Source organism: Methanothermobacter sp. (assembly GCF_030055425.1).
Classification (GTDB): Archaea; Methanobacteriota; Methanobacteria; order Methanobacteriales; family Methanothermobacteraceae; genus Methanothermobacter.
In genome coordinates this window covers 15,288-72,958 of the sequence record NZ_JASFYE010000008.1, presented here as the reverse complement: position 1 = coordinate 72,958, position 57,671 = coordinate 15,288, and the positions used below count along the sequence as shown (strand labels likewise).

Annotated in this window: 50 protein-coding genes (1 of these 50 only partly in view); 15 read left to right on the top strand and 35 right to left on the bottom strand. The window is 49.5% G+C overall.

The annotated features are described in order from the left end of the window. The 3 genes from QFX39_RS07950 to QFX39_RS07940 all read right to left on the bottom strand — a co-directional run. A protein-coding gene (locus tag QFX39_RS07950) for an ATP-binding protein (RefSeq protein WP_300479220.1) crosses the window boundary here: on the bottom strand, positions 1-136 show its beginning. 1,706 nt of this gene lie to the left of the window's left edge; only the first 136 of its 1,842 coding nucleotides appear in the window; it begins with the start codon at positions 134-136; its stop codon lies beyond the left edge, outside the window. A 154-nt stretch (positions 137-290) separates the two neighbouring features. After that, positions 291-725: a hypothetical protein gene (locus QFX39_RS07945; RefSeq protein WP_191216086.1), complete on the bottom strand. Its 435-nt coding sequence runs from the start codon at positions 723-725 to the stop codon at positions 291-293. 244 nt (positions 726-969) lie between these two features. After that, entirely contained in the window at positions 970-2,160 is a 1,191-nt protein-coding gene (locus QFX39_RS07940; RefSeq protein ID WP_300479213.1) for a site-specific integrase, read from the bottom strand. A 299-nt stretch (positions 2,161-2,459) separates the two neighbouring features. Between QFX39_RS07940 and QFX39_RS07935 the strand changes: the two genes are divergently transcribed. The 5 genes from QFX39_RS07935 (at position 2,460) to QFX39_RS07915 (ending at position 6,736) form a co-directional block, all read left to right on the top strand. Then, a complete protein-coding gene (locus QFX39_RS07935) occupies positions 2,460-2,873 on the top strand; it encodes a nucleotidyltransferase domain-containing protein (RefSeq protein WP_300479211.1) in 414 nt (137 codons plus the stop codon). After that, positions 2,866-3,303, top strand: a complete 438-nt coding sequence (locus QFX39_RS07930; protein WP_300479208.1) for a DUF86 domain-containing protein — start codon at positions 2,866-2,868, stop codon at positions 3,301-3,303. The genes QFX39_RS07935 and QFX39_RS07930 overlap by 8 nt, the downstream gene beginning before the upstream one ends. A 199-nt stretch (positions 3,304-3,502) precedes the next feature. Beyond that, entirely contained in the window at positions 3,503-4,372 is an 870-nt protein-coding gene (locus QFX39_RS07925) for a nuclease-related domain-containing protein (protein ID WP_300479205.1), read from the top strand. Between the two features lie 180 nt (positions 4,373-4,552). Next, complete coding sequence (locus QFX39_RS07920) at positions 4,553-5,365, top strand: DUF368 domain-containing protein (RefSeq protein WP_300479254.1); 813 nt, start codon at positions 4,553-4,555, stop codon at positions 5,363-5,365. Between the two features lie 129 nt (positions 5,366-5,494). Next, positions 5,495-6,736: a putative PEP-binding protein gene (locus QFX39_RS07915; protein WP_300479203.1), complete on the top strand. Its 1,242-nt coding sequence runs from the start codon at positions 5,495-5,497 to the stop codon at positions 6,734-6,736. A gap of 29 nt (positions 6,737-6,765) precedes the next feature. On the opposite strand, the gene QFX39_RS07910 is transcribed toward QFX39_RS07915, so the two are convergent. The 13 genes from QFX39_RS07910 to uvrB all read right to left on the bottom strand — a co-directional run bounded on the left by QFX39_RS07910 (position 6,766) and on the right by uvrB (position 29,448). Continuing rightward, on the bottom strand, positions 6,766-10,383 hold the full coding sequence (locus QFX39_RS07910; protein ID WP_300479201.1) for a PAS domain S-box protein: 3,618 nt from the start codon (positions 10,381-10,383) through the stop codon (positions 6,766-6,768). A gap of 114 nt (positions 10,384-10,497) precedes the next feature. Then, entirely contained in the window at positions 10,498-14,052 is a 3,555-nt protein-coding gene (locus QFX39_RS07905) for a cobaltochelatase subunit CobN (RefSeq protein ID WP_300479198.1), read from the bottom strand. Continuing rightward, complete coding sequence (locus QFX39_RS07900) at positions 14,049-15,410, bottom strand: ABC transporter ATP-binding protein (protein ID WP_300479195.1); 1,362 nt, start codon at positions 15,408-15,410, stop codon at positions 14,049-14,051. The genes QFX39_RS07905 and QFX39_RS07900 overlap by 4 nt, the downstream gene beginning before the upstream one ends. Next, complete coding sequence (locus QFX39_RS07895) at positions 15,391-16,149, bottom strand: energy-coupling factor transporter transmembrane component T (RefSeq protein WP_300479192.1); 759 nt, start codon at positions 16,147-16,149, stop codon at positions 15,391-15,393. Before QFX39_RS07895 ends, QFX39_RS07900 begins: the two co-directional genes overlap by 20 nt. A gap of 15 nt (positions 16,150-16,164) precedes the next feature. Beyond that, positions 16,165-16,719 (bottom strand): hypothetical protein, encoded by a 555-nt coding sequence (locus QFX39_RS07890; RefSeq protein WP_300479189.1) that lies wholly within the window; start codon positions 16,717-16,719, stop codon positions 16,165-16,167. Between the two features lie 12 nt (positions 16,720-16,731). Next, positions 16,732-18,507: a magnesium chelatase subunit D family protein gene (locus QFX39_RS07885; RefSeq protein ID WP_300479186.1), complete on the bottom strand. Its 1,776-nt coding sequence runs from the start codon at positions 18,505-18,507 to the stop codon at positions 16,732-16,734. Between the two features lie 279 nt (positions 18,508-18,786). Beyond that, the gene (locus QFX39_RS07880; protein ID WP_300479183.1) at positions 18,787-19,875 is read right to left on the bottom strand and encodes a DUF763 domain-containing protein; all 1,089 of its coding nucleotides are present in this window, start codon (positions 19,873-19,875) and stop codon (positions 18,787-18,789) included. Between the two features lie 83 nt (positions 19,876-19,958). Continuing rightward, entirely contained in the window at positions 19,959-20,792 is an 834-nt protein-coding gene (locus tag QFX39_RS07875) for a methanogen output domain 1-containing protein (protein WP_300479181.1), read from the bottom strand. A 329-nt stretch (positions 20,793-21,121) separates the two neighbouring features. Next, complete coding sequence (locus QFX39_RS07870; protein WP_300479179.1) at positions 21,122-22,873, bottom strand: histidine kinase dimerization/phosphoacceptor domain -containing protein; 1,752 nt, start codon at positions 22,871-22,873, stop codon at positions 21,122-21,124. A gap of 27 nt (positions 22,874-22,900) precedes the next feature. Further along, positions 22,901-23,335, bottom strand: coding sequence for a response regulator (locus QFX39_RS07865; protein ID WP_300479176.1), 435 nt, complete (start codon positions 23,333-23,335; stop codon positions 22,901-22,903). Between the two features lie 54 nt (positions 23,336-23,389). Then, positions 23,390-24,418, bottom strand: coding sequence for an ATP-binding protein (locus QFX39_RS07860; protein WP_300479173.1), 1,029 nt, complete (start codon positions 24,416-24,418; stop codon positions 23,390-23,392). A gap of 177 nt (positions 24,419-24,595) precedes the next feature. Beyond that, the gene (uvrA, locus tag QFX39_RS07855; protein WP_300479170.1) at positions 24,596-27,463 is read right to left on the bottom strand and encodes an excinuclease ABC subunit UvrA; all 2,868 of its coding nucleotides are present in this window, start codon (positions 27,461-27,463) and stop codon (positions 24,596-24,598) included. 38 nt (positions 27,464-27,501) lie between these two features. Then, positions 27,502-29,448, bottom strand: coding sequence for an excinuclease ABC subunit UvrB (gene uvrB, locus QFX39_RS07850; protein ID WP_300479167.1), 1,947 nt, complete (start codon positions 29,446-29,448; stop codon positions 27,502-27,504). Positions 29,449-29,654: 206 nt separating this feature from the next. On the opposite strand from uvrB, the gene uvrC reads away from it, so the two are divergent. The 4 genes from uvrC (at position 29,655) to QFX39_RS07830 (ending at position 33,947) form a co-directional block, all read left to right on the top strand. After that, positions 29,655-31,394: an excinuclease ABC subunit UvrC gene (gene uvrC / locus QFX39_RS07845; protein ID WP_300479165.1), complete on the top strand. Its 1,740-nt coding sequence runs from the start codon at positions 29,655-29,657 to the stop codon at positions 31,392-31,394. A gap of 174 nt (positions 31,395-31,568) precedes the next feature. Then, the gene (locus QFX39_RS07840) at positions 31,569-32,792 is read left to right on the top strand and encodes a methanogen output domain 1-containing protein (protein WP_300479251.1); all 1,224 of its coding nucleotides are present in this window, start codon (positions 31,569-31,571) and stop codon (positions 32,790-32,792) included. A 61-nt stretch (positions 32,793-32,853) separates the two neighbouring features. Continuing rightward, positions 32,854-33,567 carry an ATPase domain-containing protein gene (locus QFX39_RS07835; RefSeq protein WP_300479163.1) on the top strand — a complete coding sequence of 238 codons (714 nt, stop codon included), beginning with the start codon at positions 32,854-32,856 and terminating at the stop codon, positions 33,565-33,567. Between the two features lie 170 nt (positions 33,568-33,737). Continuing rightward, entirely contained in the window at positions 33,738-33,947 is a 210-nt protein-coding gene (locus QFX39_RS07830) for a hypothetical protein (RefSeq protein ID WP_300479161.1), read from the top strand. A gap of 28 nt (positions 33,948-33,975) precedes the next feature. Here QFX39_RS07830 and QFX39_RS07825 read toward each other — a convergent pair whose 3' ends face one another. Further along, complete coding sequence (locus tag QFX39_RS07825; protein ID WP_300479158.1) at positions 33,976-34,998, bottom strand: M42 family metallopeptidase; 1,023 nt, start codon at positions 34,996-34,998, stop codon at positions 33,976-33,978. 11 nt (positions 34,999-35,009) lie between these two features. Beyond that, complete coding sequence (locus tag QFX39_RS07820; RefSeq protein WP_300479155.1) at positions 35,010-35,225, bottom strand: hypothetical protein; 216 nt, start codon at positions 35,223-35,225, stop codon at positions 35,010-35,012. Between the two features lie 106 nt (positions 35,226-35,331). On the opposite strand from QFX39_RS07820, the gene QFX39_RS07815 reads away from it, so the two are divergent. From QFX39_RS07815 to QFX39_RS07805, 3 genes are read left to right on the top strand one after another with little or no spacing between them, the layout of a single operon-like run. Beyond that, positions 35,332-36,084: a 4-phosphopantoate--beta-alanine ligase gene (locus QFX39_RS07815; protein WP_300479152.1), complete on the top strand. Its 753-nt coding sequence runs from the start codon at positions 35,332-35,334 to the stop codon at positions 36,082-36,084. 25 nt (positions 36,085-36,109) lie between these two features. Further along, positions 36,110-36,646: an AAA family ATPase gene (locus tag QFX39_RS07810; RefSeq protein ID WP_300479149.1), complete on the top strand. Its 537-nt coding sequence runs from the start codon at positions 36,110-36,112 to the stop codon at positions 36,644-36,646. Next, positions 36,643-37,047, top strand: coding sequence for an RNA-binding domain-containing protein (locus QFX39_RS07805; RefSeq protein ID WP_300479145.1), 405 nt, complete (start codon positions 36,643-36,645; stop codon positions 37,045-37,047). The genes QFX39_RS07810 and QFX39_RS07805 overlap by 4 nt, the downstream gene beginning before the upstream one ends. Positions 37,048-37,054: 7 nt before the next feature. Here QFX39_RS07805 and QFX39_RS07800 read toward each other — a convergent pair whose 3' ends face one another. The 7 genes from QFX39_RS07800 to QFX39_RS07770 form a co-directional block, all read right to left on the bottom strand. Further along, positions 37,055-37,735 carry a TIGR00289 family protein gene (locus QFX39_RS07800; RefSeq protein WP_300479142.1) on the bottom strand — a complete coding sequence of 227 codons (681 nt, stop codon included), beginning with the start codon at positions 37,733-37,735 and terminating at the stop codon, positions 37,055-37,057. Then, complete coding sequence (locus QFX39_RS07795) at positions 37,732-38,532, bottom strand: hypothetical protein (RefSeq protein WP_300479140.1); 801 nt, start codon at positions 38,530-38,532, stop codon at positions 37,732-37,734. Before QFX39_RS07795 ends, QFX39_RS07800 begins: the two co-directional genes overlap by 4 nt. Positions 38,533-38,671: 139 nt before the next feature. Continuing rightward, positions 38,672-39,073: a hypothetical protein gene (locus QFX39_RS07790; RefSeq protein ID WP_300479138.1), complete on the bottom strand. Its 402-nt coding sequence runs from the start codon at positions 39,071-39,073 to the stop codon at positions 38,672-38,674. Positions 39,074-39,098: 25 nt separating this feature from the next. Beyond that, entirely contained in the window at positions 39,099-39,494 is a 396-nt protein-coding gene (locus QFX39_RS07785; RefSeq protein WP_300479135.1) for a hypothetical protein, read from the bottom strand. Between the two features lie 9 nt (positions 39,495-39,503). Continuing rightward, entirely contained in the window at positions 39,504-40,553 is a 1,050-nt protein-coding gene (locus tag QFX39_RS07780) for a hypothetical protein (RefSeq protein ID WP_300479133.1), read from the bottom strand. 2 nt (positions 40,554-40,555) lie between these two features. Beyond that, positions 40,556-42,628 (bottom strand): hypothetical protein, encoded by a 2,073-nt coding sequence (locus QFX39_RS07775; protein ID WP_300479130.1) that lies wholly within the window; start codon positions 42,626-42,628, stop codon positions 40,556-40,558. 18 nt (positions 42,629-42,646) lie between these two features. Next, entirely contained in the window at positions 42,647-43,531 is an 885-nt protein-coding gene (locus tag QFX39_RS07770) for a hypothetical protein (protein ID WP_300479128.1), read from the bottom strand. Between the two features lie 90 nt (positions 43,532-43,621). On the opposite strand from QFX39_RS07770, the gene QFX39_RS07765 reads away from it, so the two are divergent. Further along, positions 43,622-44,005, top strand: a complete 384-nt coding sequence (locus QFX39_RS07765) for a hypothetical protein (protein WP_300479126.1) — start codon at positions 43,622-43,624, stop codon at positions 44,003-44,005. 90 nt (positions 44,006-44,095) lie between these two features. Here QFX39_RS07765 and QFX39_RS07760 read toward each other — a convergent pair whose 3' ends face one another. The 3 genes from QFX39_RS07760 to QFX39_RS07750 form a co-directional block, all read right to left on the bottom strand. After that, positions 44,096-44,992 (bottom strand): DUF2101 family protein, encoded by an 897-nt coding sequence (locus QFX39_RS07760; RefSeq protein ID WP_300479124.1) that lies wholly within the window; start codon positions 44,990-44,992, stop codon positions 44,096-44,098. A 12-nt stretch (positions 44,993-45,004) separates the two neighbouring features. Continuing rightward, on the bottom strand, positions 45,005-45,436 hold the full coding sequence (locus QFX39_RS07755; protein WP_300479122.1) for a class III signal peptide-containing protein: 432 nt from the start codon (positions 45,434-45,436) through the stop codon (positions 45,005-45,007). A gap of 68 nt (positions 45,437-45,504) precedes the next feature. Beyond that, complete coding sequence (locus QFX39_RS07750; protein WP_300479120.1) at positions 45,505-46,653, bottom strand: A24 family peptidase C-terminal domain-containing protein; 1,149 nt, start codon at positions 46,651-46,653, stop codon at positions 45,505-45,507. Between the two features lie 149 nt (positions 46,654-46,802). Here QFX39_RS07750 and QFX39_RS07745 point away from each other — a divergent pair, with 149 nt between their 5' ends. Next, positions 46,803-48,917 carry an STT3 domain-containing protein gene (locus QFX39_RS07745; RefSeq protein WP_300479118.1) on the top strand — a complete coding sequence of 705 codons (2,115 nt, stop codon included), beginning with the start codon at positions 46,803-46,805 and terminating at the stop codon, positions 48,915-48,917. 14 nt (positions 48,918-48,931) lie between these two features. On the opposite strand, the gene pyrG is transcribed toward QFX39_RS07745, so the two are convergent. The 7 genes from pyrG to QFX39_RS07710 form a co-directional block, all read right to left on the bottom strand. Beyond that, positions 48,932-50,536: a glutamine hydrolyzing CTP synthase gene (gene pyrG, locus QFX39_RS07740; RefSeq protein ID WP_300479115.1), complete on the bottom strand. Its 1,605-nt coding sequence runs from the start codon at positions 50,534-50,536 to the stop codon at positions 48,932-48,934. Between the two features lie 116 nt (positions 50,537-50,652). Then, positions 50,653-51,834: a cofactor-independent phosphoglycerate mutase gene (locus QFX39_RS07735; protein ID WP_300479113.1), complete on the bottom strand. Its 1,182-nt coding sequence runs from the start codon at positions 51,832-51,834 to the stop codon at positions 50,653-50,655. Positions 51,835-51,912: 78 nt separating this feature from the next. Next, positions 51,913-52,938 (bottom strand): homoserine dehydrogenase, encoded by a 1,026-nt coding sequence (locus QFX39_RS07730; RefSeq protein ID WP_300479110.1) that lies wholly within the window; start codon positions 52,936-52,938, stop codon positions 51,913-51,915. Positions 52,939-52,940: 2 nt separating this feature from the next. Continuing rightward, positions 52,941-53,405, bottom strand: a complete 465-nt coding sequence (locus tag QFX39_RS07725) for an allosteric regulator of homoserine dehydrogenase (RefSeq protein WP_300479107.1) — start codon at positions 53,403-53,405, stop codon at positions 52,941-52,943. A 24-nt stretch (positions 53,406-53,429) separates the two neighbouring features. Then, positions 53,430-53,645 (bottom strand): Asp-tRNA(Asn) amidotransferase subunit GatC, encoded by a 216-nt coding sequence (gene gatC / locus QFX39_RS07720; protein WP_147670876.1) that lies wholly within the window; start codon positions 53,643-53,645, stop codon positions 53,430-53,432. 126 nt (positions 53,646-53,771) lie between these two features. Then, positions 53,772-55,187, bottom strand: a complete 1,416-nt coding sequence (locus QFX39_RS07715; RefSeq protein ID WP_300479102.1) for an asparagine synthetase B — start codon at positions 55,185-55,187, stop codon at positions 53,772-53,774. A 19-nt stretch (positions 55,188-55,206) separates the two neighbouring features. Continuing rightward, positions 55,207-55,599: a pyridoxamine 5'-phosphate oxidase family protein gene (locus QFX39_RS07710; protein WP_013295627.1), complete on the bottom strand. Its 393-nt coding sequence runs from the start codon at positions 55,597-55,599 to the stop codon at positions 55,207-55,209. Between the two features lie 522 nt (positions 55,600-56,121). Here QFX39_RS07710 and QFX39_RS07705 point away from each other — a divergent pair. After that, on the top strand, positions 56,122-57,417 hold the full coding sequence (locus tag QFX39_RS07705; protein WP_300479097.1) for a pseudomurein-binding repeat-containing protein: 1,296 nt from the start codon (positions 56,122-56,124) through the stop codon (positions 57,415-57,417). Positions 57,418-57,671 lie beyond the last annotated feature (254 nt).

The following is a 57,671-nucleotide window of genomic DNA, read 5'->3' as shown; positions in this document are numbered from 1 at the left end:
AAAACACATCCAGACCTTCAAGAATTGAAGACTTGCCCTGGTCATTTTTACCCATAAAAACATTAAGATCACTTATATTGACGTTAGAGTTCCTAAAAGACCTGAAATTTTCAAACGAAATCTTTGAAATTTTCAATAATAGCACTCTCCCCCTATTTCTGAGAATACTTGTATTGGTCGAATTATTAAATTTTGTGATTGATATTGTTAAAAGAGGATACTGACTAGTCAAATAGGAACCATATACCCTATGAAAAAATTATTGAGACACTACACAAAAAGAATAAAGGTTAAATGTTCATTCTCAGGAGCTCCTCGAGTTCAAGTTTGGTTATACCACACTTCATGGCATGGAAACCAATAGTGTCATTACCTGTGAACTCATTGATCTCCATAGGATCACAGTCAAAAACCTCAGCTATGCTCCTAATGGACCTGATTGATTCCAGGATCTTCTCATCAACCTCAAAATCAGCAGAGTACCTGGACTCAAGAAACTTGAGGTACTCCCGCTTCTCCTCAATCTTCCTCTGAGTTTTCTTAAGGACATCCTCAAGTTCACCGATCTCATCCTTCAGAAGCTCAATCTCAACAAGTAGCCTTGTGGTCTCGCTGCTGATCTTACTGGCAAAGTAGTCGATGGCATCCCCATAGCTGTAATTACTGTTCTTTATGATCACCCTGGACTGAGGCTTGCACCTGGCAGATACCAGAACCTTCTGCATATACGTAATCACTCCCTCAGAAGTGTTTCAGCATCATCCAGGAGTTTAACCAGCCTCTCAAATGCATCAATGGCCTCCAGTATCTCCCTGATATCATCTTCACCAACATTATTCATAACAACACCTCCAAAATTATTACAATAATTGTATTAAAATAACATTATATAAATATTACTAAAAGTAGGAGCAGGTGTGATAAGCAAGTGTGATAAAAAAATGGTGAATAAAAAACCAGACAGGGACTCTAGTCAGGGATTCTCTTACTCAAAAGTTCATTGATCTCAGGGTACTGTTTGAATATCCTTATGAGCTTCTCAGTCTTCTGGATCTCCTCCTTCATCTGATTATAGATCTTCTCAACCTCCCTCAGGCGCCTGTAATCCCTATCCTCAATGGTCCTCACCTCAACACCATCAATTGAAAGATATGGGAGGGCCTTCATGTACCTCCTCTTGAGGTCCTCAGGATCCATGTACCAGTAGGCCCTATCCACATCAGAGATCTTATGACCTGCAAGGAAATCCGCCAGGACCTTATCACCAAGCTTGTTAATGATGGTGGATATGAAATACTTCCTGAGTGCATGGGCCCTCCAGAAACTGTAGGCACCATCCTTCTTCTTGAAACCCGCCTCAAGGCCTATACGCCTGAAATTCGTTACGATGATATCCCTGTCAATATCCTCACCATTTCTCTTAACAAAGAGGGCCCCATCATAATCCCTGATGCGTATCTTCTCATTCCTCCCGTACATTCTCTCCTTGAGGTAATTAAGGATCTCCTTTGTGGCCTCAGGTGGGATGAAGGTCATGTAGCGGTAGTTCACCTTCTTCCTGACAATATCAAGGGTTATGATCTCATCCATGAGTTCATCCCTGGCATTGAAGAGGTCCTCAACCGTTTCAAGTTCACGGTCGATGGCATCACCTGCAGCATCCAGGAACTTCCTGATGGTCAGCCTCCTGGCCTCTGCCTGCGCCATACCTGAGAGTGCCATGAGGTAGATGAGGGCCTTCTCCCTGGGCGGTGCCATGCTCACAAGTGTCCTGAGTTCCTCCCTGGTGATGAGTTTACCGTAGTTCTGCTCCAGACAGATGTCCCCTGAGGGCTGTCTGAGTTTTGGCATTGTGATGTCCATGGCCTCATAGAATGACCTTACGGCATAATAGTAAAGGCTGATGGTGGAAGGGGCCTTGCCCTCATCTTCCAGTACCCTTCTGAACTTCAGGAGATGCAGGTTTATCTTGCGGTTTCTCATCCTGATGCCAGCTTCCTCCTCTTCCTCTGCCTCAGTTATGAGTTCTGCAGGGGTCATGCCTGTGACCATGCAGTACTTCTTGAGGCACTGGAGGTATGTTTTGAAGGTGGACTTCTCCAAACCCTTCCTGAGTACCCAGGTCTCAAATATCACATGGTCCGAATCTCCAAACTTCATACACTATCCTCCAAAAATATTATTTAATACTGTCCCTTAAATATCTTATTACAAATAGTGTTTATTCGGACCATACGTTCGTAATAGTGACGTTTAACGAAGATATTCTGATGAAAATGAGATCCCACTCAAAACCTCCAGGTCATCTTAATGTCTTATGTGATGAAAATAAAATGCCTCAAAAAACCTCCGGATTCATCACCACATATACCTCAGACGATGCAGATACCCGCATTTCGCATTGAATCTGCACCCACCTGAAACATTATTAAATGAAACATGACATAATATGAAGCGTCATGAGAGAACTCCAGAAAAAGCTTGGAAATTATTTTAAGGATAAGGATGAGGTCAGGCTGGCATACCTCTTTGGCTCGGTTGCAGATGAGAAGGAGGGACCCCTCAGTGACATAGACATAGGGGTACTGCTCGACGATAAACTTGACAGGAACGCAAGGGCCAGGCTGAAACTCAGGATGATATCAGAACTCACGTCCATTCTCGGCTCTGACAGGATAGACCTTGTGATAATGAACGATGCGCCGCCCCAACTGAACTACGAGATAATAAAGGCACGAAGACCACTCACTGAAAACCCTGCCCTCAGGGTGGGCTTCGAGCAGAGGATACTCTCAGATTACCTTGACAGGAGATACTACGACAGGAGATGGCTCAGGAATTACCTGAAAAGGAGAAGATTGAAAAATGAATGAAACTGAGAGAATAATTGAGCGGATAAAAACCATGACATCCTATGTTGATTTCCTCAGGGAGCACAGGGTATCGGAGAGGGAACTCCTGGCTGATTATATCCTGAGATCCGCCATAGAAAGAAACATTCAGCTTGCAATTGAATCAGCCCTTGATATCGGAGAGATGGTGATCTCAATGGAGGACCTTGAGAAGCCAGAAACCTACAGGGACGTTATAGAAATCCTTGAAAAACATGACATACTTCCATCTGATTTTGCAGGAAGGTTCTCTGAAGCCGCGGGTCTCAGAAACATCCTCGTCCACATGTACACCGATGTTGACCCCTCAATCATAGCCGAGGTCCTCAATGAAAGACTTCATGACTTTGAATTTTATTCAGAAGCCATTTTAAGGTTCCTTAGGGATAAATATTCCGATGAATTCAGATAACGGGCGAACATGAAATCTGGTTTTAATTGATCCGCCTACACCATGTTGTAGATAACCACATCTCCTGGAGGGTATTGATTTCGCACTCTTTATCATTCAGTGGCAGTATTGTCATAAGCACACAAAACAGCACACATGGAAAAGAATATAATCAACTCTCCCTATAACTAGGAAAGGGAAATCTCTTTCAAGTGATATCATGGCCTACCTCATATGCGAGAACTGTAACCATTACTGGCAGATCAAGAGCGAGGAGGAATTCTGGGCATTCCACACTTGTGATGAATGCGGCTCACCACTCCTCTACGTTAAAAACTTCAATGAATACCGTAAAATCACCAAAGTTGTCCCTGAATCCAGCAAAAAAACCCAAACCCACAGGAAGGCCAATAAATACCTGAGGTTCTGGAGGGATGGGCGCCTGATCCTCATTGCAGGGGCATTGATGACCCCTGCGGGAATATTACTTGCATTCACAGGCACGGCATGGGGTATCACACCCCTACTTCTGGGAATCGTCCTCATGGTCCTCTCTGTACCACTGAGCAGGGCCAGTGAAAGAAGGGGTATGGGCTGGAGAAAGGGACATGAGGGTGAACTCATAGTTACAAACTGCTTCAGACGCCTGCCTGAAGGTTACCACATCCTGAACGACATCCAGCTCCCAGGGGCATACGGGAACATGGACCACGTGGTTGTGGGGCCAACAGGGGTCTACGTGATAGAGACAGAGTCCTGTTCAGGGAACTACATCGTGAAGGGTGACCGCTGGTTCCTTAACGATGAACTCAGAAAGGAGGAGGTCAGGTCACCGTCCATCCAGGCAAAGAGGAATGCCGCAGCCCTCAAGGAATTCCTTGAATCCAGGGATATCTATGTCTCATGGGTTAATGCAGTTGTTGCATTTCTCAGCGAATCCTGCACCATCATGGAGGAGGATGAGCACTGCAGGATCCTGAAGCCCTGCCAGGTCCCGGAGCATATAATGGAGAGTCGCCTCATGCTGGGTGAGAGCAAGGTGAAAAGTATAGTGGATGCCCTGAGAAAACATGCCTCAGAGGTCTGGTAGGGTTACATTTATGAGGGTAATTAAAATTCGCATCAATCTCCACCTTATTCACATCTGGTAGGTACATTTATAAGGTGGCTGGTTATAAATATCTTCTTCAATTCATGATCATGGAGGATTCAAATGGGTTACTATGACAGACTCAGGGGGTTCCTGGCAATATTCCTGCGGGGACTCTTCATGGGAAGCGCGGATGTTATGCCCGGTGTCTCGGGCGGTACAATCGCACTCATAACAGGTATCTATGAGAGACTGGTACATGCGATAAGTAAGATAAGGTTCGGGTTCATAAAGCCCCTCCTCACTGGAGACCTTGCTGGTGCCAGGAAGTCCCTGAGGGATGAGGTTGACTTTGAGCTCTTCGTACCCCTCCTTGCAGGTATAGCCTGTGCGATTCTCACATTATCAAAGGTTATACTCTTCTTCATAACCACCTATGTGGCATTCACCTACGCATTCTTCTCAGGCCTCATACTCGCCTCTGCATATGTGGTCTACCAGAAGATAGATGGGTTTTCACTCAAAAACCTGGCATCAGGTGCTCTGGGCCTCATATTCGCCTACCTATTTGTGGGCCTTAACCCTATACAGGCAAACCACACACTCCCTGTTGTCTTCATATCCGGATTTGTGGCCATATGTGCAATGATACTGCCGGGTATCTCAGGTGCATTTCTACTTCTGCTGCTGAACCAGTATGAGTACATGCTGGGGGTCCTGAACCGTCTGGCCATCGCTGAGATATTAACATTCCTTGCAGGGGCGGCTATTGGTATAATGAGCTTCTCAAGGGTTCTGGATTACCTGCTGAGGAACCATGAGGCTGTTACAATGTCATTTCTTGTGGGCCTCATGATAGGTACCCTCAGGCTCCCCTACAGGAAGATAGCGATGGTGGATACCACCTCCATCATAATATCCGCAGTGATTGGTATAATCGGATTTGCCCTCGTCATGATACTTGAGAGCAGATTCGACTACATAGACTACTGAAATCTAATTTTTCATTTATAAGTCAAATGGTACTTATATTCATTAATTTTCATTTAATTTACTGGAATGTTCAAAGTTTTGGTTCAGATTGAGCAACTATTTTAACACGATTAAACATATATAAATGACATGCAGATCCTGAGGGGTGTGGGTGCCGGTGCCGGAAGGCGAAGCGGAAGGGTGCGTATAATAAGGAACCTTGAGGATGCATGCAGCCTTGAATGGGGAGAGGTGGCTGTCTTCAAAAAGATAGCCAGGGATATGCTGCCTGAAATCAAAAAGGCCGGTGCTGTTATAGCAGATTACGGTGGACTTACAAGCCACGCCGCAATAACACTAAGGGAACTTGGAATACCCTGCGTACTTGGAACAGAGGTCGCAACCAGAGTCCTCAGGGAGGGCATGATAGTCACTGTGGATGGTAAAACCGGGAACATCTACCGGGGCGTCATGGACTGGGCGTCCAGGGATGACGTGATTGGTGTCCATGAGACAGCCACAAAGGTCATGGTTAACCTGAACTTCCCATGGCTCGCAGCAAGGGTTGCTGAATTTGCCGATGGTGTTGGCTCTGTAAGGATAGAGAATATGGTCATAGAGACAGGGAAGCACCCCTACCTGCTTATGAAGGAAGGTGAACTCTCAGGAGTCCTTGAAAGTGGCCTTGAGGAAATACTTGAAGCATTCCACCCGAAACCTGTATGCTTCAGAACATTCGATATCCCAACAGACGAACTCACACACCTCCGTGGACATACTGAACCCCACGAGAGAAACCCCTTCCTGGGTATGAGGGCCATAAAAAGGGATCTCAGGGATACTGAGGTCCTGAAAGCAGAATTTGAGGCGGTGAGGAATCTCCTGGATTCAGGATACGGTAACCTTGAACTGAAGTTCCCCTTCATAAGGGATATTCCTGAATATGTCCAGGCAGTTGAAATCCTTGATGAATCAGGTATAAGACCCCACAGAGACCTCAGGGTGGGTGCATCCATTGAAACACCATCCATGGCCCTCCAGATAGATGAACTCCTTGATGAAGGCGTGGATTTTGTCTCACTTGGACTCAGTGACCTCACAATGTGCAGCCTTGCAGCGGACAGGAGGAGCACCCGTGTTGCAGGTATTTTCAATCTATCACACCCAGCAGTCCTGGGAATGGTTGAGGAGGTGGTTGTTGCGTGTCATGAAAGGGGTGTGGAGGTCTATGCTGCTGGATACGCTGCAACAAATTATGTTCTGGTGAGGAAACTTGTTGAGATGGGTGTTGATGCTGTATCAACAAGCCCTGATAAGGTTCTGAGGATGAGGTCATTCATCGCAAAGGTGGAGGACTCACTGATACTAAGAGGCATGGGAAGAAACAGTTAAAAAAGCGCCAGTAATCTGAAAGGCAGTGCTTATGAGTCGCGCTCAATAAGTGGGAAGGTTATCCTGAAGCAGGCCCCATCACGGCTTCCGTATTCAAGTTCACCATCAATCTGCCTTACGAGGTTTGCCACAAGCTGCATTCCAAGGGATGTGAGTTCCTCTATGTTGAAGTCCGCTGGAAGACCCCTGCCATTATCAGATATCTCAAGAACACAGTTATCACCGGTTTTTCTGATTGATACACTTATTTTACCCTTATCCCCTGTGAATGCATGTTTCATCGAATTTGAGATTATCTCATTTGTTATGAGGCCAAGGGGGATGCATCTCTCCATCTCCACCATGATATCATCGTATTCAAACTCGAGTTCTATGAATCTTCTATCGCTTGACTGGAGTGTGACCATCTCATCTGCAAGTGTTTTGAGGTAGTCCCCCAGGTTTATGGTGGATATGGCCTTTGACTGGTATATCTTTTCATGGGCAACCGCCATTGTCCTCACTCTCAGCTGGCTATCCCTGAGGATATTCAGGATTTCAGGGTTATCTGTGTAGGCTGACTGGAGTGAGAGGAGGCTTGCAACTATCTGGAGGTTGTTCTTGACCCTGTGGTGTATCTCCCGTAGAAGCACCTCCTTTTCATAGAGGGATTCAATGATCTGCCTGTGCATCATTATCCTCTGAATTCCATCAGAGATTTCAGCTCCAAGTATCTCAAGGAATTCGGTTTTGTCCCGGATTTCATCGGCCTTTGAGCCCAGTTTAAGGGTTCCCTTAACCTCACCATCGACTATTATGGGTATTTCAGCGAAATTTCCATGCAGTTTAAGTTTATGGGATTCAGGAAGTTCTTCTAGGGGTTCAGTTCCCCTCTCCAGTCGCAGGTCAGGTTCAATGTAGGCTGCCGCTGATCTGAATTCAGGGCACCGTATGATGGCATCGAGAACCCGTTCCATGAAGATACCCTGATCATCTGTCTCCGCAGATTTAAGTATGATATTTATGAGCCTCAGATGATTCTGATGTTCCATCATTCTCTTCCTGTAGGCCAGCTGCCTCACCGCCAGGAGGTAATACTGCGAAAGGTGTTTAACCGCCCTCAGGTCTGATTTATGGAAATTTCCGCCCATGAGGATTATCTCAGATTTCATATCACCTGATGATGCACTGACACGCAGGGTGTCCCCTGCAGATGAGATTCCATCCTCTGAAATTGCCTCAATTTCCTCATTACTGAGGCCGCCTGATACCAGAATTTCCCTTCTGTTTTTGAGTCGTATGGCACCCTTCTCTGCACCTGTAACCTGGCATGCGGCATCAAGTATGTACTCTGTGAATTCTTTTATGCTCTCAGCGGAAACCGCATGGGGGTATATCTCACTTAGAACCATCCTGACTCTGAGTTCATCCCTCAGCTTGTGCTGGGACATTTTGAGTTTTGTTATATCATTGAAGCTCAGCACAACCTGACCTGAACCTGGAATATCACCCCTGTGGACTATCATGTGGAGAACCCTATCATCGGCCTTCATCCTGAGGAGTGCCCGGCATCTGTTCTGGAGTCCGTGGAGCTTCTCAAGGTCACCCTCATGGATGATATCGGCCATGTTGATTCCCTCCGATCTGCCGAAGATCTCTTTAAAGACCCTGTTCGCGCTCAGAATATTGAAGTCCGTGTCTGTAACTGCAGTTGGGGTTGCCCTGTTTTCAAATATTGTCCTGTAACTTTCCCGTGATTTCTCTAGTTTCTTCTTGGTCTCAATGTAATCTGTAACATCCCGCAGTATCTCCACGGCGCCTATGACCTCCTCATGTTCATCGTATATTGGGGACGCCTTGATCTGGAAGTGCCTTCCCATGTGCCCCACATGGACCTCAGCGTAGATTGAATTCCCATCCCTTCTGATATTCCTGTACCTTTCAGGGACATCTTCGGGTTTTAAAATGAATTCAAGAAGTCCCGGGGTTCTTTTACCGTAAAATGGAATTGCGTATGCTCTGTCACCTTCACCCATTATTTCGTCCTTCCTTACACCTGTAAGTTTTTCCATCTCCCGGTTCCAGGCCATAACCTTTCCATCAGTGTCAATTGCAAATGTGGGGTCGGGTATTGACTCAAGGAGGTCCCTGAATTTTCTGTGTTCAGTTCTAAGCTTTTTATGGGCCCTGTAGAGGTCCGTCATGTCCCTGACTATGGCCATCACAAGGTCCCCTGACCTGCTGACGGTAACCCTTGCGGGGAAAACCTCACCTGTGATTCTCCTGTGGAGCCAGTCGAATTCACACCTCTCACCGGACATTGCCCTTTCAATAATGGTCCTGGCCAGTTCTGAGGACTTCCCATCCCTCTGGTACTCAGGTGAGAGTTCCCAGGGGGTTTTACCCTTTATTTCGTCCTCGCTAGCCCTGAAGAGTTCCAGGGCGGTTCTGTTACATTCAATTATTTTTTCGCCCTTCATAAGGAATATAGCGTCTCCTGCATTTTCGAAGATTTCACGGTATCTGGATGAAATGGAATCAAGTTTACTTTCTGAGGTGATTCTCCGGAGGGTTTCTGAGGTGCTTGAGGCAATTTCCTTAAGGAATTTCATCTCAGCATCATCGATTATCCTCATCGCTGAAACCACGAGGTAGAATGGGTTTTTGCAGTTCTCCAGCTGTATGACCGCGGTTGACCCGCCCTTCCCTTTGTGAATGCCTTCCCTCAGATCGACATCAGGCATTGGACCCTCACCTTCAGTAACACCGTCAGGTGTCCTGAATGACGCATGGGAGTATCCCTCATCAACCAGGAGTTTGCATATACCTTTCATGAGTTCAGAAGGATCGGTTGAAACCGCCGCCTTAAGGTTAATTCTGCTTAGAAGTTCCAGGCATCTGTTTGTCTTTCTAAGGCGCTTCTCAACCATCTTCTGCCCTGTTACATCCCTGAACATGCAGAAGCCGCCCTTGAACTGGGACGACTCAGTTATGGGGTGGCCTGAGAGGATCATCCATTTCGTGCTACCATCAGCTGCCCTGAAGCGGATCTCACGCTCCCCTGATACACCCTTACGGCAGGAATCAAAGATACGCTCCATTATTTTCCTGTCTCCAGGGTGGACAAAATCAAATATGCTTTTTCCAGTAATATCCCCGCGTCTACAGGATAAAAAGTCAGCCATCCTCTTATTACAGTACTGTATAATCCCATCTGAGCTGAATATACAGACTCCCTCACCTGTTGTATCCAGTATCTGCTGGTACCTTCTGTTGGCATGGGAGAGGAGTTTCTGCATCTTATTCTTGTACAGGGCGAGTTCAAGGGCGTATGCAAGTTCCCTTGAATTGAAGGGCTTCAGGAGATAGGCGTCCGGCTCAACTTCGGATGCCCTCTCAAATATCTTCCGGCTGGAATAAGCTGTGAGGAACACCACGGGTACATCAAGAACCCTTTTTATGGCGCTTGCAGCCCTTACCCCATCAATCTCTGACTGGAGAACTATGTCCATGAGGATGATGTCTGGTTTCATCTTGAGGGCGGTTTCAATGGCTTCCTCCCCGGTACTAACAGAAACCGCATCATACCCCCATGATTCAAGAAGCCTCGTAAGTTCAAGTGAGGTTACCGCCTCATCCTCAACGATAAGGGCAGATGGCATGTACATATATATTGCTTTTCTTGGTATATTAAACCTTCTATGTTAAAGAAAAAAGGGGGTACCTCAATGAATCTTCTTCTACTTCCCCTATAATGTTAACTTAATCTGTGTATGGACCCCCTACTCAAGTTCATATTCAATGTTGAGAACCATCTCCCTTATCCTCTCAATCACCTCATCCGGTGCGTCCCAGTAGCCCCTCTCAGCTGTTTCAAGGAGTATCTCACCCATCCGAACCGCCGCAAAGGGGTTGTTCTCTGTGATCCTCCTCCTCATCTCATCGTCAACTATCAGTGTCTCTGCAACATCATCATACACCCAGTTCTCCACGGCCCCTGTTGTGGCTGAAAAGCCCAGGAGGTGCTCCACACGGTCCTTGATGTTCTTTGCGCCATGATAATCATGGGCCAGCATTCCATCAAGCCAACGGGGGTTGAGGACCCTGCACCTTACAGCCCTCCCTATGACATCCTCAAGGCCCTCAACGTAGAGCTCGTCCTCAGTTGAGTCCACAACCCTCACGCTGCATGAACCCCCAAGGCTCCTTACAGATGATGTGAGGCCACCCATGAATTCATAGTAGTGGTCGAGGTCTGTCACCTCGTACTCCACGTTGTCCCTCTCCTGGGCCACCACCTCCACCCTCTGGAGGTTCCTCCTGAACTCATCCCCGGCCTCCCTGACACCGCCGGGAAGGTGGGCGTAACACATCTCCTCCATGTAGGTGGATGCAAGTTCATCCTCAGAGTTCCAGCTTCCATCATCGATGATTTCGGGTAGTGTGCTTGCATACTCCGATGGTGCCGGTCCAAATATCCTCGGGGGAACCTTCACCGGTCCATCCTCAAGGTTGTGCTTCAGGATGTGGTTGTCCTCAGGGTCCTCATCAAGGTTTGCAACCGCCTTAAATGCCCTGTTCAGCAGCTCGATCTGGCTTCCCAGTGTGTCCCGGAATATGCCGCATATGTTAACCAGTACATCCACCCTTGGCCTTCCAAGCTCCTCCAGGGGTATCACCTCTATGTTCTTTGCCCAGGGCCCATACTTCCTGTTTATGCGGACACCCAGAAGTTCAAGGATAATTGAGATGGTCTCACCGCCTGTCTTAAGGGTTTCAAATCCCCATAGAACAACTGCAACGGTTTCAGGGTACCTTCCATGCCTCTCAAGGTGGTCCCTGAGGAGCAGCTCTGCAGAAGTCCTTCCCCGGGTCTCTGCAGATGATGTGGGTATCTTCATTGGGTCAAAGGCGTACATGGCATACCCTGTGGGGTATGTCTCAGGGTCCCTCACAGGGTCCCCACCCCTCCCCGGTGGGACATAACTGCCTGAGAGGGCCTCAAGGAGGGATTCTGTTTCCCCTGTGAAGTCGCACCTTTCTGATAAACCCCTGACCCATTCAACATAGTCAGGGGGGAGATCCACATCTCTTCCAAGGAGTATATCCCTCAGCACTTCCAGGGCCTTCTCTTCAATCTTCCACCCCTCTGAGGTGTCCTTAACCTCACTGTAGTCAACCCCCATCCTCTCTGCCACCATTGAATGGATGGACGGGTACTCCCTTTCAAACCTGAGGACCCCAAGGAGGTAGGCTGCCAGATCATCAGTACTCCACTCTGTGTCAATGACATGGAGCCCCCTGGGGATGAGGCGCCTCTTCATCCTGAATATCTCGGATTCAATCTCACCTATATCGCCTGTGAGGTTGAGTCTGGATGCCTCCAGTTCTATCCTCTCCCTTAACTCCTCACCCCCCACCTCATGCCACTCCACTATGAGTTCCTCAAGGTTCTGGTATTCACCGTAGAGGTCTGATGCCATGAATGGTGGTGATGCATGGGATATGGGGAGTGCATAGGATCTCCTCCTGGCTATGGTTGACTCTGAGGTGTTACCTGCCCAGTAGAGGTATATGTTTGGCAGGTCTCCGATTAGGAGGTCAGGGTAGCATTTATCCCCAAGTGCCGTCTCCTTTCCAGGGAGAAATTCCAGTGTACCGTGCATCCCGAAGTGCACCACGGCATCAGGTTCAAGGGACTGGAGGTAGAGGTAGAATGCCAGGTACTGGTGGTGCGGTGGCATGTTACGGCTGTGGTATCCATCGGCGTCCATGAGCCCCCTTGAAGGCTGTATGCAGAGGTAAACAGAGCCGAGTTCAACCACCGGGATTATCATGTCATCACCATCAACCATCACATCCCCGGGCGGTTCGCCCCACCTGGCACATATATCATCCCTCAGCTCATGGGGGAGCCCCCTGAACCATTCAATGTACTGGTCCGCCGGAAGCCTCACACCACCACACTGGAGGTATGATGGGCTGTTTATTAGTCCCTCAGCCATTATAATATCCTTCAGGGGCTTTTCAGGAAGTTTGACGCTGTAACCATTCTCATGGAGTCTCTTAAGGAATCTCTCGAGGCTCTCAAGGACATCAAGGTACCCAGCACTTCCAAGGTTCGCCTCCCCCGGCGGGTAGTCATAGATGATAATGGCAAGCCTTTTCTCATGGTTTTTTCTGTTCCTGAGTTTCAGCCAGTTTCTGATGCGGGCTGCGAATTTATCCATCCGATCAGGTACAACCTCAACCACCCTCACCTCACCGAGGTCCGGGTCATCAAGGGTCCTCATACCCGCAGTGAAGAGGGGTTCAAATCCACCGTCCAGTTCAGGTAGTGTCACCCCCAGGACCACCTCCATCGGGTTCAGGCCGTTCAGGTCCCCCTCCCACTCATCAAGGTCTGTCTCGTAGCCCCTCAGGCAGATGAGGTAGGGGGCGTTTATTCTCCTGAGGAGTTCCCTGGTTGCTTCAGGGTCGCCTCCCAGGGGCCCCCCGTTGAGCTGAAAGTACTGCATGTTGACGAAGAGGTCCACATCACCCATGTACTCCCCTATGGCCCGCAGATTGTTTTCAACATCCGAGAAAACGATGGTACAGTTTGCCTCCCCGTGCAGCCTCGAATAGATCTCCTCAACCAGTGGCCTTGTATCATCAAAGTGCATCCCCGAGTAAAAGAGCATTCCCACCGTTGGGAGGTCCGGGTCAAATTTTGAGGCCCTCCGGTATGATTCAATGTCGGTGTAGAATCCCCTGAACGGGAGGTAGAGGCCATATGGGGGCATCTCCACGGGGTCGTCATGGGGAACCTCCAGGTCAGTGTATTTGTCAAGGATGAAGAGGATCATGTTCATGAGGTTATCAGGGTCGCCGCCCCCATAGTAGTCCATTATCCTGAACCAGTTCTCAAGGTCATCCCTGATTTCATCTGAACCAGCTATCCTCAGGATCTCCCGGCTGTCCCTTGACCTCACCAGTGAGTCGATCCTCTCTGGGGCCAGTTCAACGAGTCTTCTAAGATCCAGACGTCCCATTGATGTGAGGGAGAGTATGTGGTTGCTTCCCCAGACGAGGGTTATGACGGTTTTATCTCTTCCCGCCAGGATGCCTGGAAGTTCCCGGCCTATCCTCTCGTTTCCCCTTATATCCACGAGCACCACATCTGCCTCTTCAACGTCCCTCTCCAGCTCGTCCAGGGGTACAGAGGGGTCCTCGTACTTTTCAAGGTAAACCTTCTTTATCCTGACTATGTCGCCGTGTTCATCCCTTATCTTCATGAGGGCCTCCTTGAGTGAGGCTGTGTTATTGATTGTGGTAACTGCAAGTATCCTCTTCAATTTAACCACCTCAGGCCACTACCATTATCCATTGAGACCAGATTGTCTGCAACCATTTCAAGGAACTCAAGGTCATGTGATATCACTATGAGGGATATTCCCTCAGCCCTGAGTTTATCTATCCACCGGGCGAGTCTCTTCATGTTATCAAGGTCCATACCGGTTGTCGGCTCATCCAGAACCAGAACCCCGGGTTTTCTGAATATATACGCTGATATGACTGTCCTCTGTTTCTCACCGCCGCTGAGTGAATGTGGGTGCCTTTCCCTTAGATGATGGAGGTTCATGGTCCTCAGGACATCCTCAAGGTCCCTGCTCCTGTAATCATCCACCCCAAAGGTCAGCTCCCCCTCAACGGTGTCCATGAAGAGCTGGTGGTCGGGGTCCTGCATGACGAGACCGGTGCCACCATCAGCCTCAATGAATCCGCTGTCGGGTTTCAGGAGCCCCGAGATCAGCCTTGCAAGTGTTGTTTTTCCGGAGCCGTTGGGTCCTGTTAACCCCAGCACCTCCCCCTCCCTCAGTTCAAGGTTTATATTCCTCAGGCTGAAGTCGTCACCATAGGTGTAGGAGAGATTGGAAACCCTGAGAACAGGTTTGCCCTTCCTTTCTCTGGGCCTCAATCTGAAACTTACCTCAGGGGATCTCAGGCCATATTTATCCCTGAAATCAGGGTCCCTGAGTGCATCTGTGTCAGTATCCTCCACCACAGAGCCCCCATCCATGACAATTAGCCGGTCAAATACATCCGGAACCCTGTAGGTCCTGTGATCCATGAGTATCAGGGTCCTATCCCCCATCCTCTGGAGGACGTCAAAGAAGTCATCCGTTGCCTTACGGTCAAGGCTGGATGTTGGCTCATCCATGAGTAGGATTTCAGGGGACATTGAGAGCTGTGAGGCTATTGCAACCCTCTGTTTCTCCCCATCTGAAAGTCTGAAGACGCTCTCATACCTTTTATGTTTCAGTCCAACCAGCCTGAGGGCCTCACCCACCCTCTCATCAATGTCAGGGAGTTCAAGGTTCCCTGGTCCGAGGGATACCTCATCGTTGACGTTCAGGGTGAAGAACTGTGATTCAGGGTTCTGGAAGACGTATCCCACATCCGCTGCAAGTTCCCTGACCTGGAGATCAGATGTGTCCCTGCCATTCACCAGCACGGCGCCCTTAAGGTCCCCTCCCATTATGGAGGGCGCCACAGCGGTGATTAACCGTGCAAGGGTGGACTTTCCGCTGCCACTCCTCCCTGTGATGAATACAGACTCCCCCCTCTTGATTCTGAGGTCAAGGTCCCTGATGGCATGCTGCTCCTGATTGGGGTAGGTGTAGCTCACATCCTCAAATGAGACCGCATACACCTGAACCACCCCCGTTGATCAATCCAAGTAACGTGAAGATGGCTCCAGAGACCAGCAGGAACACCGCATCCCTGTAAGTGAAGGTCATCTTACCCCCTGCCACCCTCCTGGGGTCGAATGCCCGTGTCTCGGCTGCAACAGCAACCTCATCTGAGATCTTGACAACCCTTATGATGAGTGGTATTATGAGGCCACGGTAGATGAGTGACGGCCTTCTAGCCAGCGACAGACCTGAAGCGTTGAGCCTCAGTTTAAGGGAATCCCATATTGATGAGGCCTCAACTGCGAGGGCCGGGATGTACCTGAGGGCCACCGTGAGCGTGAATACAATCTCCCCTGGAATACGGAGGGACCTCAGGGACTCTGCAAGGCTTCGCGGCGAGGTTGTGAATGCGAAGAATAACCCGGCGGCCACCAGGATGAAGAACCTTGCAAAGAATGGGCCGAGAAAGCCGAGGGCGTATTCCATATCACCCGAGGTTAGGAATACTGCAACCACCGAGAGCACCCAGAAGAATGCGATGAATGAAAGGAATGGAACAGCGGCTCTGAGGGAGCCTGAGGATGCCAGGAGCCCCGTGAAAATAGCCCCCAGCAATACCAGTATCCAGAGTCTGGATATCAACACAGAGAAGGCCGCTGCAAGAAGAACTATCAGCATCTTTGATAGGGGATTTATCTCGCCAAAAAATCCCGTCTCCGTGGTGGTGAATGGAGAGAAAACCCTGTTCAGGTCCATCAGATCTCCCCTGAATTACTGCTTCATTGCCCCCGCCTTTCTGAGTTCAGTTATGATCCCGTAACCCACCAGTGCCCCAAGGACCCCAAGAATAGCCACCAGTAGTGCTGATGCAATGATCAGGATGGGGGCCAGCATGAAATTTGCAAATCCAAAGAGGAATGGCACGGTGAGGATCACGATGGTCTCTGTGAACTTGGCAGCACCACAGCCAAGGAGAAGGGAGTTCCTGGATGAGTAGCCGCCGTAAAAAACCCCTGCGGCAACATCACCTGCAAGGCCCCCCAGGAGGGTTGCAGGTAAAAGAGGCAGGAAAGCGGGCATTATAAAGCCACAGATGATCCCGTTAACAAGGCCTATGATGGTGAATGTCCCCACCTTCCCCACACCTGCAAGTCCTATGCTTATAACGATGCATACAAAGAATGCCGATACAATGGACTTGAGGGCGTCCACAGGTGTAAGTGCCGATACACCAAGGATCGTCACCGTCTGCACGATGTACATGAGGGCTATTATGAGACCCAGAAATGTGAGGTCAGATGTTGTGAAACTTCTAAGCTTAAACAAGGGAATACCTCCTCAGATAATTACGTCATCAAGGTAGAAGATCTCTGAATTGAACCTGGAGGCCATATCCTCAAGTATACCCAGGCTCCTCTTCTCGGGCTCAGCGTTTACAAATACAATTTTCATGTTACCAATCTCCTCTTCAAGCATTCTGAGGTCCTCCTCGAGGTTGGAGTTTATGAAAACGTTGCAGCGTCCATCTGAGATAACAACCGCTGTGCAGGCCTCCTCATCAGCGGATTTTGAGACCTCAGCTGCCAGTTTCAGTGCCGGTGTGAGCGGTGTTCTGCCACCGGCCTTAAGGCCCTCAAGGGCCTCCTCAACCGCCTCCAGACGGGATGTTGGTTCAGCCACAACCGTGGCATCATAACCCCTGAAGGCTATTAGGGCTATCCTGTTCCTCTTTTCATATGAATCCCTGAGAAGAAGCCATGAAACCGTCTTTGCAAATTTTATCTTACGCTCCAGCCTCATGGATGAGGATGTGTCAAGGACCATGATGTAGAGGGCCCTGGCCTTCCCCACGCGGACCTTCTCCATGAGGTGCTCCGGTTCTATCCTCAAGGAACCAGCTGCAGCGGCCCTTCGCAGTGTGGCATCAACCGCCACACTTGAGGGCTCAGGGTTCTCCCTTGCACGGACGTACTTCCCCCTTCTGCCCTGAACAGCCGGCCCTGCATGGCCCTGGAGAGATGCCCTGAGGTCAGGGACCTTAAGGTCCTTCCGTAGTCTCCTGTTCCTGTCGATCTCAGAGTCATCCTCAAATTCCCCGTTCAGGATGTCCTCTATGAGCTCCTGTGAGAGTTCCTGTTCCCTCTGGAATGGGAGCTGTTTTAGTCGGTGCTTCATCGCAAGGAGTGCCGCCTCCTTAACGTCGTCTCCATTCACCCAATTCCTGCCGTTGAACGCTGCAAGGGTTCTCGCTGTCCTTGCTGTTATGATATCGGCCCGGTGTGTCCTGATTCCAAGTGCCGATGCTATTTCAACTATCTGGAGGAGCACATCATCATCCATCTCAACACTGCTGAGGAGACTGCGGGCCTCCATTATTCTCCTCTGGAGCTCCTCCTGTTTCCTCCTGAACCCTGAATGGAATGCCTCAGGATCCTCCTGGAAATCGAGTGCCCGCTTTATGACCTTTATCCTCTCATCAGGGTCAGTGAGGGCCTCCACATCCACGCTCAAACCGAATCTGTCAATTATCTGGGGCCTCAGGTCCCCCTCCTCAGGGTTCATGGTACCTGCAAGTATGAACCTTGAGGGGTGTCTCACAGATATGCCCTCACGTTCAACTATGTTCACGCCCATGGCTGCTGCGTCAAGTAACACGTTGACCACATGGTCATCGAGGAGGTTGACCTCGTCGATGTAGAGGATGTTTCCATTGGCCCTTGCAAGTAATCCTGGCTCAAGGGCCTTTATTCCCTCATGGAGCGCCCTCCTTATGTCAATGGTTCCCACCACCATGTCCTCTGTTGCCGAAACAGGAAGGTCAACAACCTCCATTTTTGCGGACCTCACCTGAAGCTTCCCATGCATCTTAAGTTTTTCCTGGCACTCCATGCACAGTTCAGATCCATCAGGGTCGCATCCGAACCTACAGCCATCCACGATGTTTCTTTCAGGAAGAATGTCACTCAGGGCCCTTACTGCAGTTGACTTTCCTGTACCCTTATCCCCCCTTATCAGGACACCCCCTATTGCAGGGTTTACTGCGTTGAGGAGGAGGGCCTTTTTAAGCATTTCCTGACCTGTGATTGCTGTAAACGGAAAGTATCCTGTATCCAACCTATCACCATGTGGATGTATCTCAGCAAGGTATTTAATAATTACTAAAAAAATTCAAGTATTACTTATAAGCATATGAAATCCTGAAAAGTAATAAAAATTTTTCTCCTTAAATTTCCATGGGCCTGGCAGTGGAAGACTTTCAGGATAGAGCCACAAAAAAACAAAGAAAAACAGCTAAAAAACAAAAATTTAAGTAATATAATCTTTCTTGAGGAAAACCTGAACTCAATGAAAATACGAATATCAAAAACAAATCATGCTGAATGGACAAAAAAACTAAAACCTCAAGAATCTTTCAAGGGACTCAAGTGCCCTGAGGCGATCCTTTCTGTCAATCCTGGCCTCCTCAAGAGCACCCTTGAGATAATCCACTGTGCTGTCATAGGTATCCCTATCAACAGGGTACGGGTATCCGTCCTTGCCACCATGCGCATAGCTGTACTTCACAGGATCCCTCCAGCTTACCTCCTCACCGTATACGAGGTCTGCAACAAGGGCCAGGGCCCTGATCTTTTTGGGTCCAAGGCCATCAACCATGACCAGTTCCTCATAGTTTCCAGGCCGGATCTCATATGCCCTCTCAAGGACCGCCATATCCCTCTCTGTGAGGTCCAAGGGTAGAACCTCATGGTGACCTGGCATGTCAAGTACATTGAAGTCAAAGAGTGTCCGCTGCCCTGTGAGGTACCCCCTTATGTGTGAGGGACCATCGCAGACTATATCAACACTCACATCACGGGCACCCCTGCTTCTGGGTGAGGTCATGTCAAGGACCTCCCCCATGGTCTTATCAGATGATATCCCGCTGTGGGGTGAGTCAACATAATCCCCAACCCCTGAACCAAGCCAGTGGTACCTCCTGGCATATCCTCCATCAGGGTTGAGACCCTGCTGTACAACAGCCCACTCACCATCGGCGTCAACAAGGAAGGTGTGCTGGTAGAGGCTGAAACCGTCCTGTATACAGTTACCATCCACCCTGGCAGCTATCCTGCTGGAATAAACCAGGTGATGGGAATCCAGGTCAAAGAGTTTCCCTGCAGCCTCAAGTTCCCCCGGTGTCCTGCGGGAAGCCCTCCCCTTACCACCTGCAACCAGTATACCGTGCCTTTCAGGGTCAAGTGCAGATTTGAGGGCCCCACAGGTAGTTGTGGTTGTCCCTGAGGAGTGCCAGTCAAACCCGATGGTGCAGGAGAACGCCTGAAACCAGAATGGGTCAGAGATCCTCGATATGAACTCAGAGGTCCCGTACTCCTCAATTATAACCTCAGCTATGGCACCTGAGAGTTCAACCATCCTCCTCATGAGCCAGGCAGGAGGATGTCCCCCATGCAGGGGGAGGTTTGCGATACCTGTTCTCCTCATTCCAGACCACTGAAACGATTATTTAACGCTTAACCTCTGAAGGGTTTGTATTGATACATGGGTTTTCGAGTCCACTGAAGAGATTACTTCACGCTGAACCTGAAGAGGCACCTCTCTGATCCATCAGCAATGTGTTCAAGTGCCCTGAAATCACCGGGAAGCCCACTCCAGTCCCAGCTCAGCTTGAGAACGGCCTCACAGTTGAGGCAGAATCCAGGGTTCTTCCCTGCATCATCAATCCATGGGCAGTTCTCGAATTCAACGTAGACATTTTCATCATCCTCAAGAAAGCCCACCCTGATGGTGAAGTTCTCAAATACATCCGCAACCCATGCGAGGTATGCCTCAAGCGGGTCATCGTAGGGTGATTCCACCATACATGATTCAAATCCAGGTTTAAGTTCAGATATGATCCTATCCCTGAATATCCCTGATAGCAGTTCCCTGATCTCATCCCGGTCGGCGTCGGGTGAGGGCATTGCGTTGAGGATGAAGTTGTAGAAGTCTGAGATTATCCTCTTCCTCATGAGTTCCATTTCCCTCATGGCCGACCTGTGCCGGTATATCGCCATCTCAATGTTGGCGTTGAGTTCAGATGATTTGAAGGGTTTCACAATGTACCCGTAGGGCTCTGTTATCTTTGCACGTGCCAGCATCTCCTCATCGGCGTAGGCTGTGAGGTAGATTATGGGGATGTTAAAGCGGTCCCTTATCTCCCTTGCGGCCTCTATTCCGTCCATTTCACCCTTGAGAACTATATCCATGAGGACAAGGTCCGGTTCATGTATCTTACTTGCCCTTATGGCGTCCCTGCCTGTTGAGACGGTATCCACCACCTCATGGCCCATTGTCTCAAGTTTGTGTCTTATACCCATTGCCACTATGGCCTCGTCCTCAACAACAAGAATTCTTGCCATAAAATCTCCCCAAGGTCTTTTTAATTCAGATGATCCTCAATCACTCTGGAATCACTGAAACTTAAAATTTGATGTGAAATCTGACCTTTAAGCCGCCTCTGGCAGTTTAAAAGCAGACGCATCTGGAACCTGAACCTCTTACTGTACCTGATTTTAAGGATGAATTGTTACCGGAATCTGATAGTCATCCTGAACCTAAAACCTCTTACTGTACCTGATTTTAAGGATGAATTGTTACCGGAATCTGATAGTCATCCTGAACCTAAAACCTCTTACTGTACCTGATTTTAAGGATGAATCGTTACCGGAATCTGATAGTCATCCTGAACCTAAAACCTCTTACTGTACTCAACCTCACGGAATTTCACCATGAACCTGGCAGGCCTCTCTATCTTGAGTTCACCATTTATCTGATCCACAAGGTTTCTCACAATCCTCAGACCCAGGGTGCTGGTATTCTCAAGGTCAAGGTCCTCTGGCAATCCAACACCGTTATCTGAAACGATGAGGGTGTAACGGTCACCATTCCTGTGAACCTCCACGGTGATCTCGCCTCCATCATCAGGGAATGCGTACTTTATACTGTTGGTTACAAGTTCATTTATTATGAGGCCACAGGGGATTGCTGTTTCGATGTTAAGCATAACATCATCCACGCGGATTCTCACATCGATCTCACTTCTATCTGCACCGTATGAATCAAGGAGGTCACTGAGAAGTGTCTTGATGTAGTCCCTGAGGTTGACCCGTGATAGGTCCCTTGACTCGTAGAGCTTTTCATGTATGAGTGATATGGCTTCTATCCTGTGCTGGCTGTCCATGTAGAGTTCCCGCAGACGGGGGTCCCCTGTGATGGATGCCTGCAGCATCAGGAGGGTTGAGATTATCTGGAGGTTGTTCTTCACACGATGGTGTATCTCCCGTAGAAGCAGCTCCTTCTCCTTAAGGGATTCTCGAAGGCGCTTTTCAACCGACTTTTTATGGGTTATGTCCATAAGGGAGAGGAGACACTTCTTGCTCCCAGGGATGGTGACCGTCGTTGCAAAGAAGTTCCTCTCCTCACCCCTCCTGTTTTTGAGTGTGAGCTCAAAGTTCTTTGGTATGACATCAGGGTTAACTGACATTAACCTGTGGTAAGCCTCTATGCGCCCTGCATCAGAGGGGTCCACAAAGTCGGTGAGCTTCATGTATCCCTGTATTTCCCCCTTGCTGTAGCCAGAAAACCTTTCAAAGGCACTGTTTGCAAGCTCTATCACCATATCACTGCCACAGATAATTGTGAGGGTACCTGTATTCTCAAATATTACCCTGTACTCCTCCTTGCTGGCCTTAAGTTCCTTTTCAATCCTCTTCTGGACCGTGATATCCTTACCCATCAAGTAAATAAGCTTTTCATCATCCACTTCAACCGCTGTTACGGATACATCAAGGGTGCGGCCCCGTAGACCCACCGTGAACTTCATATGGCCACCCTCGCAGTCCCCCATGAGCCTCTTGAAGTCATCCTCACTGATCCATTCACTGATGTTTCTGCCGGTTATATCATCAGCAAATGATTTGAGGAATCCCGCTGCAGCAGGGTTAACATCAAGTATTGTCCCGTCGGGTGAACATATTAATATGGGGTTACCTGATTTCTCAAAGAGGGCCCTGTACTTCCTTTCACTCTCTTCAAGGGCCCTCTGAGCCTCCCGAACCTTTCTCTCCTCTTCTGCTTCTTGAAGGGCCCTCCTGAAAGCCAGGGGTAACTTTGAAAGGTTATTTTTGAGTACGTAATCTGTTGCCCCCGCCTTCAGCATTTCAACGGCAAATTCCTCCCCAATCTTTCCACTCACGAATATGAAGGGGATATCATGTCTCTCCCTCACTATCCTCAGGGCTGATACACCATCAAAGTCGGGGAGGGTATGGTCGGCCAGGATGATGTCTGGCTGGAATTCCTCAAGGGCCCTTCTGAAGGAGTCCTCACTGTCAACTGTGAGATGTTGGAAGTCTATACCATCCCTCTCAAGCTCCCTTATGACAAGTTCAGCGTCAAGGGGGACGTCCTCAAGGATCAGTACCTTAACCTTTTCTGACATTGGAAATCCTCTGAATACACATGCGAACTACTCAGGTGGCTGATTTATGATCATCCAGTAGAATCCCAGGGTTGAAACCGCGTTTATGAATTCATCGAATTCCACGGGTTTGCTCACGTAGCTGTTAACCCCCAGCTTGTAGCTCTCAACTATATCCCGGTCCTCCTTGGATGAAGTCAGAACCACCACCGGGATTCTGGATGTGCTTTCATTTCTCTTGATCTCCTGGAGAACCTCAAGGCCATCAACCTTTGGCATCCTGAGGTCAAGGAGTATGAGCTTCGGGAGGTTATCAGGGTCCCGCTCAGAGTAGGATCCCCTTGCGAATATGTAGTCAAGTGCCTCTGCACCATCCTTGACCCAGTGGAGCTTGTTTGCAAGGTTGTTTTTCTTCAGTGCCCTTATCGTTAGTTCTGCGTCTGTAGGGTTGTCCTCAACAAGGAGTATATCCGCATCTGTCATTATCCCACCGCCTTTGGTAATGTGAAGTATAAAGGAGTATATCCGCATCTGTCATTATCCCACCGCCTTTGGAAGTGTGAAGTATATTGTTGCACCGGCATCAACCTCACCTTCACCCCAGACTCTTCCTCCGTGCCTCTTTATTATCCTCTGGACTATTGAGAGGCCCACACCGGTTCCCTCAAATTCCTCCTGACTGTGGAGTCTCTGGAAGAGTCCAAAGAGTTTTCCCGCATACTTCATATCAAATCCTGCCCCGTTATCCCTGACATAGTAGATGTGCTCATCGCCCCCGTCCATGTATCCCACCTCTATCCTTGCGGGGTTCCTGTCCCTTGTGAATTTGATGGCGTTTGAGAGGAGGTTGCCCATCACCTGCCCCATTAGGACCCTGTCTGCCATTGCAGGTGGGAGGTCATCCACAGAAAACTCTATGGCCCTTCCCTCCTCCTGTGAGGCAAGTTCCCGGTAGGTTGACTCTGCAAGTTCCCTCATGTCCAGAGTCACAGGGTTCATCTCCTGCCTTCCAGCCCTTGATAGGAGGAGGATGTCATCGATGAGCTGCCCCATCTTCTTTGTGTTCTCCCTGATTATTCCAATGACCCTGAGACCATCATCATCAAGTTTATCCTCATAGTCCTCGACTAGTATCCTTGAAAACCCGTCGATGGCCCTTAAAGGGACGCGGAGATCATGTGATACTGAATAGGCAAATGCCTCCAGTTCATTATTGGCATCCTCAAGTTCTGCAGCCTTTTTTGCCAGTTCACGGTTCAGTTTTCTGAGGGAGCGGACCTTCTCAATCCTCTCAATGAGCAGTGCGATCATCACTGTGAAGAGCATCAGGAGGACTATCCTGAAGAGTTCATCTGATATGTTGAATCCAACTGCCCGTGTCATTGGCTGAATTATGAGTAAAGCCGTGAATACTGCAAAAACAAAAAGAGCCCATTTAATTACCCTTCCTGAGGGTTTTGGGATTGCGATGAGAGGTAAAATCAGGAAAATTCCATGCATCCAGTTGAAGGATAACATCATAACTGCCGCTGCAATCATCATCAAAAGGTCTTCACGGTATTTCATGATAACCACATAAAATTTATGGGGATGATCATATAAAAAATTTCCTTTAAATGAGTGGAGTGAAACACTTTTATCTTACGATAAAGAATATAAAAGCGAATATAAAAGCGGCATGTGGTTTAAAAAAGACTATATAAAAAATTAACATAAAAACTTCTCACTGAGCAGGAAAAGTCACTACTTTCCAGTGTCCTGCCCCAGAGGGACCCTCTCATTCTGTACACCGTTGAGGACATCCCTGAGGAACCTTCCAGTGTGGGTTCCTGAGTTAGCAACCTCCTCGGGTGTACCCTCAGCCACCACAAGGCCTCCCCTGTCACCGCCCTCGGGTCCAAGGTCTATGATGTGGTCCGCAGACTTTATAACGTCCAGGTTGTGTTCTATCACAACAGCTGTGTTACCTGCATCCACAAGCCTTCCCAGGACATTGAGGAGTTTCTTGATGTCATCGAAGTGGAGTCCTGTGGTTGGCTCATCAAGGATGTAGAGCGTTTTCCCGGTGCTCTTCCTCCCAAGTTCCTTTGCCAGTTTGACCCTCTGGGCCTCACCACCTGAGAGTGTTGTGGCTGGCTGACCCAGCTTTATGTAGCCAAGGCCCACGTCATAGAGTGTCTGCAGCTTCTTCCTCACCTGGGGTATGCTCTCAAAGAACTCAAGGGCCTCCTCCACGGTCATATCAAGGACCTCTGCTATGTTCTTACCCCTGTATCTTACCTCAAGGGTCTCCTCATTGTACCTTCTACCCCTGCAGACTTCACATGGGACATAGACATCTGCAAGGAAGTGCATCTCTATCTTGATTATCCCGTCACCACTGCAGGCCTCACAGCGGCCCCCCTTGACGTTGAAACTGAACCTGCCTGGCCTGTAGCCCCTCTTCTTTGCCTCGGGGGTCTGGGCGAAGAGTTCCCTGATATGGGTGAAGACCCCTGTATAGGTGGCGGGGTTTGATCGTGGTGTCCTCCCGATTGGTGACTGGTCTATCATCACAACCTTGTCGATGTGCTCAAGGCCCTCGATGTCGGTGTGCTCACCTGCATTCATGTGCTTATTGTGGAGCCTCTCATAGACCCCCCTGTAAAGTATCTCGTTGACCAGTGTACTCTTACCTGAACCTGATACACCGGTGACACATGTAAAGACACCCAAGGGAATCCTCACATCGATGTCCCTGAGGTTGTTGGCCCTGGCCCCCCTCACAGTGAGGTATTTTCCTGAATGGCCCCTCCTGAATTTGGGTACAGGTATTGTTTCCCGGCCCGACAGATACGCCCCTGTGAGGGATGCCTGGTCCTCCATTATCTCCTGGGGTGTTCCCTCTGCAACCACGTGTCCACCGTGTTCCCCGGCACCGGGTCCAATGTCAACCACGTGGTCAGCGGAGAGTATGGTTTCCTCATCGTGTTCAACCACTATCAGGGTGTTCCCCAGGTCCCTGAGCCTCTTGAGTGTCTCAATCAGCCTCATGTTATCCCTCTGGTGGAGGCCTATGCTGGGCTCGTCCAGGATGTAGAGTACCCCCACGAGGCCCGATCCTATCTGGGTTGCGAGCCTTATCCTCTGGGCCTCGCCACCTGAGAGTGTGCCTGAGGACCTTGAAAGTGTCAGATAGTCAAGACCCACGTCAATCAGAAACCGTAGCCTCTCACGTATCTCCTTGAGGATCTCCCTTGCGATGTACTCCTCCCTCCCGGTGAGTTCAAGGCCCTCAAAGAAGCTGTGGGCCTCGCTCACTGACATTTCAACAACATCATGTATTGATTTTCCACCCACCGTGACCGAGAGGCTCTCCGGTCTCAGCCTGCTCCCCTTACAGACCGGGCATGCATGGTTGCTCATGAATTTACCTATGTAGGTCCTCATGTAGTTGGACTTGGTCTCCATGTAGATCCTTTCCATCCGGGGTATAACACCCTCAAAGCGCCTGTTAACACGGTAGGTTCTGTTTTTACGCTGGAATACGAACTGGATCTTCTCATCTGTCCCGTAGAGGACTGCCTTCCTGTGTTCCTCGTCCAGTTCACCGAAGGGTGTGTCCAGGCTGAAGCCGTAGTGCTCAGCCACAGCCCTCAGCATCTGGTGGTAGTAGTTGTCCCTCTTACCTGACCTGCTCCAGGGGACTATGGCCCCCTCATTTATGGAGCGCTCAGGGTAGGGTACCACGAGGTCAGGGTCTATCTCAAGTTTGCTTCCAAGCCCATTGCACTCTGGACATGCCCCGTGGGGGCTGTTGAATGAAAACATCCTGGGGCTTATCTCCTCAAAGTTTATGCCGCAGTCAGGGCAGGCAAAGTGTTCACTGTAGACCCTCTCATTGCCTGTATCATGGTAGAGGACCCTGAGTGTACCCTCGCCCATCTCAAGGGCGGTTTCAACAGAGTCTGCGAGCCTCTTCCTGAATTCAGTGTCCTTTCTAACAGCAAGGCGGTCCACCACCACATCGACCGAGTGTTTCCGGTTTCTGTCAAGGTTGAATTCCTCGTCAAGGTCCCTTATTTCGCCGTCAACCCTGACCCTTACGAATCCCTGTTCCCTGAGCCTCTCAAAAACCCGCTGGTGCTCGCCCTTCCTGTCCCTCACCACCGGTGCCAGTATGATGATCCTTGTGCCCTCATCGTCCTCCATTATACGGTCCACTATCTGGGTTGATGTCTGCTGCTCTATCTCCCTTCCGCAGAGGTAGCAGTGGGGTTTACCTATCCTTGCAAATAGGAGCCGGAGGTAGTCGTAGATCTCTGTGATGGTCCCCACGGTTGAGCGGGGGTTGACCCTTGTGGTCTTCTGGTCTATGGATATTGCAGGGGAGAGGCCCTCTATGTAGTCCACCTCGGGCTTCTTCATCTGCCCCAGGAACTGCCTTGCATAGGCTGAGAGGGACTCAACGTATCGCCGCTGGCCCTCAGCGTATATGGTGTCAAAGGCCAGCGAGGACTTCCCTGACCCGCTTATACCTGTTATGACGATGAATTTATCCCTTGGGAGTTCAAGGTCAATGTTCTGGAGGTTGTGCTCCCTTGCACCCTTAATAACTATCTTTCCACTCATAACTCTCAGAATCTCCACTTATTCATATAAAGTTCGTTTTATTTTGATGAGGACCCCTTGAGGGACATTATCTGGTCCCTGAGCCTCGCGGCCCTCTCGAATTCCAGGTTCCTTGCGGCCTCACGCATCTCGGCCTCAAGGTCCTTTATTATGACTTCAAGTTCATCCCGGGGTATCTCCTCAGCCTTAATCTCCTCTTTATCCTTCTTCTCCCTGAGGGTCCTTCTTGTGCTCCTTGGCTTTATACCGTGCCTGCGGTTGTACTCCATCTGGAGCTTTCTTCGCCTGTTGGTGGTCTCAACCGCTGCTTTCACCGAGTCTGTGAGTCTGTCGGCGTATATCAGTACCTGGCCGTTGACGTTCCTGGCGGCCCTACCGATTGTCTGTATGAGGGAGGTCTCTGACCTGAGGAAGCCCTCCCTGTCGGCGTCGAGGATCGCCACCAGTGAAACCTCCGGTAGGTCCAGACCCTCCCTGAGGAGGTTCACACCCACCAGGCAGTCGAATTCGCCACGTCTGAGGTCATCTATGATTTCAACACGCTCAAGGGTGTCTATCTCTGAGTGGAGGTACCTCACCCTAACACCAACCCGTGAATAATAGTCGGTGAGGTCCTCTGCCATCCTCTTGGTGAGGGTTGTTACGAGAACCCTCTGGCCAAGGTCAACCCTCCTTCTTATCTCAGAGAGGAGGTCGTCAACCTGTCCCTTAACCGGCCGGATCCTGACCTCAGGGTCCACGAGGCCAGTGGGCCTTATGATCTGTTCAACGATGTTCTGGCTCCTTGAGAGCTCATATTTACCCGGGGTTGCGGAGACATAGATCACCTGGTTTATGCTCTCCTGGAATTCATCGAAGCGCAGAGGACGGTTCTCCTTTGCACTGGGGAGTCTGAAGCCGTACTCAACGAGTGTCTCCTTCCTTGCCCGGTCACCGTTGTACATGCCCCTTATCTGGGGGACGGTCACGTGTGATTCGTCGATGACCGTCAGGAAGTCATCGGGGAAGTAGTCAAGGAGTGTGTTGGGTTTCTCACCCCACTTCCTGCCGCTGAGGTGCATTGAGTAGTTCTCTATGCCCTGGCAGTAGCCCATCTCCCTTAGCATCTCCATGTCGAATCTCGTCCTCTGCTCCAGGCGCTGGGCCTCAAGGAGTTTATTCTGGGCCCTGAGTTCCCTGAGGCGATCCTCAAGTTCCTCCTCTATTGATTCTATGGCCCTCTGGAGTCTGTCCTCAGGGATCACGAAGTGCTTGGCAGGGAATACGGTTATGCGGTCCAGTTTCTGCAGCCTCTTACCTGTTACCCTGTGGACGGTTGATATGGAGTCCACCTCGTCCCCGAACAGTTCTATCCTGATTGGTGGTGTTCCATGGATGGGGTTTATCTCTATGGTGTCGCCGCGGACCCTGAACTGGCCCCTGTCGAATTCCACGTCGTTCCTCTCGTACTGCATGCTTACAAGGCTTGAGAGGATCTCCTCCCTCCCGATGGTGGAGCCAACCTCAAGGTGGAGGGTGAACTCACCGTAATCTGCGGGGGCCCCTATGCCGTAGATGCAGGATACACTGGATACCACTATAACGTCATCCCTGGATAGGAGCGCCTGGGTTGCCGAGTGTCTCATCCTGTCTATCTCATCGTTTATTGAGGCCTCCTTGTCTATGTAGGTGTCTGTCTGTGGTATGTAGGCCTCTGGCTGGTAGAAGTCATAGTAGCTCACGAAGTACTCCACTGCGTTATCAGGGAAGAACTCCCTGAACTCCTCGTAGAGCTGTGCAGCCAGTGTCTTGTTGTGGGATATGACAAGCGTCGGTTTCTGGACCTCCTCGATGACATTGGCGATGGTGAAGGTCTTACCTGACCCTGTGACCCCCAGGAGGGTCTGCTCCCTCATCCCTGAGTTTATACCCTCAACGAGGGACCGTATCGCCTTTGGCTGATCCCCGAGGGGTCTGTAATCTGATACCAGTTTAAATTTCATCACAAATCACTTAAAATGAGAAACTCGATTTATGGTGAAAATATATTTCCAGGTCACATTATATATACCTTTGCAGTTAGAAGAGTGATACATCAAGTATACATCTGCAGTCTTAGAATGTTAAAGGAATGATGCATCGACGGTATACCTCTGCAGTTAGAAGGGACAGGTATACAGCTGCACCTTTAGAATCTTAAAGGGATGATAGGTTGACAAGGGTCAGGGATCCAGGAAAACTTCCAGACAGGACAGGCGTTTACATATTCCGTGATGAAAACGACAGAGTCCTCTACGTTGGCAAATCGGTCTCAATAAGGAAGAGGGTAGCATCCTACTTCAGGGAACACGAGAACCCCCGCCTCAGGGTCATGATGAGGCACCTTGACAGCATAGAGTACATCCTAACAGAGAATGAAAAGGAGGCCCTCATCCTTGAATCCAACCTCATAAAGAGGTACAGGCCACCATACAACGTCCGCCTCAAGGACGATAAGAGGTACCCCTTCATAAAGATAACAGACGAGGAATACCCCCGTGTAATCATAACAAGGACCATCAGGGGTGACAGTGCAAGGTACTACGGGCCATTCACCGATACCGGGTCTGTGAGGAAGACCCTGAAGTTCATAAAGTCCCTCTTCAGGATCCGAAGCTGCAGAAGGATGGATGGACCCTGCCTCAACAGCCAGATAGACCTCTGCCATGCCCCCTGCGACGGCGGGATAAGCATGGAGGACTACCTTGAGATCATCGAAAGGGTGGACCTCTTCTTTCAGGGCCGATACCGGGAGGTGGTTGAGGCCCTTGAGGCAGAGATGCGCGATGCCTCAGAAAAACTGGAATTCGAGAGGGCCGCTGTTATCCGGGACCAGATTGAATCCATACGTGAGGTTATGGAGAGACAGTACGCGGCCTTCACAGACTCCATCGACCAGGACATAGTGGCCCTGGAGACCCGTGGAGATAACTCCGTCGTTGTGGTTCTGCAGATCCGCGACGGTAAGATCACAGGTAAGGACGACTTCATGCTGAGGGGCTCAGCAGATAGGAGGGAGATCATCGAGTCCTTCCTCAAGCAGTACTATGCCATCCCGCGGTACGTTCCATCAGAGATCCTGGTGCAGTACCCCATAGGGGATGAGGTCATATCAGAGTGGCTCTCTGAGCTCAGGGGTGGTGAGGTCAGGATACATTCACCAGAGGGGGGCTCAGGCAGGAGACTCCTGAACATCGCCTGGAAGAACGCCTCCGTCATCCTCAAACAGAAGGGTAAGGTGAAGGATGCGCTCCTTGAACTCAAGGGTGAACTCAAGCTCCCCTCCATTCCCAGACGGATTGAGGGCCTTGACATATCCAATATTGGTGGTGAACACGCAACTGGTTCAGTCGCCGTCTTCCTGGATGGTAAACCAGCCCCCGGAATGTACCGCCGCTACCGTATAAGGACCAGGGGCCCGGATGACTATGCCATGATGAGGGAACTCGTCATGAGGAGGTACTCCAGTGATGAAACTGAAAAACCGGACCTTGTGCTGATTGACGGGGGTAAGGGACAGCTCTCAGCGGCACTGGATGCCCTCAGGTCATGTGGTGTGGATCTGCCTCTTGTGGGCATAGCAAAGAGGGAGGAGGATATATACCTCCCGGGGCTTTCAGAGCCAGTTGAGGTATCAGATGGTGCCCTTCAGCTTCTCAGACACCTGCGTGACGAGGCCCACAGGTTTGCAGTTGAATACCACCGGAGGATCAGGGACAGAAAATCCCTTGAGTCGGAACTCGACGGTATAAGGGGTGTTGGTCCCAGAAGAAAGAGGGCCCTCCTGGAGCACTTTGGAAGTGTTGAGGGTATAGGGAATGCCAGTGTGGAGGAACTTGCTGCGGTAAGGGGCATGAACCGCCCGGTGGCAGAGAGGGTATACAGACACTTCAGAAGGGGTGATGGTGGCTGAATCCCCTCCATAGGGTTTTCTGCAGTTTGGAAGTGTTTTAGGGGATGATAACGGAATTTTCCAGCAAATTATTTATACTGACCACTTACATAATACTGATTGACTGTGTGAACCTAATCCGGGGGATGAATGATATCCAGGGAGGATTGAATGTCGCCTACAAGTTTGCTCGTTGTGGAAGATGAGAGTATAGTGGCCATGGACATCAAGCACAGGGCCGAGGGTCTCGGCTACCGTGTGGTCGGGATGGCAGCCTCAGGTGAGGAGGCAATAAAACTTGCCCGTGAGGAGAAACCTGACCTTGTACTCATGGATATAGTGCTTAAGGGTGAAATGGACGGGATAGAGGCGGCAGAGGTCATAAGAGAGGAGATGAATATACCCGTTGTTTACCTCACAGCATACTCTGATGAGAAGACCCTGAGCCGTGCGAAGCTCACAGGGCCCTTCGGGTATATAATAAAACCCTTTGAGGACCGTGAGCTTCACAGTGCAATCGAGGTGGCCCTCTATAAACACAGGATGGACAGTAAACTCCGCGAAAGTGAGGAACGCTACAGGGCACTCCTTGAAACATCACCCGACCCCATAATTCTCCTGAACTCTGACTCAAGGATACTCTTTGCAAACAGAACCGTCGAGGAGTTAACAGGGCTTGACAGAAAGAAGTTAAGGGGTAAGAAACTCTCCATCCTCGAGAGGAAGGGTTTCCTATCAAGGGAGCTCCTTGAGAAGATCCTTGACCTCATGAACCATGATCCTAAAACCTTTGAAATCGAATTTGTTGATGTGAAGGGAAGGAAGCACCACTTTGAGATACACTCCACCACCATTGAGACAACAACCGAGAAGAACCTCCTCCAGATAATAGGGCATGACATAACAGGGAGGGTGGAGGCCGAGAAGAGGAGGGAGGAACTCATCCGTGAGAGGTCAAAGGCCCAGCTTTATGGATTCGTTGTCTCAGCTGTGCCGGTCTTTGCATCATCAATTCCTCCACAGCTCAGAAATGCCATCATAAAGAACTTTGCAGACAGGTTTGAGAAGAACCTCAAACCCAACTTCCATAGGATGATGGAGAAGCTGGGGGTTGTTGAGGATATCAGATCAGGGAGGGCACCCGAGAGGGTTTTCAACGCATACATAAAGTGGCTTTCAGGGTTTCTCGGGAACCTTGGAATTGAGACCACACTCCGAAAGGAGAAGTCAAGGTATGTCCTTGAATTCAAAACGTTTCCCTGGATCAATGAGGCACGTCAGAATCCCATCTTCTCACTAATATTCAGGGCCATGCTGATGAGGAGCTTCACCTGGACCGGTATCAAGGGAAGCGTCATACAGACCTCAACGCTGAGGAGCAGGGACGAGAACCTCACATTTGAATTTCATATGGTATAGAGAGGGGAACCTCAGATTTGAATTCATAAATGTATCTGAATGGATTAAGGGGGGTAAATAAATGGATGCTATATCCAGGTTAAGTACGGGGGTTAAGGGACTGGACGATATAATAGGGGGATACCCTCAGGGGAGGAGTATTCTTGTAACAGGTGACGCCGGGGCTGGTAAAACCATCATGGCACTCCACTTTGCCATTGAGAGTGCCAGGAAAGGCCTTAAGACAGTCTATGTTACAACAGAGGAGGACGAGACTGACCTGAGGATCCAGTGCGCCTCACTTGGGTGGGATATAGATGAACTGATGGAATCAGGCACCCTGAAGATCATAGGACTCTCTGCCATAAGGGCAAGGCTCACAGAGGCGGAGATACACATAGGCATTGAATCCGTCAAGGGAAACCTTCAGAAGATACTGGCTGAGATCCCGGAGGACACTGAGGTGCTTGTGATAGACAGTATAGGTAGCCATACAGAGAAACTAACAACACATGAGTTCCGGGACCAGTTTGACCTCCTTATCTACGAACTAAAGAAGAGGGGTATAACTGCATTGATAATCCTTGACAGTGCCACCTCCATGGAGTTCAATGAGATAGCTCTCTACGCTGTATACGGGGCCATAAAACTGATAAAGAGGGAGAACCCCTACACAGGTAGAAGGGAGAGGGTTATGGATATTATAAAGATGAGGAGCACAAGGACACCAATTGAATTTGTACCGTACATCATATCAGATAATGGCCTTGAGGTCATAGAGAACCCTGAAGATTGACATCACTGAAGTCAAAAAACGGGATTGGCGCATCCTTTGACTTATTAAGGTTTTTTAAAGTTTTTTAGCGGCTTTTTAATATCTCAAAAAAACATTAGTAATAATTAGATAAATTTATATATTAAATTATTACATAACTAACCAAAGTTATTCAAAAGGAGGTTTGCATATTGAAGAAAAAGGTCATAATAAAGGTCTTTGAAATGAAAAAACAGTGCGAATTTCCTTGCCGGGTGAAAATTTCAGAGGAAACAGTCGGCCAGTTTCTGAATGAGATCATGACCAGCGATATGGGCATGGACCGTAAATATGTGGTGGAAGTCTATGAAAACTGGTGTGACAGCCCTTACATATTCTATTTTGACGGGAATGGACGTTAAATCATACTGAAAAATAGGTGTGGGGGGTTTAAAGTCTTTCAATTGCCTTAACAAGAAGGTCAACGGTCATCTCGATGTCCTTCATGCTTGCCATGCTCACCGTTGTGTGGATGTACCTTGTGGGTACAGAGACCACACCTGCAGGTATACCCTCCCTTGTGAGGTGAATGGCTGTTGCATCGGTGGTGCCCCCCTCACTCACCTCTATCTGCACCGGTATATCCTCCTCCCCTGCGGTCTCAAGGAGCCAGTCCTTAACCCCTGGATGGGTTATTATACCCCTACCACTCGCATCTGTGAGGATGACAGCAGGGCCCCCATCAAGCTTCGCTGGTGCCTCCTCCTCCTTCATACCTGGGTGATCCCCTGCTATTGTGACATCAAGGGCAAGGGCCATGTCAGGGTTGAGTTTGAAGGCCGAGGTCCTGGCACCCTTAAGTCCGACCTCCTCCTGCACCGTTCCAACACCGTAAACTGTTGCATCAGCATCAACCCTTTTAAGGACCTCAACCATTACAAGGCAACCTATACGGTTGTCAAGGGCCTTCCCTGTGAATCGTGAATTGGGAAGTTCACTGTAGGGTGCATGGAATGTAATGGGATCCCCCACAGAGACAAGTTCCTCTGCATCCTCACGGGACTCTGCCCCTATATCGATGAACATGTTATCATGGGTTGTTACCTTCTTCCTCTCAGCGGCCTTCATCCTGTGTGGGGGCTTGGATCCAATGACACCCATAACAGGGCCATTCTCCCCGTGGATCCAGACGGCCTGGTTGAGTATCATCTGGTCACTGATTCCCCCTATCTTTGAAAACCTTATGAAGCCCTTCTTATCGATGTGCCTCACCATGAGGCCTATTTCATCCATGTGGGCTGCAAGCATGACCGATGGGCCGGACCTGCTCCTGGTTGCGATGATGTTACCAAGCCTGTCCTCCTCTATCTTATCAACATGACCTTCAAGTTCAGATGCTATGATATCCCTTACCTCTCCCTCAAATCCAGAGACTCCGCTGGCAAGTGAGAGACGCTTCATGAGTTCCTTCATACAATCACCGCTCAGTTCCTGATGGATTTTATGATTATAAGAACCCCCATGATAACCAGGAGGGCCTGGGGCCAGAACCTTGAGTACTGGGGTGGTATAAGGCCTGATGCAAAGGCAAACCATATAACACCTATGATCACCAGGATTGACCCAAGGTAGAGCCCCCAGAGGCTTTTCCCATACTCTGGCTTTCTGGGTTTTCGTTTGATCTCAACTTCCTCTTCCATTATGGATTCCTCCTCCTAATTCTATCTTCAAGCTGGTATAAAATATTTGGCTGACACCCACTTTACATGAAATAAACTTATTAAATGTCCGGTACAATAGAGTACCATGATTTCAAGGGACCATCCACGCTACCATTCACTTATGCAGAGAGAGAAAATAACAGATGCCTGGCGAAGGGGCATACTTGCAGATTCAGGGATGATCGCCCATGGAAGGGGTGAGGCCTTTGATTACCTGCTGGGTGAAGAGACAACAGAACCTGCCAGAAAGGCCATTAAAGCAGCGGCGGCAGCTCTTATCCTTGCAGAGAACCCAGTGATTTCAGTTAACGGCAACACTGCGGCCCTTGTCCCTGCGGAGGTTGTGGAACTTGCAGGGGAGATTGGAGGAAAAATCGAGATAAACCTCTTCCACAGGACAGAGAAAAGGGTGAAACTCATAGAGGAAGTCCTGAAGGAACATGGGGCATCAGAGGTCCTTGGAACCGGTGAACTCATGCACATAGATGGTATAATGAGCCCAAGGGCAACAGCAAGCCCTGAAGGTATATACAGCGCCGATACAGTCCTTGTACCCCTTGAGGATGGTGATAGAACCGAGATACTGAGAAAATCCGGAAAAACCGTTATAACCGTGGACCTCAACCCCCTCTCACGCACATCGAGGAGGGCAACTATAAGTATAACAGATAACATTGTAAGGGCTGTGCCTGCCCTGATAGATGCTGTAAGGGAACTCAGGGGCAAATCAAGGGAGGAACTTGAGGGGATCCTCAGGGAATTTGACAACACAGAAAACCTGAGGGAAACCATAAAATTGCTTGATATAAGGCGTTACAATCCAGAGATTGAGTCTTAACAAGAATAAATCAGAGTGTGTAAGTATGGTGGTTATTGGAGTTTCAGGGATGCCAGGAGCAGGTAAGGGTGTCGTATCAAGGGTCGCCGAGTCCATGGGATTCCAGGTTATAAGGATGGGTGACGTTATAAGGGATGAAGCCAGAAAACGCGGTGAGGAACCAGGTGAAACGGCTGTCCGCCTCAGGGAGGAATACGGTGAATACGTTGTTGCCGAGAAGTGTGTTGAGAGGATACAGAAGGCAAAATCCGAGAGGTTCCTTATAGAGGGCATAAGAAGCCCCCATGAGGTCGAGATATTCAGGGAGAACTTCCCTGGATTCAGGGTGATATCTGTATTCTCAACACGAAAGACAAGATTCAAACGCCTCAAAAAGCGCAGAAGAGAGGATGATTCATCAAGTTACCGTGAATTCATTGAAAGGGATGAAAGGGAACTTGGATTCGGAATAGGAAATGTAATAGCAACCTCAGATTACATGATAGTCAATGAGGGCCCCATCTGGAAGATAAAAAACCAGACAAAAAAGATACTGAGAAAACTATGCGAGGAGAGGAGATGATGGATGCTGTGAGGGTTAAGGTTCCGGTGCGAGCAACAGAGGACCCTGAAAAGGTCAGGGAGGCCGTTATGAACGTATTTCCAGACCTTGAAATTGAGAGCGATGGAGATTTCCTGAAGGGCGAAGGCAATACTGAGAGTCTCAGTGAACTCAGGGAGGCCCTTGAGAGGCGAAAGATACGGTTAACCGCCCGGGGAATCCTGCTTAAGAACATGAGGGGCAAATCAACCCGCATTTATATAAACAAGCAGGCAGCCCTCATAGGACGTGTCAATGTACTTGAGGAACCCATCACACCCCTTGGAGATATAATGGTCGAGATTGAATCAGATGATCTGCTGGGGATCATTGACTGGCTTGCACCTGATGTATCTGGAGAGATAGACGAAAGTTTGGATTAAAAATAAACTAGTTCTTATCAACAAGCACAGCCCTCTTTATATCCAGGAATCCATTATCAAAGAACCACTTCTTTTCATATTCAATTATCTCAAGTCTCTTCTTAAATATTGGGCCATCAAGGACTAGAGTCTCTGCCTCACCCCCCTCAAAGGCAGGGTTTATACCGTACCTCTCACTGAGATCAGCGAGTTCAGAGATCATTCTCCTGTCAACAATCCTCCCGAGCCATGACTCATCCAGGCCCTCGGCTGCAACCGCGGTCACCATGACCCTGAACCCAAGGTCAACAACCTCCTCCATATAATCAATGGGGTCCCTGTGCCAGAGTGGTGCCACCGACTTAAGGCCAAGCCTCCTGCAGACCTCATCTATCCTTGACCTCTGATACTCAGAGTAGAGTGCCCCTGAGTAAACCGCATCTACACCCCTCTCCTTCAGCATGGAAAGGGTCTCTGCAAGGTCCTCAACCTCCTTTTCCTCAACACCCTCAGTCCTGGATTCAATGAGGGGTATTCCAAGGGCCTCTGCAAGTAGGGATGTGAGTTTGATGTTTGGCACATGGTACATGTGGGACTCGGGGTTATCTGATACCATGGAAACCAGAAATCGGACCTCAGACTCCTGGAGTGCATGGTAGAGGGCCATTGTACTGTCCTTACCTCCTGAATATAGAACTGCAGATCTCATGTTTCACCCCTGTATTTCTTGTAAATCTTCCTGAAGAAACCCATGATGGAATCTATGAAAACACCTGCAAGGCCCGTCAGCACACCAAGAACCCCACAGAAAAGCACTATATTGGACTTAGCCGGTAAAGACCTCCTGAGTTCAGCCACCTTCTCCTCCGCGGGACCTCTGACCCCTGTTACAACGATGTCCCTGGCCTCAAGGTAGGAGACGACTTCATCGACATTTGCTGGTTTCACCTCCACCACCATTTTGACCGTGCTGTACCTCGTGTTTATGCCTCCAGTGTACATGAGCCACTCTGCAAGGTTCTCAAGGGCATTCACAGGGTTGTATCCCCTTTTAACCTGCAGGATTATGGTGCCGTTCGTGTAGACCTTCCATGAGGTTATATTGGAGTCTATAACCGCTATTTTATCCTCTATTATTCTTTTACGTTCCTCTGTGAATTTATCTGTCTTTATCACGATCCCCTCAGAGTGGACATCCACAACCCCCTCCTGGGAGGCAAGATCCGCTTTGAGCCTCTCTATATCTGTGCCTGTTGAGACATCCGCGGCTACGGTTTCTGTGGCTTCAGATGTTGAGAGGTATATGCTCCTTGCAATTTCAGGGATCTCATCGTAGACCGGTGAAATAAGGAATGCGCCGCCGACGGTCCCTGCAATGAAGCCTATGAATACCACAAAAAGGAGGTTTTTCCTTCCTATTACTGGAGTCATGAGACCAGCAGAGAATATGAATGCGAGAAGGAGTAAAAATAGGGCCAGCATTACGATTACACTCAGAACATCCATTTTATTCACCGTGAATCCTTTTGGGGGGCTCTTTAATCACTTACAATAGTATCTCAGCTGGCCTTAAATATGTTGTGATTATCCCAGGCAGGTGAATTCCCTCCTTAAAGAGATAGAATACGGATTCTGAGGAACTTCTTCAGGTGAATTCCCTGCTCCCAACAATATGTCCGCCCTCCATGCTGACATAGACCTCCTTAACTGTCCTCCCACCCCTCTGGAGGGGGACAATCCATACCGCCACATCCGTGCCGTTCAGGTTTATTGAGCCCCTGGTGGGCTGGCCTGCGGTGTAGCCCGACTCTGCTGCTATCTGCCTGGCCTCCTCGGCCGTAACATTCTCAGTTGTGTTTGTTCTGTTATCTGTCATGTTAGGTACGCTCACAGGTACCGGCTGTGGCTGTGGTTCGATCTGTGTGGAATCAGATAGACTCACCCGCTCCCCATGATTGAATGAGCTGTATGAGTACACCGTTACAAGGAGCGCTATGATGGCGATGATTGCAAGGGCCTTATACTCCCATCTGAGGTCACTGAACAAGAGAGATCCTCCAGTTTTTGATTGGTCAGGTGAGTTTAGTTATGGTTATTGTGCCGTTCTGGTTCCTCACAGTGTATGTGAATCCTGGGGTCATGTTGGTGGTGGTCACGTTGACCTTGGGTATAAGGTTGAGTCTGATGGTGCTTGACTTATAGAATACTGTAACCTTGCCGTTTCTCACCTCAATTGTGTATGGAAAATCAGAGGTCAATGTGAGGTTAACAGCATACCCGGGGCCATTGGTGTAGGCTGCATTCACTGCACCCACAACACGCTCACCCATCATCCTGGCCTCCCCAAGTTCACCCGCCTGGGTCCTTGAGAGTTCACTGTCCACTATGCTCACCATTCCCGCGATTATGATGAGGGCTATCAGTGTTGCGAATAGGAAGTCTATGCTTAAAACACCAGCGTCATCCATTAAATCACCTTAACTGTAATTGTTTGCCGCAAGACCCAGGAGGTTCTTGTAGGTCGCTGAGAGGCAGAATGGGCATCCAAGTGGGTCGTATATAACATTGTTCCTCACCTTGATGGTTGTTCCGGCGATTCCAAGGAAGTATTCCCTGTCAACCTTTGAGATGTACTGGTTGCCGTTGTGGTCCTCAAGGAGGGGGTCACCTATTATGAAGGTGCTCATCCTGGCGTACTGGGGATCTGCAGAGGATGACCTGTTCTCGAGGCGGTCAAAGAATGATAGGCCATATGGATCCACGAAGTAGTAGGGTCTTGGTGTTATGTTGCTGGGGTTGTCGGTCCCGTTGAGGCAGTACCAGAGGTTCTGGAGTCTTCCGTTACTGTCGACGCTCTCATTGAGCCTGTAGTCTGCATATGTACCGTTACTTGCATAGTAGGGGTACTTGTAGATCACGTTACTTGCACGGAACTTGGTGTTTATCCATATGTAGGGGTCCTCTATACCCTCGAGGCTCACATAGGATGAAACCTGTGGCAGCCGGAACTCATAGACCTGGTCCTTCTGGACAACCTTCACAGGTATGCCGCCGCGTATCTCCACTGAGAACCCGAAGGGGTCATTCTGTGTTATTGTAACGTCTGATGTGGTGAATGTGGCGTTGGTGTAATTGGTTATGGGTATATTGTTGATGTAGATCTGGCGGCCTGTCTGCCTTTCAAGCTCCTGTGAGGTGTTTATTACGTTGTCGTTTATGGCATCAACGATGTTCCTTGTTATGTTGGCCTTGCTGGTGCCGGCCGGGAAGAACTCGGCGTTATCTATAACGTTCCTTGATGCATTGTATGCCGCGTTACGCCCTGCATCCGCCGCAGCCTTCTCAACGGTCGAGTATATTGAGCCAACCACCGTTACGGTGACATCTCCACCCATTGTAAGGGCTGCCAGCATGTTGGCCTCATTGGCTATGCTTCCATAGGATATGGCGATTACAATAACCGGTATGAAGAGGAGTACTGCAAGTGGTGTGAATGCGTATCCATCCTCGTCACGGATTATGCTCATATCTAACTCCTCCACAGTGTTAGTCTAACAGGCAATGAATTGGGTATGTCCCCTGTGTAAAGGGCCTCGGTCCTTATAAGTGATGGGTCTATATTGTAGCCTGATGCCTGGAGCATTTCTATGAGCTCCTGACGTGCAAGGGCCTGGGCCGTGTATGCGTCATTGGCATATTCTGTGGCCCACATGTTTGCAAGGAATTTCGGGTATATGACAGCGACACGTGTACCTGAGTATATCTCAGCGTTGGAGTCCCCTGACTCCCAGCCCTGGCCTGAATTTATGGTGACACGTATATCATAGGTCCCTGGCCTTGCACTGTAGTTTCCAGGGTTCCCCCCTGTTGTGAATATCCTGCTTCCTGCAACATCAATGGCCCCTATATCCAGTGAGAAGGGCACAGGGCCATTGTAGAGCTGGGTCCAGGCGCTCGTTGAGTTTTTAACCTCAACCCTGATGGTTTTGGTATCAAGTCCTGCCCCCACGAAGAGCAGGACCTTCTTGGCATCTGATCCAATGGCAAACTGCCTTACAGGTGCTGACACATTGGTTGAGTTCTGGTAGCTTGCAAAGGGGTAGTTGTTCCACTGGATGGGTAGTGATGTGTAGGAGACAGTGGAGTAACAGTCAACAAGGCCCACCAGGTCGTAGTCCTGTCCAGGGACGTTGTCCCATATTGTAACCCTGACCTTATTTGTCCGACCGGCCCTCAGGTAATCCCTGATGTATATTATACCTGGCACGTTACCGTAACCGTCACTCACAGTACTGTAGGTTACACCGCCATAGTTGAATGAACAGAATGCCACGTTCCATGCGGTACCATTCCATACCTCCACGAGGGCATTGTCAACACCACCGTATGGGTTGACAACTGTGTAGGCATCGAGTATCCTTGAACCTGCTGGTATTGGAATGTCCTGCGTGACGCTTACCGCACATCCATCTGCGCTACCCCCATTAACGTTATCAATTACGAATGGCAGACCATCAGAGTATGAATGGTTCTGTCTCACCATACTGTTCCATGCTATCACCCGCCTCGTGTTGAGGTTGGTAACCGTACCTGTGTTGAGGTCATATATACGGCCGTAACCCATGGTCCCATTGTTGTCCAGCCTTGTTAAGCTGGGTACTGCGAGACCAGCAGCGTCATTGAAGGGGTATGTACGGGTAATGATACCCTTAGGCACCTTTATCGTGTTTGTATAGTTGGCTATTACTGAGAACCATGGAAGATCGTAATCCCTGGTTCCCGTTGTGGTCATGTTGGTGAACTGGACATAGAACCTGTTTGAGCCGCCCACCAGTGACGTTATGTTTCCCTGATAATTGTACATGAGTTCCCTTGTTGTTCCAGGTCTGAGGTTAAGGAAGGTGAAGCTATTGTTACTGACAACATGGGGAACATTGTTTATCACCACCCTTGCCCCGTATGATGATCTGTTCTGCCGGTTACATGAACCAAGAAGGAACCTACCCCAGTGAATGTTACTTGATGGGACCGAGAAGGTGATGTTCCTGGGTGCGGTCTGGTATCCCCAGTAGGGTCTTGAGTAAAGATTGTTCCAGAAATTGGAAAGCCAGTTGTGGAAGTTCCATACGGTTGTTGTGGAGTTTATCTCCTGGTCCTCCAGTGTAACCTCCTCCATCTTGTACCATGCACGTCCAAGCCAGCCCTCCTCAGGACCTGAAATCACGATGGCCCTGGATGCTGTGTCCCTTGAGACCATTATGCCACTGTCATTCCTGAGAGTCGGGTACGGGCCCATCTTGAACTCATACCCAACGCCTGGTGGTAGTAACGATCTCAGCTCAGACCTTATCAGGTTCTCGGCACCTGCAGTGTTGTTCCTGGAGTACATGGCGGCTGCAGAGTAGAGTGTCCCGTCCTGTCTCATGACATCCAGGGCGTCCGCTGCCAGGGCCTCAAGGTGCTGGTGGTCTGACCCCATATAACTTGGAAGTGCAAAGTATGTCACAATTGATGCTGTGAATATGAATACGACAACCAGTGCCAGGACGGCGTCGGTTGTGAATATAAATCCTCCCTCATCATCACCGAAATCACGGATCATAACTGATCACCTGAATTATCATTTTAGCCAGAGATACAGGACAAATTTTGCGGGCCTTAACCTCACATTATCGAGTGTTATCTGATCTGCGGGGGTTCCCTTGGGTGCTGCAAGGATGTAGACATCCATCGATGCCCCAGGGTTACTCTGGGTTCTCACACTCAGTATGTTATCCCTGAACGTTGTGTTATTGTAGAGGTAGGTCTCATTTATCTGTTTCTTGATCTCCGTGATGTGCCTGTTTATCTCATTGGGGGGTACAACACGGTTGTTGTTAACATCAACAAATGCTGAATTGTATCCCCTGTTAACTACAAGGACCCAGTAGTCGTAGATTCTAAGATATGCATCATTGGTTGGGAAGTTGGTTGTGTAGGTCCTTGGCTGCCCCGCATCCCTTATGAGACCCTCTATTGAACCCACACGCTCAACCTTGGTGGTGAGGACGTAACGCTCAACCCTCGCAATGTCAGGGGCACTTGTGTTGAGTGTTCCAAGTGTCCTGACGGTGAGGCCCTCGGTGGTGCTTATGTTGATGTAGTAGCCATACTCGGGGCCCACAAGTTCCCCCATGTTGGTTGTGTTTATCCCCGCTATCTTTGCAGGGGAGAGGTAGTTCTTCTGGGGCATGTTCCGTATTGGATCATATCTTGCAAGACCTATACTCTGGGGATCGCCCCTCTGCTCCCAGTCCACAGGTACTCCTGAGGTTTCAACCAACGCATCTGCTATATCCGATGCCTGGCGGTCAAGGGCGCTCTGATAGATTGTGCTCTGTGTTAAATACATTATGTTGTCCATATCAGCGGCAAGCATTCCCAGCATGATGGTTAATGGTATTAGAGCCAGAAGTATGTCAAGTGAAAATGCAAAGCCCCTCTTATCAGCCAGTATACCCCTCAATTTTATCCCCTTCTCTTTATATGTGGTTATTTATGCCGGGAATGTTATATATACTTGATCATTCATATATGATTAGGAGGGTGATATATAATGGATTTCAGGGGTCAGGTGTCAGCAGAATTCCTTTTGATCATTTCATTCATAGTGATAATCGTGCTCGTTTTCTCGTCAATTGCAGGACCCCAGTCACAGGAGAACAGTATAGCCACTGCTGCAAGGGAGGGTGCCTCATCTGCGGTTGCTGAAATTGCATACACCAATGTATCCATGAAACCTATAAAGGTCACGAAGACAACCATAAAAGGTGGAAGCAACAGAACCATAACTCTGTACTTTGACACGCCCATTCCCTCAAATTACAGGGCATTAGTGATAAACAGGACCGTAGAGTCCCTCTTAGGTCTCAGCGGGGTGAAACCTGTTAACAGCACCACCGTCAGGCTGGGGGATAAGACATACACGGTACAGATCTAGAAAACTGTTCCCAGTTAATTACATTTATTTATTCCCGGTTACACCCACTGTACACAGATCTAGAAAAAAATTAATTTATTTATTTTCCTGTTACGCCCCTTCCACACCGGTTATCCTAACAGGCCTGTTACCCCTCATGCTCATGACGGACCCCTCAACTGCAAGCTTCACCGTGTCCCCGACCTTCACATCAAAGACGCCATTCTCAACGATGTAGACGTCCGGTTTAACGTTGCTCCTTATATCATAGTCAACCCTGACATAGGATGTGTTTTCACCGGTCTCTATAACCTCACCGAAGGTGTAGTCGCGCACATATCTTATTCTGAATATAAGGAAAACCACAGCAACGGCCAGCACAGCGAAGAGGAGTGTTGTGAGGGCAGGGAAAAATACAAATGGGAAGGCCATTGTGAGGGCAGAATTACCTGATACAAAGATTATAACGACCCCAACAGCCACGTACATCAGAAAGAAGTCCCTGTAGGCCTCAAAGTCCCCCGGGTACATGACCCTTATCTGGCGGTAGAGTATGTAAAGGAGGAGTCCCAGTAGTATAAGTGCAGCCGGCATGAATATCAGGAAGGATATGAAATTGAAGACGTATATTATCGAGAGCACAATGAATCCAGAGGCTGTCAGCTGAAGTTTAAGGACCGCATTTTCCTTCTCTGCCGGGTCAAAACGCCCTGTCCTGATGATTATTGGGGCGTCGTCTTCAGGTATCTTGATGTCATGGTTCCTTGCCTCCTCGAGGATTTCCTGAACCTCCTCATCCTGCTGGGCTGGAATACGCTCCCCTATTGACTCAGCCCTGTCCCTGATCCTTTTCCTAACGTCGTCAACATCAACCTCTGAGATTCCCTTCCGGAGATCAGAGGTCATGCTTCTTATCTTAGATGGAAGCCTTATGATTCCAAAGATTGCCGATCCAATGAGTGTGAATAGAGTTATCACTGCACTGCCGAGTCTTGAGAAGAAACTCATATGAAATCCCTCCTAGGTCCTTGTTATGTTTGTTATGAGTACAGTTGTGGAGTTAAGTGGCCACTGAACCACCGCGCGGTACCATCCCCTCTGAACATTCACTGACTGTGATGTGAGGTTGTACTGTGTGGGGGCTGTTATATTTGACCCTGTACCGTTACTGTAGGTAACCATGAATATCACGCTGTTATTGGCAAAGATGAGTGTACCGTCAACGGGTATGTAGAAACTCACGGTCCTCTTTGCCCCTGGACCATTGGAATAGACTATATCAGCTGCATCTGAGAGTGTCTGAACAGCCACCTTCGCATCCGATGCCCGGGATACATCTGTACTCGCCTCTATTGAGCTCCCTATGAGGGGTATGGTCACACCACCAAGCACAAGGAGGACCACAAGTATGAGTAGGAGGTACTCCAGGGAAACCTGTCCCCTGCTATCCATGCAGATCACCTTCAACATTTAATATCTCAACTGATATTGTTTATGTGGAGGGCCTCTTAAATACTTGGCTAAAATACCAGGTCAAATGCCCGGAAGAGTATGACTGCAAGGTCACCCACAAGTAGCGATATGACAAGTCCTATAAATATTGCGGGGGCGAAGGGCAGACCCCTCCTTATACGGAACTCATCACGGATCTTTCCCTCATCTACAAGGTCCCTTAGTGTCTGGATCTCCTCCTCCCTCAGGCCGGCGGCCATTGCAGAAATTACAGGTTCGCCCCTGTAGGTCAGCGTGGATACATCACCTGTCCTTGCAGCGGTCCTGAACCTGTCGGTAAATGATGTGTCATCAAAGTAGTAGTCATCACCCTTCCTGTAGAGTGTGTGGGCGAGTATCATGCCCTCCCTGAGTTCATCCACGTGCATGGTATCCTGGAGGGCCTCCCTTGTGATTGATGTCAGGAGCTTTCTTATAAGCTGTATGGCGGTTATTGAGACCCAGAGTACAACAACGCCACTCACGGTTAACTCGAAGTTCCTGTAGAGGGAGTAGACAATTATAACGGATACTATCACAGCCTTCACCCTGTTGGGTAGGCGTGATATGACCATGGTGAGGAGGTAGATGAGTATGAGTGAGAGCACTATTATCTGGAATGGGAGGAAGTCCGTTACAATGAACGTAAGAGTCACCGCCGATGTGATCACAAGGGCAAGGACCATGTTTGTCTTATACTGTTTGAGGGGCTCCATGAATTCATCCATGAGGTCCCTCCTTGATGTGTAGATTATGAAGAAGACGTATACCAGGAGGAATGGCAATAGGGACAGTATACTGTTTATTATAAGTGTTAATGGAAACGGGTAAGCTGCTGTTACAGGAAAAGCCACCCCTCCCATGGTGTAATCCACAATGGATGGCTGGAATGGTAGAAGAGCCGTGATGGCTGTGAATAACTTGACGTCACCACCGGCCCAGGCACCCATCCTCCAGAGTACGTAGCCCAGGACGAAAATGCCTGCTGTGAAGATGACGGTGTATATGAATATCCAGGGGTCCGCCTCGGTGTAGGCCCTCAGGGCGTTAAAGGCAAGACCGAGGCCAATAACAGGAAACGTGAGGCGGTTGGGTATTAAACCCCTCTTTATATCACTGTATGAGGCATAGAAACATACAATAAGCGCTATGAAAACAGGGATCAGTTCCATGACCATAAAATCACTCCTCTAATGGTAAACATCGTTAAGAGAATCTCATATTTCAGGACTCGTTTTTAATTAATTCTCAGAGTGAGGATATTTAAGTTTTTGTGAACAGATCTCAGAATGTATATCCAGCTTATAAACTAAAGAGTGGATGCATATTGAGGCGGGATAAAAAATCAACCTTTGGACTGATAAGCGCTGATAGGAGAACACTCGTTCTCATGCTTGTAATATTCTCTGCTGGATTTGCCCTGAGGGCCGGTGCGATTGCCACGGTTCAGGGTATATACAGTGAGAGCTACAGCCAGCCATACATGTATGATATGGACTCCTACTATAACCTCAGGCTCGCATCCAACCTCCTTGAACATGGGAACCTCTCAGAGGATGGCTGGGACAGGTACTCATATTACCCGCCAGGTGTACCCCTCGATTACCCGCCACTTCTCGCTTACGTCACCATCCTTGTTTACATGATCCTCTCACCATTAACAGGTTTAACTGACCTGGCATTCTGGCTTCCAGCATTCATAGCCCCCCTTGCAGGTGTACTGGTATTCGCCCTTGCAAGGTCACTTGACTGCGATGAACTATCATCGGCGGCTGCAGGGCTTCTGGCGGTTTCTGTACCCTTCTACTTCATGAGGACTGTACCTGGATTCTATGACACAGACATGTTCAACCTCGTCCTTCCACTGGCCGTGGTACTCTCACTCCAGGTATCTCTTAAGGAGGGTAGCTGGAGGTATGCAGTCCTTGGAGGGGTTTTCATGGCCCTCTATTCAACTGCATGGAATGGCTGGCAGATACTATACTGTCTCATTGTGGTCGCCGTGATCCTCTTCCGGAACTTGAGGCGAAGGGAGCCCATCATACTCCTCCTGGTAAGCACGGCTCTCATTGAGGTCCTTGCTCCCGGCAGCATCATATCGATTCTTTCAGGCGCCCTAAGGATACCTGGAGGTGTGAGTTCCGCATACCCATTCCCGAATCCATACGCCAACATAACGGAGTTACAGAGGCCTGACCTGGCAGATGCAGTGATCGCCCTTGGCCCGGGCCTCCTTCTGGCAGGGATCACAGGTTTCAGGGCCCTCATAAGGGATCACAGGAAAAGTGTGCTGTTACCTCTTCTCTCCCTATGGACAGTGACAGGTGCCGTTTTAATGGTCTGGGGTATAAGGTTTTCTGAAATAGCTGCCGTTCCCCTCCTTGTTACATCGGCACTGTTTCTCAGTGACATCAGAAGGACTGAAATCAGATCTTTGGGTTCCATGAACCTTTCTGACCCACAATTCAGAAGGGTCTTCCATGTGGCTGTGGCTGCCATGGTGGTCCTTCCCTCGTTCCTCATATGCATTGAGAGTTACAGCGCACTGCACCCGAGGGTTAATGATGACCTCATGGCCGCGGCAGATTACATAAGGGAGAACACATCCAGTGGTACGGTGGTGATCTGTAACTGGGTCCACGGCCACTTCTTTGCCTTCATGGCTGAGAGACCTGTAAATTTTGATGGTAGACTTGCCTACATTGAAACCCTCCCCCGGAGGGGTGCTGATTATCCCCTTGATCCCCGGGTTCCGGGGGTTTACAGGGAGTACTGGCAGGACAGGGCGCTTGCAACATCAGACCCTGTGCTTTCATCTGAGATCCTCTCAATGCTTGCATCCTCTGGGGATGATGCCTACCTTGAGGTACTGAAAAATGAAAATGATCCTGCAACTTCAGCCATCATCCTGGGGGACGTTCTGGGTGTTAAAAGGGGTGAACGCGTGAATTACCTCATGGAGAAGTATGGTTTCCATGAAGATGCTGCAGGAAGAATCGCATCCACCCTTAACAGAAAATCAGATTATGTCCTCATAACCTATGATCGCCTCATAGACAAGGGCTACTGGATACTCTACTATGGAAGCTGGAACTTCACAGGAAAAACAGAGGAACCACTCTACTCCACTGGTACCATCACCTCACTTGAACCACTGAGAAGTAGCGACGGCCTTGTATGTGATGGAAGTGTGAAATTCAATGGTGTGAATGTTTCGAGGCTTTACCTTGTTAATGGGACCCCAGGGATTATTGAGGGTGACCCCGATTCAGATATCGTTGCATTCGCACTTCTTGGGAGAAACCGGACCGTTGTTCTCCAGAGGAGGTATGAGGGGTCAATGTTTGTGAGGCTCGTGCTTCTGGGTGATGGTGGGGGTGTATTCAGGGCTGTTATGAGGAGCGGGGATGTCACGGTATGGGAGCCCATCCATGAGGGATAAATAAAGTAAAGGAATCAGGACTCCCTATTTTCAAATGCCGCCTTAAGGAATGATACGAAGAGTGGATGTGCCCTGTTTGGCCTTGATTTGAACTCAGGGTGGAACTGGCATCCCAGGAACCATGGATGGTCCCTGATCTCAACCATCTCAACCAGAAACTCATCGGGTGATGTCCCTGAAATCACAAGGCCCTTCTCCTCAAGTTCATCCCTGAATTCATTGTTCACCTCAAACCGGTGCCTGTGCCTCTCGGTTACAAGTTCCTCCCCGTAGGCCTCATATGCAAGGGTACCCTCCCTGACCCTGCAGTCATAGGAGCCGAGGCGCATGGTTCCACCCATCTTCCTTATCCTCTTCTGCTCCTCCATCATGTCAATCACAGGGTAGGGTGTGTCCTGGTCGAACTCTGTACTGTTGGCGCCCTCCATTCCATTGAGCCTTGCAAATTCTATCACCATGCACTGCATTCCCAGGCATATGCCGAAGATGGGGATCTTCTCCTGAAGGGCGAATCTCACAGCATCGAGTTTCCCTGAGATACCCCTCTCACCGAAGCCGCCAGGGATAAGTATGGAGTCAAGGTGTCTGAGGTCATCCACACTGACGTCATCATCTGCACTTATCCATTCAATTTCAACGCGGATCCCCAGGTGGGCTGCGGCATGCTTCAGGGCCTCCCTTATGCTTATGTAGGAGTCCTCAAGTTCCACATACTTGCCCACTATCCCCACTGTCACCACAGGCTCATCTATCATGAGGGATTCCACGATTCCCTTCCACTCCTCAAGATCCGCCCTTCCCTCAACATCCAGTTCTATCCTCCTCACTATGTATTCGCCGACATTTTCACTGTCAAGGACCAGGGGGACCTCGTATATGGATGATGCGTCCGGGGCGTTTACGACCGCCTCCTCCTCAACGTCACAGAAGTGGGCTATCTTCTTTTTGAGTGATGAGTCTATGGGCATCTCACTGCGACAGATTATCATATCAGGGTTTATACCTGTACTCCTGAGCTCCTTTGTGCTGTGCTGTGTTGGCTTTGTCTTGAATTCTCCCGCAGCCCGCAGATAGGGTACATAGGTTACATGGACGAACATGACATTCTCGTGGCCCTCCTCATTTCTGAGCTGCCTGAGGGCCTCCAGGAATGGCTGTCCCTCTATGTCACCAACGGTTCCGCCAACCTCAACCAGGACGACGTCAGCCCCGCTTTTATCTGCAATCCTCCTTATCATTGCCTTGATCTCATCGGTGATGTGGGGTATTATCTGCACACATGAGCCCAGGTAGTCACCGGACCTCTCCTTGTTGATGACAGAGAGGTAAACCTTACCCGTGGTTATGTTGGCCTCACCGGGGAGGTCTGCGTCCAGAAAACGCTCATAGTGACCCAGGTCAAGGTCCGTCTCCATACCGTCATCGGTAACAAAGACCTCACCGTGCTGGTAGGGGTTGAGGGTCCCCGAGTCCCAGTTGAGATAGGGGTCTATCTTGATGGCTGTCACCGAAAGCCCGTATGATCTCAGTATCCTTCCAATTGATGCTGCTGTTATCCCCTTTCCTATAGAACTTACAACTCCTCCTGTTACAACAATGTACTTGGCCAGATGAACCAACTCCTGATTGGTTGAATAAGATTAATGGATAGTCTATGTGTCTTTGAGTGAATAAGATTAATGGAATAGTGTATGTGCCTCATCGGTATTAAAAATTCGTACCCTGAAGCCGGAATCTAAAGGGTTTTCATGACCTCTATGAGTCTGTGGCCCTCCCCGAGACCCAGTGAACCCTCCCTGACGGAGAATTCATCGTATGATTTTACACCATCAGGTTCAACACCATCACCTGCAAGTATGCAGGGTACAGGGTCAGGTACATGGGTTTTCACCTCTACGGGTGTCGGGTGGTCCGGGAGCACGGATATCCTGCAATCGTATTCTGTCATGGCATCAAGTATCCTTCCCAGTACGAAGTGGTCTATGTTCTCTATCGCCCTTATCTTCTCCTCAACATCACCTGCGTGTCCGGCCTCGTCGGGTGCCTCCACATGGACAAAGAGGAAGTCGTATTCCTCAAGGGCATCTGCCGCGTACCTCCCCTTGGCCCTGTAGTCGGTGTCAAGGTAGCCTGTTGCACCGGGGACATGGATGTTCTCGAGGCCCGCGTATACACCAAGACCCTTTATGAGGTCAACGGCTGTTATTGTGGCGCCCTTCAGACCATATTTTTCACTGAATGGTTCCATTGATGGCCTGGTGCCCTGGCCCCAGAGCCAGATCATGTTTGCCGGTCTCTTTCCCCTGGCCATCCTCTCCTGGTTGACCCTGTGTGACTCAAGGATCTCCCCTGAGCTGAGCATGAGACCCCTTATATGGTCGGCCTCAGGTGACCCCCCTGGGAGGTGATGGTCCACGGGTTCACCCACGATGTCGTGGGGGGGTTCGACTCGCACATCGGCATAACTGGGTCCTGTGATGACAAAGAGGTTCCTGTAGCTCACTCCAGCATAGAATCTTCCAGGGGTTTCAAGGTGGGTGTTGAGGGCATCTATGAGTTCTGCTGCATCATCTGTTTCAATGTGGTCGGCGTTAAAGTCCACTATCCTCTCATTGGCGTTTATCAGGTTGCACCTGAACGCAACATCCTCAGGGGAGAGCTCCACACCTATACTTGCGGCTTCAAGGGGCCCCCTCCCTGTGTAGTAGCGTCTGGGGCTGTAACCCATTATGCTGAGGTTAGCCACATCTGAGCCCGCCTCCATGCCCTCCGGCACCGTCCTGAGGAGTCCGCATGCGCCTTCCTCTGCAAGCTGGTCCATGTTGGGCTTATCCGCAACCTGGAGCGGTGTCCTGCCATCAAGTTCATCAAGGGGATAATCCGCCATTCCATCTCCAACAAGAATAACATACTTCATGATAATCACTGTAGGAATTAAAACATCCAATAACGTAATTCAATTAACATTACTGAAGGGATTAAAAACATTAAAATATTATCTGATCTCTCTGTGCCTTCGCCATATGGTGAGGGTGTCTGTTAGCATAGCCGAGGCTGTCTCCAGGGACCCGGCACCCCTCCCAACGGCTGTAACCTCACCTGCAAGGTCTGTCCTGAGGGTTGCCATGTTGAGTGTCCCGTCAACAGCATAGGGGGACCCCATCCTCACGAGCCTCGGACCCACCTCCAGTGTATCATCTGATATCTCAGCAATGAGCTTTATGAGGTAACCCTCCTGGGCTGCCAGTTCAATGGCCCCCTGGGTTATGCCTGTGATACCCTCCACACTGACATCCCTGAGGGTGCATGGCCTCCCCAGTATTGCATTGGCAAGTATAACCGCCTTGCATGCGGCGTCTGTACCCTCAACATCCTGGGCAGGGTTGGTCTCTGCTATACCAAGCTCCTGTGCCTCAAGGAGGGCCTGCTCATAGGATGAACCCTCTGAGGTCATCCTTGATAGTATGAAGTTTGTGGTTCCGTTCAGTATCCCTATAACCGATTCTATGCTGCAGGATGTGAGGGTCTCCCTTGCAAGGTTTATTATGGGCATGGCCCCGCCAACCGATGCCTCGAACATGAGCTCGGCGCCGGCCTCTGAGGATAGCTCCATTAGTTCAGAGTAGAAGAGCGCCAGGTGCCCCTTATTGGATGTTACAACGTGTTTACCATCCCCTAGGGCCTCTATGAGAAGCGACCTTCCGGGTTCACCGTCCGTTATGCTGGTGGGGGTTGCCTCAACCAGGCAGTCGTATTCAACCTCATCCAGGAGTTCAAGGCCGCTCATACCCTCAACTCCCATGGGGTGTCTGCCGACACCATCCATCTTCTTGTGTCTGAGGATTTCAGCTATATCAAGACCATTTCCATCATGAACTGCCCCGGATGAATCAGCAATCCCGGTAAAGGTTAGCTCCAGACCATACCTTTTCTTGAGGTATTCACCCTTGAGCTGGGCCGCCCTGAGGAATCCCTGACCCACCGCTCCAAGACCAACCAGACATATCCTCACTCTCATCACCCCTAGACCTCTGTTATGAGGAGGAGGTCATGCCTCCTGGCGGCCTCCTGGATCCTCTCAAGGACCATGTCTCTGGTCCCATGTTCGACCTCAACGGTTATCCTGGCTGACTGTCTTTCCCCGGACATTCTGAGTGAAAGGTCAGATACAGAGGCACCCCTGACGCTGTTTATTGCCTCCACAGCTTCATGGAGGTCTCCCTCTGAGATTTCGCCTATGAGTATGCTTGTGAATTTCTCCCTGAGGGGGGCGCCGTCCATCTCGATTATGTTAACACCCCTCTCCTGGAGTTTGCTGATGGCCGCGTCAAGGGTTTCCCTGTCACCCTCCACCGTGAGCTGTACAGGTACCATCGGCCCGTATTCACGGTCCCTCTCATGTATAACCGTCACTATATTGGCACCGGAGCTCCCCAGTGGTTCCAGTACAGATAAAAGCTGACCGGGGGCATCCCTGAGTTCAATCACCAGGTTTAACCGCATCCTTAACACCTACTGGGTCCATTCACCCCTCTCAACAACTATGTTGCCGTCCTCATCCACCGGGGCGTTTCTGAGGATCTTCTCAGGGTCGGTCTTCTCAACCTCATCCTCGCTTGTCCTGTTAAGGTTATCAACGATGTAATATGTTTCCTCAAGTTCAGGGACGTCTTCAAGTGCCCTTGAGAATTCCTCGAGGATCTTCTCAGCCTCTTTCTCTATCTTCATGCAGGATTCCTCCTAGTGTGATGGGTAATCTTGAATGTGAACATATGAGTCTACTATTGATGTGCAGTGATATAAATGCTTAGATTAGAGAAACACAAAATCCGGAGAGGCGAACCCCTCATGGATTCATCTCTGAACGACTCCACCATCATTCATGAGTCTCCTCAGGAAGGACTCATGGTCGAATCCAGGGAGCACCCTCCTTCTAAGTATCCGATCAATGCCTGAACCGTACTGGGCTGCCTTCTTGGGCCTCCTTGCAATGTAATCAGGTACCCCCATCTCAGCCGCCACCTCCCTGAGGATGTGCTTTCTCACCTCATCATCGGGACCCGTTATTTTGAGGCATATGGGGACCCTGAGGGCCAACTCTATAACCTCCAGGTCAAGGAAGGGGACCCTGAGTTCCACCGAGTTTGCCATTGTAACAGCGTCATCACGTTCAAGGTTTACCTGGTATATGTTCTCCAAATCATGCATCAGCGCATCTTCAAGGTTTCCATCCTCAAGTAGCCTCCTGTAGCGGTGGTACCCTGCGAAGAGCTCATCGGCTCCCTGCCCCGAAAACATGACCCTGAAGCCTGCAGCCGACGCCTCCCTGGATGCAAGGTAGAGGGGCATGGCAATGGCGATCTGCATGGGATTGTAAACCTCAATCGCACCGAGGACATGGGGGAGGGCACCCCTCAAAGCCTCCTCTGTAACCTCAATTACCTGGAGGTCCATGTCAAGGTCCTCTGCTGCCCTTGATGCGAATTCAACATCCGGCGATCCCGGTGTGCCCACGGTGTAGAGGGTGATGTCCAGGTATTCACTGAGGAGCACAGCAAGGAGGGTGCTGTCCACACCACCTGAGAATACAAGTGCGGCCTTCCTGAGTCCACGGGTCCTCTTTTTTACCGACTCCCTGATGGCAGATTTCAGGAGACCTTTAAGTTCATGGGGGCTTTCGGTGCATGTTCTGGGCTGGGGGAGTCCCCGCAGCTTCACCACCCTCCCATTTATAATGGCGTGACCCGGTGGAATGCTCTCCACATCCCTCAGGCCTATACTCCACAGGGCCTTTCTCTCAGATGCAAAGGCCTCCCCTGAATGGTAGAGTGGCTTGACACCCACAGGGTCCCTCACCGCCGCAAGGTTCTTTCCATCGGTGTAGATGAAGGCGTAGTCCCCGTCAAGTTCACTGACTGCAAATCGGATTGCATCCTCAAGGTCGCCGCCGTGGCCCTCTATGAGGTCCAGTATGAGGTGGGCATCGCCCCCAGCTGGGATGTCATGACTGTAGATTTCGCCGTTGAAAACCAGGACCCCATCACCTGAAACCGGCTGGGGTCCTCCCACTATTGAGAGGAGGTTGTGGCCCAGTGCAATGTCCTCTGAGGGAGGGGCCTCAAGCACATCCTCCCCCTCACTGGTTTTTATGGTGATCCTGCCGTCATGGTAGAGGCCCCTTGCATCCGGGCCCCTGTGTCCAGTTGTTCTGAGCATCGCGGCGACCTTATCCCTGGCGCCCGCTCCCCTGAACCCTGCTATACCACACATCCATGTCACTCTGGGGGCTTCAGGCCACCTTTTCACCGGCCTCCGGGCCCGGCTTTACTGAGTATATTTCCTCAACAGTCATGAGTATGGCGGATTTTGGTTCAAGTTCTGTCATGACGTTCTGGGCCCATTCAACTACCATGTCAAAGTATTTGCCTGATTTGAAGATTTCAACTGTTCCCTTGAACTGGTATGGGCATTCCCTGGCGTTCTGTGGTATCAGTGCCATCTTTGGGTTTTCATGAAGGTTTCTTATGGTCTTCTTCATGTAGTTGTCTGCAATGAGGATGGTCCTCTCATCCAGTGGCCTTGCGAATCCTATGGGGACCACGTTTGGTGTGCCCTCCTCATCGGCGGTTGCAACAAAAACGAGTTCCTTCTCGATGGCATCCATCATCTCACGACTCATCATATAATATCACCATTTACCTTATTACTCAATGATCAGTAGATAAAGTTAACCCTGTTCTTCAGGATTGTTATGGTGCCCTTGAATACGTTTTAAACCGTTATAATACCTTATATATTTCTATAAAGCATTCAGCTCCTTTCTAATGCCTCCTGAATTGCGCGTGCCCCTTAAGGATTATATGGGCCTGCCACCACGCCATGTTAAATCCCCTCTGGAGAGCCCCCATACCTAAAATAGAATCCCATTAAAATCCAGCTGTAATATTAGGTTCTATATGTGCCTTTCAGCTGGATAAAGGATTGGAAATTGTCATTAAGTCCATGCTGGGAATGGAAAGAGCATATTCATCTATCATGAAAATGAAAAGATTTCATTAAGCCTATTTTAATTTAAAAGGTTCATATAAGGCTTTTTTAGGTCAAATAAACCAAAATATTTATATATAACCTTAAATTCAAGTTTTTAATGTCACAGTGACCCTACCGGGCACTGTGGATTGGAGGCGGTAAAATTTCGGTAAACATGAGACTGGTGTGCATGCTCACTGCATGCATCCTCCTCATGAATACAGCAGGATATGCAGTGGCAGCTGATGATACAGCTTTCGAGAGTGAAGTTGGATGTGAGAAGTCACCGGATCAGTGTTCAAGTTTAAATGAAAGTTACAGTGAAGACATGGTGGACAGTGACGGCACATTGCCTAGCGGGGCCGATCAGCTGAGTGCAGATAACACCGAGCCCCCTGTTTCAGTGGACAGAGAAGTGGATACACCTAATAACACCACAGATAAACCCGAAGTGGCAGATGCAGACATGGCGAACGTCAGTGGCAATTCAGGCAGCCATTTCCAGGCTGCAGGTGATAATTCAGGCGTGAACCATGCAAACACACTTAGCGCTGCAGTTGACCTCAAAAAGTACATTGAAACCTACGGTAAGCTGCCATCAACAGTATCAGTGGGAAGCCAGAAGCTGACGATTGCACAGTTCCTTGACCTGATGCTCAAGGACCTACTTAAAACTGCAGGAAAATCAGCTTCACTTACAGTGCGTTCAGTGAAAGCCGCGCCGAACCCATCAGGGTCAGCGGCGGGGCAGCTCTCAAGGTCAGCCTACATCAAACTCGCAGAGAATGTGCTGAAGTTCATAAACAGTAACGGCAGGGCACCCAACTATGCGAGTTCCAGTATCGGCAGGATATCCTTTGATAACCTCATATACGCGGTTTCAAGGATCCTTGCATTCCATGCTGATAATGGCAGACTCCCCAACTATGTCACGGTGAAGAAGATCAGTGCTGCACCAGCAAGCCCACCATCATCACTTAAGAACAGGCGAGAGAATGACCCATACAGCGGTGAGAGCACCTCCCGGTACCTTTCGGCAACAGCAAACTGCCAGGTGAATGACACGGCAATCAGGTCACTGGCAGCCAGCCTAACCTCAGGTCTCACCAGTGCATGGGATAAGGCAACAGCGATATTCAACTGGGTACGCGACAGCATCAGCTACAGCTTCTACTACAACACAAGGTACGGTGCCACTGGTACACTAAAAACAAGGACAGGTAACTGTGTGGATCATTCACATCTCCTGGTTGCCCTCTTCAGGGCTGCAGGGTTAGCTGCCAGGTACGTCCATGGTACATGCACCTTCACCTCAGGTAACACCTACGGCCATGTCTGGGCCCAGGTACTTGTGGGTGACACCTGGTACGCTGCAGATGCCACGAGTTCAAGAAACAGCCTCGGCGCTGTATCAAGCTGGAACACTGCAACAGCAAAGATTAAGGGAACATACGCAAGTCTTCCCTTCTAGTGGTTTTTAAACCACTATTTTATTCTTTTTTAGTGATATTGAGTCCTAAATTTAAGAATAATTGTTCTGAAGCATCAGTACCTTGCAATAAGCAGACTGTTCACAAAAAAAGATAATGGTTCTCAATAGCATCAGTACCTTGCAATAAGCAGACTGTTCACAAAAAAAGATAATGGTTCTCAATAGCATCAGTACCTTGCAATAAGCAGACTGTTCACAAAAAAAGATAATGGTTCTCAATAGCATCAGTACCT

Coding starts and splice junctions, on each gene's coding strand:
- QFX39_RS07945 (WP_191216086.1), bottom strand. CDS start 725: ATGCAGAAGGTTCTGGTATCTGCCAGGTGCAAGCCTCAGTCCAGGGTG.
- QFX39_RS07940 (WP_300479213.1), bottom strand. CDS start 2,160: ATGAAGTTTGGAGATTCGGACCATGTGATATTTGAGACCTGGGTACTC.
- QFX39_RS07935 (WP_300479211.1), top strand. CDS start 2,460: ATGAGAGAACTCCAGAAAAAGCTTGGAAATTATTTTAAGGATAAGGAT.
- QFX39_RS07930 (WP_300479208.1), top strand. CDS start 2,866: ATGAATGAAACTGAGAGAATAATTGAGCGGATAAAAACCATGACATCC.
- QFX39_RS07925 (WP_300479205.1), top strand. CDS start 3,503: ATGGCCTACCTCATATGCGAGAACTGTAACCATTACTGGCAGATCAAG.
- QFX39_RS07920 (WP_300479254.1), top strand. CDS start 4,553: ATGGGAAGCGCGGATGTTATGCCCGGTGTCTCGGGCGGTACAATCGCA.
- QFX39_RS07915 (WP_300479203.1), top strand. CDS start 5,495: ATGCAGATCCTGAGGGGTGTGGGTGCCGGTGCCGGAAGGCGAAGCGGA.
- QFX39_RS07910 (WP_300479201.1), bottom strand. CDS start 10,383: ATGTACATGCCATCTGCCCTTATCGTTGAGGATGAGGCGGTAACCTCA.
- QFX39_RS07895 (WP_300479192.1), bottom strand. CDS start 16,149: ATGGACCTGAACAGGGTTTTCTCTCCATTCACCACCACGGAGACGGGA.
- QFX39_RS07880 (WP_300479183.1), bottom strand. CDS start 19,875: ATGAGGAGAACAGGTATCGCAAACCTCCCCCTGCATGGGGGACATCCT.
- QFX39_RS07875 (WP_300479181.1), bottom strand. CDS start 20,792: ATGGCAAGAATTCTTGTTGTTGAGGACGAGGCCATAGTGGCAATGGGT.
- QFX39_RS07870 (WP_300479179.1), bottom strand. CDS start 22,873: ATGTCAGAAAAGGTTAAGGTACTGATCCTTGAGGACGTCCCCCTTGAC.
- QFX39_RS07865 (WP_300479176.1), bottom strand. CDS start 23,335: ATGACAGATGCGGATATACTCCTTGTTGAGGACAACCCTACAGACGCA.
- QFX39_RS07860 (WP_300479173.1), bottom strand. CDS start 24,418: ATGAAATACCGTGAAGACCTTTTGATGATGATTGCAGCGGCAGTTATG.
- uvrA (WP_300479170.1), bottom strand. CDS start 27,463: ATGAGTGGAAAGATAGTTATTAAGGGTGCAAGGGAGCACAACCTCCAG.
- QFX39_RS07835 (WP_300479163.1), top strand. CDS start 32,854: ATGGATGCTATATCCAGGTTAAGTACGGGGGTTAAGGGACTGGACGAT.
- QFX39_RS07825 (WP_300479158.1), bottom strand. CDS start 34,998: ATGAAGGAACTCATGAAGCGTCTCTCACTTGCCAGCGGAGTCTCTGGA.
- QFX39_RS07820 (WP_300479155.1), bottom strand. CDS start 35,225: ATGGAAGAGGAAGTTGAGATCAAACGAAAACCCAGAAAGCCAGAGTAT.
- QFX39_RS07815 (WP_300479152.1), top strand. CDS start 35,332: ATGATTTCAAGGGACCATCCACGCTACCATTCACTTATGCAGAGAGAG.
- QFX39_RS07810 (WP_300479149.1), top strand. CDS start 36,110: ATGGTGGTTATTGGAGTTTCAGGGATGCCAGGAGCAGGTAAGGGTGTC.
- QFX39_RS07805 (WP_300479145.1), top strand. CDS start 36,643: ATGATGGATGCTGTGAGGGTTAAGGTTCCGGTGCGAGCAACAGAGGAC.
- QFX39_RS07800 (WP_300479142.1), bottom strand. CDS start 37,735: ATGAGATCTGCAGTTCTATATTCAGGAGGTAAGGACAGTACAATGGCC.
- QFX39_RS07795 (WP_300479140.1), bottom strand. CDS start 38,532: ATGGATGTTCTGAGTGTAATCGTAATGCTGGCCCTATTTTTACTCCTT.
- QFX39_RS07785 (WP_300479135.1), bottom strand. CDS start 39,494: ATGGATGACGCTGGTGTTTTAAGCATAGACTTCCTATTCGCAACACTG.
- QFX39_RS07780 (WP_300479133.1), bottom strand. CDS start 40,553: ATGAGCATAATCCGTGACGAGGATGGATACGCATTCACACCACTTGCA.
- QFX39_RS07775 (WP_300479130.1), bottom strand. CDS start 42,628: ATGATCCGTGATTTCGGTGATGATGAGGGAGGATTTATATTCACAACC.
- QFX39_RS07765 (WP_300479126.1), top strand. CDS start 43,622: ATGGATTTCAGGGGTCAGGTGTCAGCAGAATTCCTTTTGATCATTTCA.
- QFX39_RS07760 (WP_300479124.1), bottom strand. CDS start 44,992: ATGAGTTTCTTCTCAAGACTCGGCAGTGCAGTGATAACTCTATTCACA.
- QFX39_RS07755 (WP_300479122.1), bottom strand. CDS start 45,436: ATGGATAGCAGGGGACAGGTTTCCCTGGAGTACCTCCTACTCATACTT.
- QFX39_RS07750 (WP_300479120.1), bottom strand. CDS start 46,653: ATGGTCATGGAACTGATCCCTGTTTTCATAGCGCTTATTGTATGTTTC.
- QFX39_RS07735 (WP_300479113.1), bottom strand. CDS start 51,834: ATGAAGTATGTTATTCTTGTTGGAGATGGAATGGCGGATTATCCCCTT.
- gatC (WP_147670876.1), bottom strand. CDS start 53,645: ATGAAGATAGAGAAAGAGGCTGAGAAGATCCTCGAGGAATTCTCAAGG.
- QFX39_RS07715 (WP_300479102.1), bottom strand. CDS start 55,187: ATGTGTGGTATAGCAGGGTTCAGGGGAGCGGGCGCCAGGGATAAGGTC.
- QFX39_RS07710 (WP_013295627.1), bottom strand. CDS start 55,599: ATGATGAGTCGTGAGATGATGGATGCCATCGAGAAGGAACTCGTTTTT.
- QFX39_RS07705 (WP_300479097.1), top strand. CDS start 56,122: ATGAGACTGGTGTGCATGCTCACTGCATGCATCCTCCTCATGAATACA.